Genomic DNA, 57,671 nt, shown 5'->3' on the forward strand with positions numbered 1-57,671 from the left:
TTCAATATTTGCGACAAGACCGAAATAATATTAAAAACCACTAAACTAAAAACTTTGCGACAAGACATCGAAAGTTAAAGTTATAAACGATTTATAAATTATTATAATACTGTTAAACCTCATAAAGGCATTCAAGGAAAAACACCCTATGAGATCTTAGATAATTATTTTAAACAAAATCTGTAAATAACTCGATCAATTCCTACACTTTATCAAACCTTCGCCTCTACATTTTATACACTACATGATAATTTTATCATCTCTTTGAAAATAGCTCTCTTGAAGATTTATTTCTTTAATAAACCCAATAACTCATCAAATTGCTCCAAAGATTTATAATAAATCTGGACCGAGCCACCTTTACCATCAAATTTAATTTGGATGTTCAATCCTAGCTTACTACGCAAATCTTTTTCTAATAATTTAATTTCTGCATCCAAAGGTTCTATTTCTTGATGTGTTTTAGGCTTCTTTTCTTGATCACGTTTTACCAACTCTTCAGTTTGGCGCACGGTTAATCCACGTTGTATGATCTCTTTTGCTGCAACAACTGGATTAGGATGCATTAATAATGCCCTTGCATGCCCCGCAGTCAGCTTTCCTTCTTTTAAATACAAACGCACTTCTTCAGGCAATTGCAACAGACGAATGGTATTGGCAATATGCGGGCGAGATTTTCCTACAGCAGAAGCCAACTCATCTTGTGTCAGCTCAAATTCTTTTAATAGTCGAGAAAAACCTTCAGCTTCCTCAACAATATTCAAATCGGCACGTTGTAGATTTTCAACCAAAGCGGCAGCCATCGCATCACTGTCACTTAACTGGCAAACTCGAACAGGAACCTCATGAATAGTTGCCAATTGTGCCGCACGCCAACGACGTTCCCCAGCGATAATTTGATACTGCCCTTCTGATCCTGGTTTTTCACGTACTAATAATGGCTGTAGAATCCCGTGATGCTTAATTGAATCAGCAAGTTCTTGTAAAGCCTCTGGCATCATTACTTGGCGAGGTTGAAAAGGACCTGGCTCTATAAATTCAATCGGCACATTTAACAATGATATTGGTGAAGTGGACATATCTGCATTATTTTGTCGAGAGTGTTTTACCGTGTCTTCAACCGCCGCATTACCTAATAAAGCCGCCAGACCTCTTCCTAAACGCGCTTTTTCATGCCCTTTTTTACCAGCCATAGCGAATTTTGCCCTTTACCTTATTGAAAACGACGTGTCAGTTCTTTGGCAAGGCTCATATAAGCCACAGCCCCCGCAGATTTACGATCATATAACATAATGGGCTTTCCATAACTTTGAGCTTCTGAAATACGGATATTTCTTGGAATAACCGTTTTACAAACCTTGTCCCCAAAGAATGCTTTGGTATCTTCCGCAACCAGTTCAGAGAGCTTGTTACGTTTATCATACATAGTTAATACAATCGCCCGTATATCCAATTCTGGGTTCAAAGATTTTTGCACGCGTGTGACGGTTTTAACAAGATGACTGATCCCTTCTAATGCCAGAAATTCACACTGTAATGGCACAATCAATCCATTTGCTGCAACCAACGCATTTAATGTTAACATTCCTAAACTTGGTGGGCAGTCGATTAAAATATAATCATATTGTTGAGACAAAGTTGCCAATGCATTTTTAAGCCGCAATTCACGATTTTCAACATCAATCAGCTCTAGTTCTGCACCAGCCAAATTGCCATCAGCCGTAATCAAAGACAGATTAGGAACAATGCCGCTTTTAACCATTCCTGCACTGATGGCACCATCGATTAATAAATTATAAGTACCAACTGCACGATCATTATAATCAACCCCCAACGCTGTTGAACTGTTCCCCTGAGAATCTAAATCAATCAATAAAACTTTTTTCTTTTCTGCCAAAGCAGTGGCCAAATTAATTGCTGTTGTTGTTTTACCAACCCCACCTTTTTGATTAGCAATCGCCAAGATATGTGGTGTTTTTTGTTTTATATTTTTCTCGGTCATACTTCTTACACAATATGTCTAAATTGATTGATTTTTACTATAACCCCATCAGGGCTCGTCTTGCTAGGAATTTTCAAATAGTTAAATTCCCAATTTTGCTGTGCCTCTGCAATTTCGTCATCGACTTTCTGTCCCTTGAGAAACAAACAATATCCATTTTCTTTTAATCTACTTTCAGAAAATGCTAGCAAAGTTTCCAAAGAAGCCAATGCTCTTGCTGTAATTAAATCTACTGGAGGAATATCAACCTGCTCGATCCGTTTACATAAAATATTGACGTTTGATTGCGTTTGTCTGGCTACCTCATGCAAAAAAACTGTTTTACGCATATCTGATTCAACAAGCGTTATGGGTATCCCTGTTACAATTGCCAATACTAGCCCTGGGAACCCCCCTCCTGAACCAAAGTCAGCAATAGACCCAACTGACGCATCAATTAAACTGACCAGCTGTAAACTATCACAAATATGACGTTCCCAAATTTGATCTGTTGTTTGCTTGGAGATCAAATTAATCTTTGTATTCCATTGCTGCAACAGTGAAACATATAACACTAACTTTTCTTTTGTTTCACGTGAAACATTTTCTAACAATTCAGCATTTTCATTCTTTGGCTGCATGTTTTGCTACCCCATCTAAGCTGCGAATATGTGCCAGGATTGCCATCAAAGCCGACGGCGTTACCCCAGGAATACGCTGTGCTGCACTAAAACTGACAGGTCTTACCGCTTCTAAACGCTCCTGCATTTCACGGCTAAGACCACCAATTTGCTTGTAATCTAGATCTGCGGGAAAAGTAATTTTTGCTTCTTGATCCAACTGACGTATTTCACGCGCTTGCCTGACCAAATACCCATCATAACGGGCTTCTGTTCGCACATACTCTTGAATGTTTTTTGGAAGCTCGACAAACCAAGGAGCTAACTGTGAAATAGATTCCTGTGAAGGTATCAAAGAAAGCACCTCAAAGAAAGAGCGCCAACGCCCATCAGATGAAATATTCAATCCTTGAGCTAACAACGATTTTGGTAAAAATTTCTCTTCTCTGGCACGTTCTATCGCTTGTTGTATATATGCTTGATCTTGACGATATAACGCCAAACGTTCAGCACCAACACACCCCAATTTTTCACCTAATGGGGTTAAGCGCACATCCGCATTATCTGCACGCAATGTTAATCGATATTCCGCACGAGAGGTAAACATACGGTAAGGTTCCGTAACCCCTTGCGTAGTCAAATCATCAATCATCACCCCAATATAACCTTGACTACGATCAATGGTGATTTTATCTGATCCACCAACATGTAATGCGGCATTTAATCCAGCCAGCAACCCTTGTGCTGCTGCCTCTTCATATCCTGTCGTGCCGTTAATTTGCCCCGCCAAAAACAATCCTGAATATTGGGGCAATTCCAACGTTGGGTTTAAAGAACGCGGATCAATAAAATCATATTCAACTGCATATCCAGGACGAACAATCACCGCCTTTTCTAACCCAGGAATGGAATGCACCATTCTTTCTTGGATTTCCTCAGCTAAACTGGTTGAAATCCCATTCGGATAAATTAAATCACCCCCCTCGTGATTAGGCAGAGCTTCTGGCTCCAAGAATAATTGGTGGCGATCACGCCCTGCAAAACGAACAATTTTATCCTCAATTGATGGGCAATATCGAGGTCCTTTTCCCGTGATGGAGCCACCATACATTGCTGAACGATGAATATTATCTTGAATAATTTGATGCGTTTCGGGCGTGGTTGCCGTGATACGACAAGAAACCATTGGATTATACGCTTTGGAGGTAAAACGGCTAAAAAATTCTGGCTCTTCATCGCCTTTATCTTCAGCAAGACTTTCCATATCAATACTGGATCTCAACAAGCGTGGTGGTGTTCCTGTTTTTAACCGCCCCATTCTCAGACCAAGAACTTCCAAACGCATTCCAAGCATTGTCGCAGGTTCCTCCCCTACACGACCAGCTGGGCTGCTTTTTTCACCAATATGAATGACACCCCGTAAAAAAGTTCCTGTCGTTAAAACAACCGCACCAGAAGAAAATTCTCTACCATCTTCACAAACAACACCCCCTACACAATTCCCATTCCCTACACGAAGATCGGCAACAGCCCCTTCTATAATCGTTAAGTTAGAGGTTGCAGCCAATAAATCTTGGATTGCTTGACGATATAAAATCCGATCTGCCTGTGCGCGTGGCCCATGAACAGCGGGCCCTTTGGAACGATTCAATAACTTGAAATGAATACCTGCACGATCAGCTGCTTGCGCCATAATACCGTCCATCGCATCAATTTCACGCACCAAATGCCCTTTGCCAATCCCACCAATCGCTGGGTTACAAGACATCGTTCCAACCGTATGTTGATAATGCGTTAATAATAATGTTTTTGCGCCCATCCGTGCAGAAGCTGCCGCGGCCTCACTGCCTGCATGTCCACCACCAACAACGATGACATCATATTTTTCATTAACCATTATCTTTTGCTCATTCTCGTTATTTTATAAGCCAAATTTATTTCCCAATACAAAATTGGCTAAAAATTGTATCCAACAAATCCTCTACACCAATCGTGCCCGTTAATCTACCCAAACTTTGCATCGCAAGACGTAATTCTTCGCCTCTCAGCTCCGGCCAATCCAATCTTTGCGCTTCTTCCAAATGCTGCACACATTCTTCTATTCCCAAACGATGACGCACTCTGGTTAAAGGGGGTGGCCCTTGCCTTGCCGTTAAATATTTCGCTTTTTCTGCCAAAGCCTGCTTTAAGAGATCAATACCCTCACCCGTTTTGACACTGATAAATAATATTTTATTATCATTTCGATCCAATGTTTCACGTGAAACATTTAAATCTTTTTTCGTTCTTATCCAAAAATCACATTCAACTTCTGGTTCAGACACATCAACAGAAGCATCCGTCAAACATAAAACACAATCCGCTTCTCTGCCAATTTTTTGTGCGCGTTTAATACCCTCAGCTTCGATCAAATCTTCTGTTTCACGCAATCCAGCCGTATCCACCAAAGTCACAGGAACATCACCCAATACGACCCTTACCTCAATTGCATCCCGAGTTGTCCCAGCCTGTTCCGTTACAATCGCAGCATCACGATCCGCCAATAAATTTAATAAACTTGATTTCCCAGCATTGGGCGCACCTAATATCGCAAACACCAATCCTCGACGAAGACGTTCACCACGACCCGCATCATTAAGATGTGCTTTCATTTCCTGGTGTAAAATGTGGATTGTATCCTTTAAATTTTCCTCCACCTCTTGGGGCAAATCTTCATCTGGAAAATCAATCAGCGCTTCCTGAAAAGCCAAAACCTCACGCAATTTTTGCGCCCATCCTTGATAAATTACACTTAAACTACCTTCGGTTTGTTCCAACGCTTGTCGTCGTTGAGCTTGTGTTTCAGCTTCTACAAGATCAGATATTCCTTCTGCTTGTAACAAATCTACCTTACCATTCAAGAACGCTCTTTTACTAAACTCACCCGCCTGTGCAGGTCTTGCCCCATAACAAACCAACACATCTGCAATCGCATCTATTACTGCTGGACCTGCGTGCAAATGCAACTCTGCACTATCCTCACCTGTATAGCTATTGGGTCCTTTAAACCAAATCACCAAAGCCTGATCCAATAACTCATCTTGATCGCCTCTTCTCCATAATTGCCGAACAGAAGCTTGCCTTACCTTTGGTACGCTATGACATAGTTTTTCCAAAATAGACAAAGTATGAGAACCGCTGATGCGCATAATCGCAACGGCCCCGCGACCAGAAGCCGTTGCCAAAGCAAAAATTGTAGAGTGCGTAGAAGAAAATATATTCATGGATAATGGCTTAACTTATACAATCATTATAAAAATTGTAATTGTCATATCAGACAATATTGACTCCTTTTATACCAAAAAGAAGATCCTTATCCAGAATATTTATATATTTTTCCCAATTAAACAAGATACAAAGAAATTATTTATTCGAAAACATAGGGTTTGTGAACACAAACCTCTTTAAAAACAAGCCCTCTTGATAATTGATTAAGGGTCATGCCTAGTTAAGCGCGTTTAATCTTAGATATTGTAGCAAGATTTTTACTTTATCGGAATATCTATTATATGTAGGAATTGATCGCGTTGTTTACAGTGATATGGAATATTACTGTAATGAACATACATAGAAAAACGAAGCTTACGTTGTATCATCGAGAGGAGATATGGCGATTATATCATCAAGAGAAAGTCACGATAACGGATCTGGCTAAGCGTTTTATGGTCAGCAGACCTACGATTTATGTTGTATTAAGGCGAGCTCGGTTGCAATTATTTGTGCCGATGTCCAGCACAAATGAACGTTATAAAACAATCAAATATGGCATTAAACGCCTTGCTAAGATTGAAAAAACACTTGAGGACAAGCTCAGACGGCAAGCCAAAAAATATAACAACTCTTATCCTGGGGAGATGGTGCATGTCGAGACTAAACGGCTTCCTTTGTTAAAAAATGAGACTAAACAGCAAACTCGGGAGTATCTTTTTGTAGGTATTGATGATTTTTCTCGAGAACGCTATGCAGGGATTTACAACGATAAATCTCAGTTTAGTGCAGCTCAGTTCCTACAAGACGATGTGCAGGTTCAATGCCCTTATACGATCGAATGTGTTTACTTTGACAATGGCAGAGAATACCAAGGAACGCTTGAACATCTGTTTGTTAAATCTTGTTATACCAATCGGATTAACCAGAAATTTACCAAGCCAGCTTGCCCTCAAACCAATGGCAAAGCAGAGCGCGTCATTCGCACACTCATGGAAATGTGGCATGAGCGTGAATTGTTCGTCAATGCTCAAGATCGAAAGTTAAAGTTGAAACGATTTATAAATTATTATAACATTGTTAAACCCCATAAAGGCATTCAAGGAAAAACACCCTATGAGGTCTTAGATGGTTATTTTAAACAAAATCTGTAAACAACGCGAACAATTCCTACATGCCATCTTTTATCTCGATTAATGAGTCCTGATCTTAGTTTTATGATATAGTATTATTCTAATAGTAGCAGATCGTGAGTAAACATTGGTAAAGGGTATATTCGATGACTGATTTAAAAACACCACAATTATGCGGTAGCTGGATATCGCCCTTTACCCCCCAAATCGTCAATGGGAAAAACACAATTTTTTCTGAATTACAAACAGATCACGACGATATTTATTGGCTAGAACGCCGTCCCGAAGAACAAGGCAGAACCGTTCTCGTCAAATGGAATTCCACAACCAACATAACAGACATAATCCCACAAGCTTTTTCAGTTGGTACGCGTATCCACGAATATGGTGGTGGGGCATATCATGTACATAACCAACAAATTATCTTTAGTGACCAAAAAACAAGCGCTGTTTGGTTTATAAACAAAGCGCAACAAACACTTTTAATCTTTCAAGACGAGAATTATCGTTTCGCTGATTTTCGCATCATGGATCAATATGTTATCTGTGTGGCTGAACATCATACGCAAGATATTGTTGAAAATTATATTGTTGCCTTGTCTTTATCCAAACCACAGCAACTCACTATTTTAGCAAAAGGCGCTGATTTTTATAGTTTCCCACATTTATCCCCAGACCAACATCATCTAGCTTGGATTGAATGGGATCACCCTAACATGCCTTGGGAAGCAACGCGCTTATGTATCGCGGAAATTAATCAAACGCTTTGCCTACACAATATCAAAATCATTACAGGAACAACTATCCAAGAGTCATTCATTCAACCTGAGTGGACATCCAATCATAATTTGATTGTCAGCAATGATCGTAGTGGCTATTGGAATCTTTATCAGGTCAATATCGATGATCCAAACCTATATGCCATAGCCCCAATAGATGCTGAAATTGGCTTACCTACGTGGGTGTTCGGACAACAAAGCTGGTATCCACTTCATCATAACCACTTTATTGCTCAGGCAATCACCAAAGGTAATGCCGAAACAATATTTATTTGCGATGGGCAAATATCAAAAACTAACCTTAATCATTCAGAATCCTGCCCTGTGCCGTTACAAAAAAATAATAGTTTTGCATGGATTAATCATTCCCCCTACAGCCCTGCTCAAATCATGATGCAAGATACTGATGGAAAACACCATATTTTACGCTCCTCTAGTAATATTCAACTCAGTCCAGAGGATATTTCTTATGGACAACCCATCACTTTTCCAACGCAAGATCATCAAAAAGCACACGCATTCTTTTATCCACCCACAAATAAAAACTATTGCCCAATGGCAGAGGAACTGCCTCCCTTATTGGTTTTGGCGCATGGTGGACCAACAGGGCAAACAACCAACGGTTTCACTCCAAAAATTCAATTTTGGACAAGCCGAGGATTTGCCGTTGTTGATGTAAATTATCGCGGCTCTACAGGATTTGGTAAAAATTATCGTGAAGCCTTGCAAAAACAATGGGGTATTCTTGATGTGCAAGATTGTATTGATGCCTGTCAATATCTCATTCATCAAGGCAAAGTTAATCCACAAAAAATCGTCATTAGAGGAAGCAGTGCTGGAGGGTTCACAGTATTAACCGCTTTAATCCAATCTCAATTATTTGCGGCAGGATCTTGTTTATACGGGGTTGGTGATTTAACCGCCTTAGCAAAAGAAACACATAAATTCGAAGCACGTTATTTAGATGGTTTGATTGGAGCATATCCAGAAGAAAAACAGTTATATCAAGAACGTTCCCCTTTAACCCATATTCATAATATCCAATCTCCTTTAATTGTTTTTCAAGGATTAAAAGATCAAGTTGTTCCACCATCTCAAGCCAAAGCTATTGTTAACGCATTGAAAACAAACCATGTGCCTTATGCTTATTATACTTTCCCAGAAGAAGGTCATGGATTTAGGCAAGAAGCAACTTTAACCAAAGTCTTGGAAATGGAGCTTTCCTTTTTTGGTAAAATCCTTGGATTTACTCCAGCCAATTTAAGTGAAGACGTTATTATTCATGTATAAGGAAATATGGTTTTGTCGCAAAGTTTAAATTTTATAAAATATCTATATAATTCAATGAATTCAAAAAATCTATTTTGAAGAAATAATGTTAAAAACCACTAAACTTAAAACTTTGCGACAAGACCTTAATAATTTAGATATTATCTATTTTTGCTTAATTCCAAAGCGCGTTGATAAACGATTTTTTTGGGCAAATGAATAGCAGTGGCAACCAATGAGGCGGCATCTTTGACAGACATGGTTTTTAAAGCAGTTTGTAGTTGTTGATCTAAATCATCTTCGGTAGTTTCGTCTTGTTCAAGAGGTGGTCCTACCAACACTGTAATTTCACCCCGAGGAGGGACATTGGTAAAATGCTCTATTAACCCTTGAAGTGTATTGCGTTGGACTTCTTCAAATTTTTTTGTCAACTCTCTAGCCACTGCAGCAGGGCGATCATTACCGAAAATAAGGGCTAAGTCTGTTAACATATCGATTAAACGGTGGGGGGCTTCGTGCCAGATGAGCGTGGCTTTGAGTCCTGCGCGCTCTGCTGCTTTTAAAGTGGTAAAACCATTTTTTCTGGCTTGAGATTTTGGTGGTGGGAAGCCAACAAACATATAGGGATGTGGCGGAAGACCAGAAAGGGTTAATGCGGTCAATGCTGCGTTGGCACCTGGTATCGCTGTAAGTGGAAAGCCAGCTTCGATAATTGCTTTGGTCAGGCGATATCCAGGATCAGATAATAAAGGTGTTCCGGCATCTGAAACAAGGGCTATTATTTTACCTTGTTGCAATAATGAAATAATTTGTGTAGTGCGTTGTGTCTCATTATGCTCATGAACGCTTTCCATACGAATGGATATCCCATATGCTGAAAGGAGCTTAGTTGTAACGCGTGTATCTTCACATAGTAAAATATCAGCTTCTTGTAACGTTTGTTTCGCTCTGAGGCTGAAATCGCTTAGATTGCCAATAGGTGTAGAAATAAGAATGAATTCGCCAGACTCTTTGACTGATTTACTAGAATTTTGTTGATCTGTTAAAGGTAAGGAAGTATCTGATAGTATAGATTTTTCTTGTTTCATAATAAAAGCAATCTTAAAAAATATAAAAATTTGGTTATATCAAAGGAGCACAAATATTGAGTAAGAACATAAATCCTTTACACAAAGGGATTTCTAGGCAGGCTAGTATAGTGAGTAAATTATTAAAAGCGAGTGTTTGTGTTCCGGTTTTGATAATAGCAGCTTGTTCTACAGATGGGAATGGCAGCCATAATCCTGTAATTTCTGCAAATGATAATCCTAAAAAACAAGTGGGATTATTATTACCCCTCAGCGGTCGTAATGGTGCGTTGGGCAATAATATGATGCAAGCAGCCAAATTAGCACTCAGTGATCCTTCTGCACCTAAACTGGATGTGTTTGATACAGAACAAGCTGGCGGTGCTGCGGAGGCTGCGCGCAAAGCCATTTCTGCGGGTGATGGAATTATCTTGGGTCCATTAACAGCCAAGAATACAACGGACGTTGCCTCTGTTACCACAGCCAGTAATGTGCCAGTAATTGCGTATACCAGTGATGTTTCTGTTGCGGCTTCGAATATTTGGGCTTTTGGCGTAACCCCAGAACAACAAGTATTAACAATGGTTCGTGCGGCAAAAAATGAAGGTAAAACAAAATTTGCAGCTTTATTGCCCGAAAACCCCATGGGTAAAGCAATGGGGAATGCCTTGACCAAAGCCTGTGCTGATTTGGGATTATCACAGCCTGTGATTATCTATCATACTGCGTCTAAAGAGGATATTACTCAGCAATTAAAAACATTATCCAATTTTGATGCGCGTGTTCAAGATGCTAAAACCAATCTAACATCACCAACGACAGCAAAATCATCAACAGGTGACAGTAATGAGGGTAATTTGTTAGATGAGTTGGCACCAACAGAATCAACTTCTGCACCTAAAAATGATACTAAGAATTTAGCTCTTGGAAATCCTCCTTTTGATGCGTTATTGTTAGCGGATACAGGATTACAATTACAATCCGTTATTGATGCTTTGGATGAAACCCAAGTGTCCTCTACCAAAGTCAGAATAATGGGACCTGGGTTGTGGGGGGCTTTTGCTTCTAAATTAGGCAAATTGCAAGGGGCATGGTATGCGTCTCCTGATCCGAAAAAAAGAACAGTATTTGCACAACAATACAGAGCAAAATATGGTGTTGCGCCAAAACCATTGGCTGATTTAACCTATGATACGGCTGCTTTGACAAATTCGCTTAGTAAAATTGGTGGATATACTTCACAAAATTTAATGCGTGCAGATGGGTTTGATGGGGTTGATGGCTTATTTGTTTTACAAGCTGATGGGCATGTTAAACGTGATTTACAAATTTTTCAAATTCAACCTTCTGGCGGTGCTAGGATGATTTCTACACCTTCAGTGGTTAAACCTGATGTTAATTCAACCAATACAACACATAGCTAGTTCTTTTTTAATAGCTTCAAAGGGCATTTATCTTTCTTTATGCTCTTTGAAATACCTATATAACTTATTGTAAAATATACTATTTTTATAATATATTATTTATATGCATAATAGACATGATTAATTTTCATCTCTATAGAGTAAATAATTTGTTATAATGTAGCCTTGCGTATTTATTTTATTGTAAGTGAAGGTATATAATGGCACTTCAAAATTTTGAATTTTGTAATCCTACACGGATTGTTTTTGGTCAAGAAACCATTCAAAAATTAAATGGCTTAATTCCTGAAACTGCCAAAGTATTGATTATTATTGGGGGTGGTAGTGTTCGTAAAAATGGAACATTGTCTGAAGTTGAAACGGCTTTGGGAAGGCGTGAGTTTGCGGTATTTGAAGGAATAGAAGCAAATCCGACCTTTGAAACTTCCATGCAAGCAGTAGAAAAAATTCGTCAAGAGAGTTTTGATTTCCTTCTTGGCGTTGGTGGTGGATCCGTGATGGATGCAACCAAATTTATTACTGGAGCTGTGAATTACAAGGGTGATGCTTGGGAAATTGTGACCAATGGAGGCAGTAATATTACCAGCATAGTGCCTTTTGGATTTGTGCCTACTTTACCCGCAACAGGATCAGAAATGAATTGTGGTGGGGTTATTTCTCGTAAAGCAACAAATGACAAACTGTCTATTCGTAATGATCTTTTATATCCTTTATTTTCAATTTTAGACCCGACTAAAACCTATAGCTTACCTAAAAAGCAAATTGCGAATGGGATTGCTGATGCGTTTGTCCATACGATTGAACAATATTTAACTTATCCTATTCATGCAGCCGTGCCAGATCGTTTTGCCGAGGGGATATTATTAACTTTGATTGAAGAAGGACCAAAAACCCTTAATAATCCAGAAGATTATGAATCGCGTGCCAATTTCATTTGGGCAGCAACGATGGCGTTGAATGGATTGATTGGCGCGGGAGTTCCTCAAGATTGGGCAACCCATATGATTGGTCATGAGTTGACCATTTTATATGGTATCGATCATGGTCGTACCTTGTGTATTTTATTGCCCTCTTTAATGCAAGAAATGCGTAAAGATAAGCATGGTAAGTTGGTGCAATATGGGCGCAGAGTATGGGGTCTACAAGGGAGTGATGAAGAAAAAATCATTGATGAAGCCATTGCTAAAACCCGTGCTTTCTTTGAAAGTCTAGGCATTAAAACCTATTTAAAAGAGTATGATGTTGATAGCAGTGCAGTTGATAAAGTCGTTGAACAATTACGTCGACATCATTTGACCGCTTTAGGAGAAAGAGGAAATGTTACTTTGGAAGTCAGCCGCCGTATTGTAGAGGCTAGCCTTTAGATCAAAAAACCTCTATATAAGAAATTATAATAGAGGAAAAAGGAACCTGTTTATGAAGTCTATCAATCTTATTGCTGGTTGTATTGGGTTATTAGGAATGACTTGCCTTGGAATAACAGGTTCCAGCAATCAAGCTGCTGCGCAAATTACTGTATCAACTGCGTCGAATAATAATGGTGCTGTGCAGCTTTCTGCTCAAGATCAAGCCTTGTCCGACCAAGCGCAAACATGGATTAATAATTTAACCACGCTTGAAGCAAAATTCCAACAAATTGCCCCCGATGGTCAACGCAGCACAGGAACCGTATGGATCAAAAAGCCAGATCGTATTCGATTTGAATATAATAAACCCAGCCAGCTTTTATTGGTTGCGAATGATGGCAAAATGGTTTTTCATGATAGCGAGGTTGGACAAACAACAACAATACCATTAGATCAAAGTCCTTTGGGGTTATTATTAAAACCGCAACTCAGTTTTTCTGGGGACGTAACCATGACGAATTTTACACCTCCAAATAATGGGTTATTTCAAATCACCGTTGTGCGTACCGCATCTCCGTCTGATGGCAGTTTAACATTGATCTTTAATCAAAATCCGATAATGTTAAGAGCATGGCGTGTTTTAGATGCTCAGGGACGTACGACTATGGTTGATTTATATGATTTACAGCCTGGTGTTTCTGTTAAAAATAAATTATTTAAAATAGATTTTGGAGATTAAATTGAGGAGCGTGTTTGCGTTTAGTAAACAAAAGATATCCAAAAATTAATTTTATGATATAGTTTATGTTTATAGTTAACATATAGGTCTATTTTTATGAAAAATACTCAATTTTCTTTACAGGATTTAGACCCATCTATATTACGAGTAGGCGATATTGTTTTTATTCGTATTGATAATTTTATTTTTAATAAAGTAGCAAAAGCCACTTTATTATGGGTGAATCATGTTGGCATTATTGTTGGTTTTAAAAATAATGAATATTGGGTGGCGGAAAGTACAATTCCAGTCTCAAAAATTACTCCTTTATCTAAATTTATAGCTCGATCCAAAGACGGGTCTTTTGCGATTGCACGGTTAAAACAGCCATTGACTATTGCTCAACAAGTTAAAATTGTTCAAGCCTCTAAAAAGAGAATGAGTATTTTATATGATACTGGATTTAACTTACGATCTTCACGTCAATTTTGTTCTCGGTTTGTATATGAAGTGATGAAAGAAGCGATAGGGATTGAAGTCGGTCAAGTTGAAAGTTTTCAGAAACTTCTTCATAAAAATCCTGATTATGGGTTGAAATTTTGGAAAATATGGTTTTTAGGATGTATTCCTTGGCAACGATTAACAGTCACTCCAGCCAGTCAATATAATAGTCCAGAAATTGAATTTATTTATGAAAAACCGTATCAAGAAATAATATAATATCGATTATAAATCAGGAGCATCAAGATCAATTCATCAAAATTTATAAGGAAAATTGGTTAACGATGCTACTTCAAGAAAAAGTCATAGAATATTTGAAAAAACATTCTAAATCCATATAAAAAACGCTATATAATACCTATCTTATGAAAATAAGGCTTGTATTTTTGATTATTTTCTTGGAAACCATATCCCATGAGTTATGCAGTAAAAGAAATTTTTTTAACCCTTCAAGGTGAAGGCGGACAAATTGGACGCACGGCGGTTTTTTGTCGCTTTGCAGGGTGTAATTTGTGGTCAGGACAAGAAGCAGATCGAGCAAGTGCTGTTTGTCAATTTTGTGACACTGATTTTGTTGGAATGGATGGTGTTGGCGGTGGGCGTTTTACTGACGCACAAATGCTTGCTAATGCGATTGAGCAATGTTGGGGACAGCGTGATCCAAAACAGCGTTTTATCGTATTTACAGGCGGAGAGCCTTTGTTGCAGTTGGATGAACATCTTATTCAGGTTTTAAAACAAAAAAGGTTTTATATAGCGGTTGAAACGAATGGCACGTTACCAGTGCCAGAAGGTGTTGATTGGATTTGTGTCAGCCCAAAAGCAGGGGCGGATTTGGTGCAAAAGCATGGGGATGAATTAAAATTAATTTATCCGCAAGAGGGATTAGAGCCTCAAGATTTTATCGAATTCGCATTTACGACTTTTCGTTTACAGCCCAAAGATGACCTGAACAAAAAAGAGCATTTGCAAAAGGCAATTGAATTTTGTCAAAATCATCCTGTATGGCATCTTTCGTTACAGACTCATAAACTCATAGGAATTCCATAATGACTGACAATCAAACCGATTCTTTTTACAACAGTGCTTTGGTTTTATTCTCTGGTGGTCAAGATTCTACAACCTGTTTGGCGTGGGCGTTACAAAGATTTGAAAAGGTCGAAACATTAGGGTTTCATTATGGGCAACGTCATGATGTAGAAATGCAATGCCGTCAAGATATTCGTCATAAAATTCAGGATATCAATCCATTATGGTATGATCGCTTGGGTGAAGATCATGTGATGAATCTGTCTGATTTAGGGGCAATTTCTGAAACGGCATTAACACGAGAAACAGCGATTGAATGGGATAAACAAGGGCTGCCCTCTACTTTTGTGCCAGGTCGTAATTTACTCTTTTTAACCTATGCTGCGATTATTGCTGATCGCCGTCGTTTACGTCATATTATTGGAGGTATGTGTGAAACGGATTATTCTGGTTACCCAGATTGCCGAGATGATACCATTAAAGCCTTGCAAGTTACGATTAACCTTGGAATGAGTAATCGTTTTGTTTTACACACCCCCCTTATGTGGGTTGATAAAGCCGAAGAATGGCGAATGGCTGAGCAATTAGGGGGGCATGCATTAATTGAGTTAATTAATAAAGATACCCATAGTTGTTATGTAGGGGATCGCTCTCATGCTCATGAATGGGGCTATGGATGTGGGGAGTGTCCAGCGTGCGAACTGCGTCGCTCTGGTTGGGAAAACTATGTAAAGTCAAAGGATAAATAAGTGCTAGAGCTTGTTTTTACACGCCGTTTTGCCATGGCACATCGACTCATTCATGGATCAAGTGAGGTTTGTGCAACGCCCCATGGGCATAATGAAGAGGTAAAGATCTATCTTAAGCCCATGCATCCGCAATCATTAGATGGGAAAATGAACGTTGTTGCTCCCTTTCACAAAGCTAAAGGAACATGGCATCGCTTTATTGACAACTCTGTAGATCATGCGTTTCAATTAGCAGAAAATGATCCATTAGTAGATTGGTTTGTGCAAAATGAACCTCGACGTCTTTCTAAATTACTTATTACGCCTGGTGATCCGACGACCGAATTACTGGCATGTTTATTTATGAGTAAACTCAATAATTTTTTATCGGCTGAACAGTCTGGATTATATTGTGAACAAATAGAAATATTGGAAACACCAACGAATACTGTGCGTTTTACAGGAAATCCATTGGAATTTATCCCAAATATCCGTCCACCAGAACAATGCTGGTGGCAGCGTGCAGATATGAGTATTTCAGATTTAAAAAGTTAATATTTAATTTTGAGCAAGTGTAAAGTTTTTCTAATTAATTCTTTGTTCATATTAATTTGAAGTTTGCCCAATTTGAAGGAAACATGGTTTTGAGAGACTTTAATAGAAGCTTTTGATACACCCCATACAAGTAATTCATGAAGAGAGAATTGCTTATAGTGTCCTTTGAGTCTGTATTTCCAATATAAAGATCTGAATGGGTGATTGCAACTATATCTCCAAGGCTTCTTTTGATCTGTGTAATGAATGATTCCTATATTTCGTAAGGCATCTTCAGCATCTTTGATGGAGTATTTATATTCAAGGTCATTATATTCTAACATTCTGCTATTGATATTCCAGCGCAAGGGAATAATTTTTGTTTTTTTTGAGAACGTTATGTTTAGTATATCTTGATCTTGTAATGTAATAATTTCTTTATATTTATAATAATTTTCAAAATAATTTACAAAGACATTTTTAAATTCTTTTCTAATTTGTGCTAGATTAAAAATCATCACGCCTGCATTAAAATAATTCGTGTCTGGTAAAGAAAGTCGTCTTGCTTGAAGAATTCCTCCTTCGTCTAAAACGGCACCAACGCACATATTTCCTAACGATTCTTGCCATAATTCTGCAATATTGCCATAAACAATGATATCTGAATCAAGATAAATGATCTTTTCGATATTATCGGGTAGTAAATTTTGAATGGTTAGTCGATAATAAGTATTTAAAGAAATATATTCTCTGTTTAATGGAAGCGAATTAAATAGTTTCTTGTTAATCTTAATATAATGAATACGAATATTTTTATTTTCGGCTTGTTGGATTATCTTTTTATTTTTGTTAGATAGCTTTTCATCATGCAAAATATAAATATGGATAGGTTGTTGAGGATGTGCGTTTTGTATCATTGATGTGATAACAGCATCTCCGTGAGCTGCATAATTATCATCGAATGACATGCAAATATTAATAGGTTCATTCACCTGTGTCTTTGTTGTTGGTGATTTGTGAGCTAATATTGCTTTTGTATTATATGTAGGCTTATCAAAAACACCAAAAGTAATTCCCAAGGTAGTTGATTTTAATGTTGGATATTGATTTTTTGCATAAATTACATAACAATTTGTTAATCTTTCAGCAATAAATCCCCAGATTCTATATTGATATGAATCATAAGAGGAAATATCGATTTTCTTTTCTGCCTCTGATAATACCCCAAAAATGAAATCACAATATTCATGAAAATATTTTTTTTTCATGATGGCAATATTGCCAAAGAAACAATGTTTATTGGCGAGAGTATCTAATAAGGAAAAGTAAAATTGTGGGTATTTTTCTTTAATGATTTCAATAACAATATCTAAATCTTTGCTATAATGCTCTTTGGCATAAAAATCATAACCAGTCATTAAATGATGATTCGCTCCGACCGGATGAATGCCCCATATAGGTGCCGTGATAATGTCATATTGAGAGCAAAAGCGTGTTATATTTTCTGCATCCCATCCACCATTTTCTATTTCAGTTTCTGAGATTTGGTTGATAATATAAAAATTATTATCATCTTGCTTAAAGTGTAGATATCGACGATAATGCATTAGACCATAATAATCCGCGTCTAAATTTTTCCACGCCCAGTATAGAGCCGTCAATTCACACCAAGATTTATTTTTAGCAGAGATATTATCTCCCGTATTATCCCCGATGCAATAATCTAAGCTTACTTTACTAATTTCTTTACCAACGTGAATGGGAACAAAACACTCATTTTTTACATAGGGTGCTTGTTTATGATGGCAAAGTAGAATTTTAACAGTTGACTGTTCTTGAGGTAAAATAGAGACTTCATTATGCATAAGAGTTAATACCTTGGGTTAATTTATAAATAAATGTCACTTGTATAAAATAGATTGATAAAGACAGCAATCCTTTGCTCTATTGCTATTTTAAAATAAAAGAGTGTGATAAATTAATAGCGGAAAGCCCGCTTCGATAAATGAATAATAATCGTTCATTTGTTATATTGTGGCTCGCAAACCTCTGACCATTTCAGATATTGTTTGTAAATGGCTTCATATTCTTGGGCGCGTTTTGGATCAGGTGTCATTGTTTGCGCAACAGGGCTGGCCATATGTTGTTGTGCTTCTGTGACATTTTTATAAAGACCCGCGGCAACAGCACCAAAAATAGCCCCTCCTAGTGCGCAACATTGATCGGATTTAGATATTTCAATAGGGCGGTTCATCACATCGGCACAGGCTTGCATAATGACGGGTGATTTTTTAGCAATTCCACCAATCGCCATAACGGTATGGATGGGAATGTCTTGCTCAATGAAACATTCCATAATCGCACGCGCTCCACAAGCTGTTGCGACAACTAGGCTACCAAATAGGGTAGGGGCATCACTCGCCAAAGTCATCCCTGTGATCGTCCCCTTCATGCGCTGATTAGCATAAGGGGTTCTGCGTCCATTAAACCAATCCAAAGCAATAGGCAAATGATTTAAATCAATATGTGCAAACCACTTTTGAGCCAAATCATTTAATAGGTTTTTTTCTGCTTGCTCTAACTCTTGAGGATCAGAAATATGTTTTTTTAATTGTTGTAATGGCCAAGAAAGCAACCGTTGATACCATGCAAAAATATCTCCGAAGGCAGATTGACCCGCTTCAAAACCGATATATCCAGGAACAACACTACCATTGACCTGACCGCAAATTCCTTTAATAAAGCGATCATCAACCAGCTCTTTTTCTGCAGTTAACATGTCACAAGTGGATGTGCCAATAACCTTGACCAAAGAATACGGTTTGGCACCTGCACCCACTGCGCCAATATGGGAATCAATACCACCACCAGCGATAACCACTTTTTCAGATAGACCCAACTTTTTAGCCCATTCAGGGGTAAGAGTGCCAACAGGCACTTCGGCAGTATATGTGTCTGTAAATAAAGGATAGGGCAACTCTTCAACCAATGAGGAATCTAGGTCTTTAAAAAACTCATATGAAGGTAAGCCATTCCAATGTTCATTCCACAAACATTTATGCCCCGCAGCACAGCGACTCCGTTTAATGTCTTGAGGTGCAGTCGTGCCAGAAAGCAAAGCAGGCACCCAATCAGAGCATTCAATCCAAGAGGCGGCAGCTTTTTTTATCGCTTCATCTTGTCTAAAAATATGTAAAATTTTTGACCAGAACCATTCGGAAGAATAAACACCACCGCATCCTTTTAAAAATTCCGAATGTTGAGGTTGTTCGCATAGCTTATTAATAGCTTCTGCCTCTTCAATCGCCGTATGATCTTTCCATAAAATAAACATTGCATTGGGATTGTCTGCAAATTCTGGTAATAGTGCCAAGATTTGCCCTTTATCATCAATCGGTGCTGGAGATGAACCTGTCGCATCGACACCGATTGAAATTACCTGATCGGCAACAGAACCGAGTTGTCGAACCACAGATTGGATTGCTTTGGTAAATGATTCTATAAAATCCAAAGGATGTTGTCGAAATTGATTTTTTAATGGAATACAATATAATCCTTGCTTCCACCTAGGATAATAAATGACTTCTGTGGCAAGTTCTGTTCCTGATGAACAATCAACAGCCAGCGCACGAACAGAGTCACTGCCAAAATCTAGACCAATTGAAATTGCATTTGTCATTTTTATAGGTTCCAACTCATAATATTTTAAGGTCTTGTCGTAAATTTGAAATGAAGTTGTATTTTGGTATAAAATGAGTGAGCTAGCAAGGAAGTGTGTTATTTAATCCGAAGTTATTTGGTCTTGTTGCAAATTTAATTACAATCCCTATTGTATCGGGGCGTGATGTTGCTTAATATTGAAAAATTATTAGGCATATTACAAAGATTGATCTTTCTGCGATGCAAGATGATTTTTTAAACAAAAATATTATTAAACAACCTGTGATTTTTGTAACAGGGCTGTCTGGTGCAGGCAAATCGACTATTCTTCGCACACTGGAAGATTTGGGATATGAGTTGGTCGATAACCCCCCTTTGCAAGTCATCAGCGATATTGTGGGTAAAGTGGAGGGACCTATTGTTTTGGGACTTGATTCCAGAACCAATGGTTTTGAAACATCTGCAGTGATGGAATTGCTGTCTAGGTTAAAATTAAATCCAGCATTACAAGTGCAGTTAATTTATGCGACTTCTGAAACAGATGTTTTGTTGCGTCGATATACGGCCACGCGCAGACGACATCCAATGGCAGCAGGCGGAACCGTTAAAGAAGGAATTGAGGCAGAAATCGCATTGATGGAACCGTTGCGGCAAGTTGCGGATATGGTCATTGATACGTCTGATCTGCCCCCAGTGGAATTAAGATTATTGGTAGAAACACGTTATAATTTGGGCCATGATAAAAATAATGGGCTTTTAACTGTAACTCTGATGTCTTTTGCCTTTCCTAGTGGTGTTCCTCGTGAAGCGGATATGGTTTTTGATGCTCGCTTTCTGCATAATCCTTATTACATTCCAGAATTGTCAAAAAAGACAGGTTTGGATAAAGATGTTCAAGAATATGTAGAAAAAGACCCTGATTATCAAAAATATGTGCATCAGATTGATGAAATGTTAAGTTTAATTCTGCCTCGTTTTGTTTTAGAGGGCAAGAAATATGCGACTATTGCAGTGGGTTGTTCAGGTGGGCAACATCGTTCTGTAACGATTATTGAGGATTTGGCACAACGCCTTGCACATCCTCGTAATAATCAAGAAGGGTCATCTGTTTTAATTATGCATCGTGAATTAGAACGCCAAGGTGTATATACTTGGCGATGGGTTGCTCGTCCATAAGAGCAAAATTAAGTTATCGTAAAGAAAATATTTTAGGAATTGAGTAATGAATCAAAAAGTTATTCCTGTTCGTCGTGCGTTAATTTCTGTTTCTGACAAAACAGGTTTACTTGAGTTGGCCAAAGCATTGGCTGAGCAAAATGTAGAAATTCTATCTACGGGTGGCACGGCTAAGGCCATTCGTGATTCGGGAATCAGAGTGATAGAAGTTTCTGACTTTACAGGTTTTCCTGAGATTTTGGACGGGCGTGTTAAAACATTGGTGCCTCAAATTCATGGTGGTTTATTGGGTCGCAGAGATTTACAAGATCATCAAGATCAAATGAAAGCACATGGAATTCTTCCGATTGATCTGTTATGTGTGAATTTATATCCATTTGAAGCAACCGTTGCTTCTGGTGCGGGTGAAGAAGATGTCATTGAAAACATCGATATTGGTGGTCCAGCACTTATTCGTGCAGCCTCTAAAAATCACAGCCATGTTGCCGTTCTAACCGATGCTGCTCAATATGGGTCTTTTATCGAAACTTTGCGTCAAACGGGTGGATCATCATTTGCACAACGTAGAGCTTGGGCGCAAGCGGCTTATGCCAGAACAGGGGCTTATGATGCGGCAATTTCTGCGTGGTTTGCCAAAAAAGCCAAAGAGCAATTCCCAGAACGCGTTGTTTTCAGTGGTCAACGTAAAGAAGTTTTACGTTATGGTGAAAATCCTCATCAACAAGCCGCGTTTTATACGAATGATGAAAATCGTCCAGGCGTTGCTACGGCTAAGCAATTACAAGGAAAAGACCTTTCTTATAACAATTTGAATGATACAGATGCTGCTTTTGAAGCGGTAGCAGAGTTTGATGAACCCTCGATTGTTATTGTAAAACACGCAAATCCTTGTGGGGTGGCGAGTGCTAAAACACTTTCTGAGGCATGGGATCTAGCTTTACGTTGTGATCCAGTTTCTGCTTTTGGTGGGATCATTGCGATGAACCGTCCTTTGGATGCAGAGCTGGCAGCGAAGATCGTTACTATTTTCAGTGAAGTTGTGATTGCACCTAAGGTGAATGTAGATGCTTTAGAAATTTTGTCTAAAAAGAAAAATGTACGTGTATTGGAAACCGGTTCTATGCCTGATCCAATGGCACAAGGGGTAATGGTGAAAACATTAGCTGGTGGATTTTTATTGCAAAATCGTGATAATGGTCGTCCTGCTGATTTTAAAGTGGTCACCAAGAGACAACCGACGGCTCAAGAAATGGAAGATATGATTTTTGCTTTCCGTGTGGGTAAACATGTTAAATCCAATGCGATTGTTTATGTGAAAAATAAAGCAACGGTTGGGGTTGGTGCTGGTCAAATGAGCCGCGTTGATTCTGCGCGCATTGCTGCTCATAAAAGTTCTGAAGCAGCCGAGGCAGCAGGGGTGTCTGAACCATTAAGCAAAGGTAGCGTGGTTGCTTCTGATGCATTTTTCCCCTTTGCAGATGGGCTACAAGCTGCGATTGCTGCTGGGGCTACGGCGGTTATACAACCAGGAGGATCTATGCGTGATGATGAAGTCATTGCAGCAGCAGATGAGGCTGGAATTGCGATGGTCTTTACCTCTATGCGCCATTTCCGTCATTAAAATTTGGATTAACCTATTATGAAACGCACTTTTTTCATTGCTTTGTTAGTTTCTGTATGTGTTGGACATGCTGCTTTTGCCAAAGAATATCAATTTAAAAGTCAATTTGATCCATTAACTGTTCAATGGTCTAAGAATGTTGGTACTGCCAAGGTCGCAGGCATGGGCATTTATCGTGAAGCTGATGGAACAATGAAGACTTGTGCGGGTCAACAGATCACGTATTATCCTTATGATCCCTATATTGTTGAAGAGTTGCAAGTTAAAATGCGAGACATCAAAAAGGTCAAAAATTTTGATTCTCGTATGAATGACTATGCGTTTACTGTTCCGTGTGATGCAAGTGGGGATTTTAAATTAACCAATTTACCAGAGGGAAAATGGATTTTTGTGATGAATATCCCCGTGGTTAAAAATAAAGAAGATTATTCTTCATATGACCAGTCTTCTAACCTGACGAACGTTGCAGGTCAAGGAAATGGTATTTTGTATCGTATTGTCAGTATAACTGCTGGAAAAGTAAATTCTATTCAGTTGGTTCAAGGGGATGTGGAGGAACATTAATTTTATGATATTGAAATTATCCTTCATCAAATTGTTTTAGACAAGTTTTTTTAAAGTGATATAATCAGGGTTCACACGCGTATTATCCCATTTTTGTTTAAAAATACGTGCAGCAGCCGCTTTGACCTCATCTTCTGAAGTTCTGGGAAGCTCTTGACGACCATAAGAGCCACTTGACCTTTTTTTATCTGTTGGTACTAGACCATCATATTTTTGGTCTTGTTGCAAATTTAATTATGTATTTTAGTATGATATAGAAATGGATTGATGATTTTAAAGGTCGCCACTTTAGTGGATTGATGATTATCCAAGCGGTAAACTAATATTTACGCTATTGTCTTAGCTATCGAGATATTGAGGAATTGTTTTTAGAGCGTGGAGTAAGCGTTGATCATAGCACGTTAAACCGTTGGGTATTACGCTATGCACCACTATTAGAAAAACGTTTGAGAAGCTATAGAAAGCCCCATTGTGGTGAGGTGAGGATTGATGAAACCTATATCAAGGTAAAAGGTCAGTGGAAGTATCTATATAGAGCCATTGATAAAGAAGGCACAGCGATTGATTTCTTGTTAACAGCTAAAAGAAATATAAAAGCAGCACAACGCTTTTTTAGAAAAGCATTTAAAGAAGATGGTCTGTTCGCTCCAACCCATATTGGAACAGATAAAGCATTACCGTTTCCAAAGACCATACAGACCATGAAGAATGAGCATATCCTTGCCAATCACTGCGTTCATGAAACAAAGAAATCTTTACAACAGGGAATAGAAAATGATCACTTCAGGTTAAAGAGGGGTATACCAAGAAATGGCTGTTTTCAATCTTTTGATACAGCAAGAAAAACACTCAAAGGATATGAGGCCATTCTCTGGATTAAAAAAGGACTGGGCTTTAAAGGAAAATAGACAATCAACGAACAAATAAAACTCATTCAAAGCATATTCGGTTTAAATAATAATATAACCGTCTAAATTAGCTCGCTTTATGGCTAATCACAGCACCATTCAATATTTGCAACAAGACCCTTTAAATTAAATAACCCTCTTGATTACTAAATAATCCAATTTTTATAGCTCTTTACAAATCAAAACATTATTTGCGACAAGACCGACTAAACACGGCAGGAATCCCCTCACTTTAGGGAGGGGAGAATGTCAATGTTTTCTTGTAACTATTTGCGATAAGATTTTTATTACTCTGAGGTTATCAACCTACAAGATAATTTTCATTTTTACTTTCTATATTTATTACAATAATAGAATTGTCGTTTACCTCATCAATTTTAATTGATGATTTCCCATTTGTCCATTTTAGGTTACTATTTGATGTATGCCAATCAGAACAATTCTGATTAATTTCAATTTTTTTAGAACCTTGTTTAGTGATATGTAATATATTACCTACTAAAACACCTAATTTTCTCCTATCATCAACAAAAGGACCAACAATTTCTGATGGTCTAAACGATTTAGATTTTATAGTAATATTTTGTGTATTAGGTGGAATATATAAAATCATTTTATGATCATGTTTAATAAATGGTATTTTTTGATCTTGTTCATTTATAAAATGAATATTTGCATCTGTTGTAGTATGATGTGGTTGTTTTTCTGCTTTAATGTCTAATTTAACAGCTCTATCTTCAATTTTTTTATAAATATTTTCTACAAAACTACGTTTAGTGTTCAATGGGAATGCAGCATCTGTTGCCCACTGTTCAATTTTAATTGGTTGATTATTTTCTTTAGTAAAATCACTATGACCTGTATTTAGAAAACTTTCTGTCTGTATACCGTTTGAATTAATAACAGAATGATTTTCCAATTGAATATGATATATAAATTTATTGTTAATAACCCTATTACAAATAGTCCTATTATTTACTAACATACGAGCTGGAATAAAGTAATTATCAAAAAACAAACAATGTTCAGGTGTAATATATAAATCTTTATAAGGTAAATTATCTCCTAATGAATTTTTTTTAATACAAACGATTGTATTGTTTATAGGTGTTAACAAAGTTTTTCCAACCCATATAACTGATTTAATTACCTCTTTTCCATTAAAATAAGTAATTATTTTATCATATATACAAATTTCTTCTACTTTTTTCCAGCCATTTACTGTTTGAATCTCAGATCCCTCAAGAAAACAAGGTATCACTAGCTCTTGATTATAATTAAAGAAGAGATTGCTTTTATCTTTATCGGACATACTATTCATAGCAAATGAATCTGCTATACTTTCATCAAAAGAAAATATCGGTAAATTATTTCTACCCGATCCCATTATTGTATTAACACCATTGGGAATAGTTGACGGAACACCACCCACATTAGAAGGTTTTAAAGTTATTGTGTCTAATGTATTACTAGAAACAAATTCTCCATCTTCATCTGTCAATCTGAACTGTACAGCGCTTTTGTTTGGATCATAATAAGTCTTATTTTTATTATAGCCAATTAAACCTTGTTCGTGCGTATATATATGTAAATTTTTAGGTCCTGAAGAGCCGTATGCATCAGAATAATATACACCCTCTATGTAGGCAGGGTTTTGTACATTGACGTCTGATGTAAAGCGAATAGCTGTTTTTTCTAAGACACCATCTGCAGGCCAAGCTGATTTATAACCAGCTCTCAATACAGAAGATGGCTCAAGAGTAATATTAGCTATATTTGGAAATTCAGCTGCAGAAGTGTCTCCAATACCAGGACTTCTTTCATCAGTAAACGTAACCCCAGTTCCAACAACAATGTTAACAGGTGAAGAAAAAGCTTTACCAGTAGGCATTAAATCAGCCAAAGAGTAAGTGTTATCCGCAGTTGTACTTGCGTTAGGATCAGTGTTTAAAATAACAGTCTTTCCAGAAAGAGAATCACTACCTTTTTGATCTATATAATCATTAAGATCTTTTACACCTTCAAATGTTATTTGATTATTTTCTATTTTCGCCATAATTATTAATTTCCTTACAAACTATTTTTAGTAAAACATTATACTTAAATATAGTATTTATTATGTTATGACAATAATATATAGAAAAAAATAGGTTTGACATCAAACTTATTTTTATTTTAAAAAAAATACTGAAGTCATAATAAAAAAAATTGCTTTTTTATTATTTATATAATATAGGATTTCTTGATACTGTTATTATTTCAATTTTTTAAGGAAAAAGAATGAAAGAGTTAGATATTTTTGAAATTACGGAAGTTGCTGGTGGTCGCGCTTCAGGAGTTTTAGATGCTTTATCTGGTGGTGTAACTAGTACTTTAGTTGGTGCTGCTGTTGGTATTTTTGCTGGAGCAAAAAGAGGATCAGAATACGCTGGGCGCGTTCAAAACAAAGACCCTTTAACAGGAGCTTTAGGTATTGTAGGTAACGTATTGGGCGTTGCTGCTGGTGGTATTGCTGGTGCGGTAGCTGGAGCTGTAGGTGGTCTAGGTATGGGACTATCTGACGGTATGGCAGAAACTGACAAGTTAACCAATAGTTTAAATAATTATTTAAATCAGTCTCTTGCTGGTTAATTAATTCATTAATTCATGAATTACTAAATGTAATATAATACATTAATAATTCATGAATTAAAATTATAGTGAATGATTCATTCTTCCCTAAAAAATCACTTTATATTATGCTTTCTTTGTTCAAGTATGAACCAAATGATTTATTGTTTTGGTAGTCAATAATAAATTTGCAGCATGTCTTAATGATTTAATCATTTACTTAAAAATTAATTTTTAATATTGAAAATGCTGAAGTAACATTTACCGCCTTTTATAAAGTAAAAAATGAGTAGTTTATTTAGATCTCAAGCGTTATCAGCAAAAAAAGATGCATGGCTTGGTAATGTACAAGATATTCAACCTATATCTGTCCGTATAATTTGTATTGCATCTTTTCTCTTAACTATCCTTTTTGTGCTTTATTTTTATTATGGTAGTTATACACGTCGTGTTCATGCCGTAGGTAATGTAATGCCATCTTCTGGGCTTGTAACTATTGGTTCACGAGTAAATGGTATTATTACTAAAAAAAATATAGTAGAAGGACAATTTGTAAAAAAAAATGATGTTCTTTTTGTAATTAGTGTAGATAGTAACTCTATTTCTGGTCCAACGCAAGAACATATTAATAATCTTTTAAAACAACAAGAAAAAATATTAAATAAACAAATAGAAATAAAAGAACAAGATGCCCCTATAGAAAAGAATAATATTTTTAACAGTTTAAGTAATTTACAAAAACAACATAATAAAGTGACAGAACAAATTAATAAGGATAATGAGATTATTCCTCTTATTCAAAGTTCATTAGTTTTGATTCAAAAAGCCAAAAAACTATCTTTAGCAACAAATCAAGAATATCAAAGTCAATTGTTTACTTATGCCCAAATTTTAAGTACACATGCTCAATTTTTGCAAAATCAAACAACTATTGAAGGACAAATTTTGGATAATGTGTCAAAAATCAAATTGTTTGATAATAAAAGAACAAGTGAAGTAAATGAATTAAAAAAACAACTTCTTCAAACAAAACAGCAAATTATAGAATCGGAAAAACAACAAAATATTTATATTACCGCACCAATTGATGGGAAAATAACCGCTGTACGTGGATATATTGGGCAACAAATAGAAGCCAATATGTCGTTAGCCAGTATTATTCCTAAGGATGATCCCCTAGATGCAGAACTATATGTTTCAAGTTCGTCTATTGGTTTTTTAAAAAAACAACAAGTAGTTATTTTACGTTACGATGCTTTTCCATATCAAAAATTTGGTTTTGCAAAAGGTATTATTACCGAAATAACATATTCTCCAATCACATCAAAAGTTATGGGAAAAGAAGCAGTAAGCGAACAATTGGTAACTGAGTTTACACAAAATAATAGTGTTAATACAGATCATACACTTTATCGTATTCGCGTTCGTCCTACGAAGGAATATATTTTAGCAGATGGTAAAATATATTATTTACATCCTGGTATGCGTGTACAAGCAGATATAGCCGTTGATAATCGTAAATTATATCAATGGATGTTTAAACCAGTTATTCAAATTAATGATACTATACAAACAATATTAATGAAATAAATACTATGATTGCAGTATTAGAAAAATTAAAATTTAATTTTGGTCATAAAGTTCCAATAATTTTACAGGTTGAAGCTTCAGAGTGTGGATTAGCTTGTCTTGCTATGATTTTGGGTTATCATAAAAATTTTATTGATTTGGCAACATTTAGACGAAAAGAATCTATTTCCATTAAAGGCATAAATCTTAAAAATATTATTGATATTGCTCATCGTAATAATTTATCAACACGTCCTTTAAGACTAGAATTAGAGGAACTTGATAAACTAAAACTTCCTTGTATTTTACATTGGGGTTTTAATCATTTTGTTGTCTTAGTTAGTGTAAAATCTAATTATATTATTATAAATGATCCTTCACATGGGCAAAGAAAAGTATCTTTGGAGGATGTTAATAAAGAATTTACTGGCATTGCGCTTGAAGTTACTCCAAATGAACATTTTGAACGTAAAGATGAACGTAATAATTTAAAATTAAGAGATCTTTTTCGTAAAACAAAAGGTTTAAAGAAAACTTTATTATATTTATTTTTTGCTTCATTAGGCTTAGAGGCAATTGCTATTATAATGCCAATGGCATCACAAGTTGTTATTGATGAAGTTATTGTTACAATGGATAAAGGACTATTAACAACTATTGCTATTGGTGTTGCTCTTTTAATTTTATTACAAATGGTCATTGCAACAGCAAGAACGTGGATGGTTATGTTATTTAGTACTCGTCTTAGTGTTCAATGGAATTTGGGATTGTTTGAGCATTTATCTTCTTTACCAATGGATTATTTTATTAAAAGACATGTTGGTGACGTTTTATCTAGATTTGCCTCATTGGGTATTATTCAAAAAACAATAACAACAGATATGGTTCAAGTTGTTATGGACGGAATTATGGCTGTTGGTATGCTTATAATGCTAATCATTTACGGTAAGTGGTTAGCTGCTGTAACATTAATAGCTGTAACTTTAGATATTTTATTACGTATTATTGCTTATGGTCCATATAAACAAGCATCTGAAGAAGGGATAGTATATTCAGCAAAAAAAGATTCACATTTTATTGAAACTTTACGTGGAATGGCAAGCGTTAAATTACTTGGTTTACAAGAAAGTCGTCAGGTTGGATGGATCAATTTATTAGTTGATACCATTAATGTTGGGTTAAAAACCCAACGATATGATTTAATTTTTGGCCGTATTAATGATTTTGTTTTTTCCGCAGATCGTTTGATTATGATGGTATTAGGGGCTTATTATGTTATGGATAATGTAATGAGTGTTGGTATGTTAGTAGCTTTTCTATCGTATAAAGATCAGTTCACTGGACGCATTAGTAACCTTGTGAGTGCAGTTTTTAATTTAAAAATGTTATCTATTCAAAGTGATCGAATTTCTGATATTGTTCTTAACCCAACAGAAAAAGAATTAATTGTTTCGTATAATAACGCACCTACACAACAAGCCATTAGCTCTGCAATCATTTCAAATGAAACAAGAGAGTTTTCTCATTTATCTTGTTATAATCTTGGTTTTCGATATTCACCTAATGAAGATTGGATTTTTCGTCATATAAATATTCTTATACCTAAAGGTAGTAGCGTTGCTATTGTAGGACCTTCTGGATGTGGTAAATCGACTCTATTAAAAGCAATGATGGGATTAACATTTCCTGAAGAAGGAGAAATTCTATTTAACGGAGAAAATATTTTAAAAAATCCATTAAACGACTATCGTAATAAAATTGCTGGAGTTTTACAGGATGATGGTTTGTTTTCTGGTTCTATCGCTGAGAATATTTGTGGATTTAATAATCAACCAAATTTTGATCTTATTAAAAAATGCGCAGAAGAATCTTCAATTCTAGAAGATATTGAAAATATGCCAATGAAATTTGAAACTTTTGTTGGAGATATGGGAAGTTCTTTGTCAGGAGGACAAAAGCAACGTGTAATTTTAGCTCGTGCTTTATATAGTCAACCTGATATTTTATTTTTAGACGAAGCAACTAGTCATTTAGATGAAGCAACAGAATCTTTTATCGCTCATGTGTTAACTAATTTAAAAATTACAAGAGTTATTATCGCTCATCGTCCTGCTACAGTTGCTCATTGTGATTATATTATTGTAATGGATAAAAATTTAAATAAAGAAGGAAAGATTAGTATAATTAAAAGAGAGGATTTGGTTTGACATCCTATATTCGGTCTTGTTGCAAATATTGAATGGTGCTGTGATTAGCCATAAAGCTAGCTAATTTAGACGGGTATATTATTATTTAGACCGAATATGCTTTGAATGAGTTTTATTTGTTCGTTGATTGTCCATTTTCCTTTAAAACCCAGTCCTTTTTTAATCCAGAGAATGGCCTCATATCCTTTGAGTGTTTTTCTTGCTGTATGAAAAGATTGAAAACAGCCATTTCTTGGTATACCCCTCTTTAACCTGAAATGATCATTTTCTATTCCCTGTTGTAAGGATTTTTTTGTTTCATGAACGCAGTGATTGGGAAGGATATACTCATTCTTCATGGTCTGTATGGTCTTTGGAAACGGTAATGCTTTATCTGTTCCAATATAGGTTGGAGCGAATAGACCATCTTTTTTAAACGCCTTTCTAAAGAAACGTTGTGCTGCTTTGATATTTCTTTTAGCTGTTAATAAGAAATCAATAGCAGTTCCATTCTTATCAATGGCTCTATATAGATACTTCCACTGACCTTTTACCTTGATATAGGTTTCATCAATCCTCACCTCACCACAATGGGGTTTTCTATAGCTTCTCAAACGTTTTTCTAATAGAGGAGCATAGCGTAATACCCAACGGTTTAACGTGCTATGATCAACGCTTACTCCACGCTCTAAAAACAATTCCTCAATGTCTCGATAGCTAAGACAATAGCGTAAATACCAGTTTACCGCTTGGATAATCATCAACCCACTAAAGTGGCGACCTTTAAAATCATCCTTAGACCTTAATATAAGCTTGCTATAGATACCAATAGACATAAATCAATCCTAAAAAAATAATCAATCCATTGCTATATCATACTAAAATACATAATTAAATTTGCAACAAGACCGAAGATGGTCTATTCGCACCCACTCATATTGGAACAGATAAAGCATCTCCTTTTCCAAAAACCATACAGACCATGAAGAATGAGCATATCCTTGCCAATCACTGCGTTCATGAAACAAAGAAATCTTTACAACAGGGAATAGAAAATGATCATTTTAGAGTAAAGAGAATTATCCCAAAGAATGGTTGCTTTCAGTCTTTTCATACCGCAAGAAAAACACTCAAAGGATATGAGGCCATTCTCTGGATAAAAAAAGGACTGGGTTTTAAAGGAAAATGGACAATCAACGAACAAATAAAACTCATTCAAAATCTATTCGGTTTAAACAATCCTCTTGCTTACTAAATGATTCAATCTTTATGGCTCTTTACAACTTAAAATATTATTTGCGACAAGACCTAAATTATTATAACACTGTTAAACCCCATAAAGGCATTCAAGGAAAAACACCCTATGAGGTCTTAGATAATTATTTTAAACAAAATCTGTAAATAACTCGACCAATTCCTACAAATAAACAAAGTAAAAAAAATTTCAGATTTTTTTCGAGCTATAAAATTTCTATAAATATATATTTTCAATATAATAATAAAAATTAAGCGCTCAATATTTTTCCTTGCTATCTCAACGAAAATCAATCAAAACAAATATATCTCTATTAAAAAAGATCTTTTATCTTTATTACATTTTCCTCTATTTTATACAAGATTTATAAGGGATAATTTTATGAAGCGTGCTAAAAACTATCGTCCTGCCACAAAACTGATTCACGGAGGGGTGAACAGAACTTCTTTTGACGAAACCAGCGATGCTGTGTTCTTGACCTCTGGTTTTATTTATGACAGCGCGGAACAAGCAGAGCTCACTTTCAAAGGTGAGGCTGATCATTATCAATATAGTCGCTTTAACAACCCTAATTTAACCTCTTTAGAAAATCGCCTTTCTGAACTAGAGGGAGCAGAAGCATGCGCTTTAACTGCTATGGGTATGAGTGCAATTTACGCTAGTTTGATCCCTTTAGTTAAAACTGGCGATGTTGTAGTTGCTTCTCGTGCTTTATTTGGTTCCAGCTATTGGATTATCGAAAATCTTTTACCTCAAATGGGTGTGGAAACCATTTTCGTTGATGGCACAGACCTACAACAATGGGAGCAAGCCCTTAGCAAACCAACGGCTGCCGTCTTAATTGAAACGCCTTCCAATCCTATGCTGGATATCTTAGACATCAAAGCCATTGCTGAATTGACGCATAAAGCTGGCGGTAAACTCATCGTGGACAATGTCTTTGCAACCCCTTTATATCAACATCCTTTACAATGGGGTGCTGACATTGTGGTGTATTCTTGTACAAAACATATTGATGGGCAAGGACGTGTTCTGGGTGGGGCTGTATTAGCAAATAAAAGCATTATTCAAGATCATATTACCCCATTTATCAGAAATACAGGCATTGGTTTATCCCCATTTAACGCTTGGGTCTTATTTAAAGGATTAGAAACACTGCCTTTACGTGTCGAAAAAATGACACAAAATGCCTTGGCTTGTGCTGAGTTTTTGGAAAAATCAGAGCATGTTTTGCGTGTTTTATATCCTGGTCTAACATCACATCCGCACTATGAACTTGGACAAAAACAAATGTCCGCTGCCAGCACCATGATTGGGTTTGAGATCAAAGGGGGCAAAAAAGCTGCATTTGCTTTTATGAATGCTTTGGAACTTATTTTAATTTCTAATAATCTTGGAGATAGTCGTTGTATTATGACGCATCCTGCCACAACAACCCATATGAAAATCGGTGAAGCGGAACGCTTGCATTTAGGGATTACAAATGGCTGTATTCGATTTTCAGTCGGTGTAGAAGATGTTCAAGATATTATCGAAGATTTGCAACAAGGTTTGGATGCCGTTGTTGCTTTATCAAATGCAGAAAAATAAAGTTTCATTTCATGCACTATAATATCCCTCCGTTACTATTCTCGCCCATTGCCAGAACTGATAAAAAGCAATATCAAGACCTGATTCAGAACCCTTATGTATTTAAAGCAAAGTTACATCAAATTCATATCGCAATTTATCCTTTTTGGTTAGAAGAATATTCTTTTCCACGAAAAAATATCTATAGTTGGGGGTATCATGTTCGTATTGAGAACCATTGCCTGAACCCTATCCATATTTTAAGAAAAAACTGGAATATTATTCAAAGCAACAACCACGTTAAAACAATTAACACCCCCATTATTGCCGATAATAATGCGCTATTAAATGTCGGAGAGGCATGTGATTATACCGCCTGCATAACTTTGGATACTCCGTCCAATATCATCAAAGGATATTCACTATTTCCAAAGAGACAGAGCCAACAGTCAATATCGATATTCCTTCTTTTACGCTCGATAATCCACATGAATTATTTTCCATTAACTAAAGATGAAATACTATGAATAACAAAGACAATCCCACTCCAACCCGTAAAGATGCAGAAGAAGCCATCCGCACGTTAATTCGCTGGACTGGGGATAATCCAGAACGCGAAGGACTGCTCGACACCCCTAAACGTGTTATAGATTCTTACTCCGAATTTTTTGCTGGCTACAAAGAAGACCCCAGAGAGATATTATCTCGTACTTTTGACGAAGTGGGTGGATATAAAGAAATTGTTTTACTAAAAGACATTCGCTTTGAAAGCCATTGTGAGCATCATATGGTTCCTATTATTGGTAATGCTCATGTCGCTTATTTTCCCAACTCACGTGTTGTTGGGATATCTAAACTGGCACGGATTGTCGAAATTTTTGCGAAACGCTTACAAATCCAAGAACGGATGACCTCTGAAATCGCCAATATTATCCAAGAAGTTTTAGAACCCAAAGGCGTCGCCGTTATTATCGAGGGCAGCCACCAATGTATGACAACACGTGGTGTTCATAATACAGGCGTTTCTATGATTACCTCTAAAATGTTAGGGGTGTTCAGAGACGATCCGATTGCCAGAAGTGAACTCTTAATGACGTTAAATCGCCCCTCAACATTAGGGTTATAAATCCACGATCACTTCGTCTTTCATCATAAGGCGAAGTTTTTGGCGAGGTTCTGGATAATGATCCGTAGAAATCACTTCACATAAATATTTCATTTGTCGACGGGTTGTATACAGTTGATCGGTCTTGTCGTAAATTTGAAATTGGGTTATATTTCGCTATAAAATAAGTGAGTTAGCAAGGAAGTGTGTTATTTAATCCGAAGATATTTTGGATAAGCTTTATTTGTTCGTTGATTGTCCATTTTCCTTTAAAACCCAGTCCTTTTTTAATCCAGAGAATGGCCTCATATCCTTTGAGTGTTTTTCTTGCGGTATGAAAAGATTGAAAGCAACCATTCTTTGGGATCATTCTCTTTACTCTAAAATGATCATTTTCTATTCCCTGTTGTAAAGATTTCTTGGTTTCATGAACGCAGTGATTGGGAAGGATATGCTCATTCTTCATGGTTTGTATGGTCTTTGGAAAAGTTGCGGCTTGATCTGTTCCAATATGGGTTGGAGCGAACAGACCATCTTCTTTAAACGCCTTTCTAAAGAAACGTTGTGCTGCTTTGATATTTCTTTTAGCTGTTAATAAGAAATCAATAGCAGTTCCATTCTTATCAATGGCTCTATATAGATACTTCCACTGACCTTTTACCTTGATATAGGTTTCATCAATCCTCACCTCACCACAATGGGGCTTTCTATAGCTTCTCAAACGTTTTTCTAATAGTGGTGCATAGCGTAATACCCAACGATTTAACGTGCTATGATCTGTATTTATCCCACGTTCTAAAAACAATTCCTCAATGTCTCGATAGCTAAGACAATAGCGTAAATACCAGTTTACCGCTTGGATAATCATCAATCCATTAAAATGACGACCTTTAAAATCATTCCTAGGTCTTAATATAAGCTTGCTATAGATACCAATAGACATAAATCGTTCCTAAAATATAAATACTCACTCCATTTCTACATCATACTAAAATACATAATTAAATTTGCGACAAGACCGACCAGAAATACTAATGATGGTTAGTAAAGTGAATTTTTTTAATATATTCATTTTTAATTATTTTCCCAACTATTTATATTTTGGCTTCGTCTAGAATATGTTTGACATCGCCTTGCCACACAGTTGCATAACGTTGCAACCAATATTCTGCTTGTGTGGGACCACCATTAACAATTTCATGTAAAGGATCAAGGTAGATCTGTTCATCTTGCCCAGAGCTATTTTGAAGGTTACGTTTTTTTAAACCTTCCATCGACAAAGCAAGCACGCGTTTTGCAAAATGGCGGAGGTTTTCTTTGCCCAATAAAATAGATAAGCCACTTTTAATCACTTGAGAACGTAGTTCAATATAATCTTGCCACGTATATTCTTGAATCAGTTTTTCTGCGGCAACCAAAGTTGCTGAATCATAAAGTAACCCTGTCCAAAAGGCAGACATTGCCAACATCATTTCTGGTGACCCGGCATCAGCACCACGCATTTCAATATATTGTTTCAACCGAACATCAGGGAAGGCGGTGGTGATATGATTTTTAAAGTCGCCCATTGTGACGGGTTCATTTTCAAATCCCTTGGGGGCTTTACCGTTTAACCAAGAACGGAAAGATTCCCCTGCAACATCAATCATCTTGCCGTCACGAATGACAAAATACATTGGAACATCCAGCAGCCACTCTATATATTGTTCAAAACCAAAATTTTGGTCAAAGAAAGATAATGGCATACCCGCACGATGATTATCTGTATCTGTCCAAATATGTGCACGAGTTGATTGGTATCCGCTAGGTTTTCCCTCATAAAAAGGAGAGTTGGCAAAAAGTGCCGTTGCTAATGGTTGCAAAGCTAAAGAGACACGCATTTTACGTGCCATATCTTCTTCAGAAGAGAAATCAAGATTCACTTGAACCGTACAGGTTCTGGTCATCATATCTAACCCTAAAGTGCCAACTTTAGGCATATAGGCTTTCATGATTTTATAGCGCTCTTTGGGCATCCAAGGCATTTGATCGCGTGTTGCAAATGGATGAAAACCAAGAGGCGCAAAACCAATATTTAATGGATCAGCAGCTTGGTGCACGTCCTGAAAATGGGCTTCCATTTCTTGTTTTGTTGCATGCAAGTTACTAACAGGCGCGCCCGATAATTCAAACTGTCCAGCAGGCTCTAAAGAAACCGCACCACGATCTGTGTCAAATCCAATGATATTTTTATTATCATAAACACCTTTCCATTCAGGATGGCGTTCGTGCATAGAGGTCAGAATGGCTTGGATTCCATCGGGTTCATAGGCTGGGGGTAATAAATAGCGATGATCTTCTTTGTTAAGAATAAAACCGAATTTTTCATGTTCAGTGCCAATCCGCCATTTATCAGCGGGTTTACAGCCTTCAGCTAAATGTTCGGCTAACTGAGTGGTTGAGGTAATTGGTGTTTGATCTTGATCTAAAATACTGGACATTCACAACTATCTATTCTGGTCAAAGGTCTAAGGACAAGAAACGTTGATTTGCTAAGCATGAACATGTTGTGCAAACAGGCTGAGCCCTGCCACAATAGCGGTTTCTGCTTTTAAAATTAAGTTTCCAAGGGACAAAGGTTGCACAAAATCATAAAGAAGTAAATTTTTTATTTCATTTGGATCAAACCCTCCTTCGGGACCGATTAAAATACCATCATTTCCACGGCATTTCTCAGTGTTTTTGGGCATAATTTGATATTCGGCGCAACGCTCAACCGCAATCCACAAAGTTCTATCTTTTGACCAGGTTGAGCAAAAATCAAACAAAGATAAAATGGGTTTAATTTCAGGGATCGTTAATCGATTGCTTTGTTCAGCAGCTTCGATGGTAATGCTATGCCATCGATCCTCTTTAATTTTAGTTATATTAGTACGTAATGTTTTTACTGGCTGAATGGTTTGCACACCAAGTTCGGTTGCCATACGAATAGCCAGATCAGTGGCATCCCGTTTCAAAGGCGCAAAGACCAATGTTGGACCAAAAGAGGGAATGGGTAAGCGTAATTGTTTAATAGGTTCGATCGTGCCTTTATTTTTGGTAATATGATGAATTTGACATTCCCATTCGCCATCCCGTTCGTTAAAGAAAACAACTTGCTCTGAGGCTTTTAAGCGCAAAACCGTTCCCAAATAATGTGCGGTTGAGACAGAGATCGCAAAAAATTTGTTGGCTTCTAATGTTTTAAACTCTTGGGGGGCAAGATATATACGAGGGATAAAGGACATACGAACTCTGTTAAATGATAAATTATAAAAAAGAATGAAAACGATTGTATATTACTATAAGAACATAAACTTGTATTCTTGTTTATCTTATTTATTTTTGTTTTATCAGGATATGTTGTGAATCAATTTTCTTCACGTTCAGATATAAATTTATCTTGGGTTCGTTTTCTTCCTCAGTCTTGGCAACCTTATGCGTTACTATCGCGCATTGATCGCCCGATCGGTAGTTGGTTGTTGTTTTTGCCTGGAATATGGGGGATATTATTGCCTCATCATATTTCAGCAATGATGCGAATTAAATTAATTATTTTATTTGCCATTGGTAGTGTTGTGATGCGCAGTGCAGGTTGTGTGGTAAACGATATTTGGGATCGCGATTTTGATCGACAAGTCGCACGTACTCAACAACGACCGATTGCCAATGGAACGATTTCTGTTAAACAAGCGCTATTATTCCTGTTTGTTCTTTTGATGATTGGGTTGGTTATTTTATTACAACTCAATCCTTTATCTTGGATATTGGGGGCGTCCTCTTTAATTTTGGTGGCTTTATATCCTGGGGCAAAAAGAGTGACGTGGTGGCCTCAATTGGTTTTGGGATTTACATTTGGTTTTGGAGCACCCTTGGGGTATGCCGCGGCAACGGGGTATCTTTCTTGGACACAAGCCGCTTTATACACAGCAACGATTTTTTGGCAAATTGGATTTGATACCATTTATGGGTATCAAGATATAGAAGACGATCAACGTGTCGGGGTAAAATCAACAGCCAGATGGGCTGGTGAAGCTGGTAAGCAATTTGTTGCCATTAATTATGCACTATGCGTTTTCTTTTTAATTGTTACGAGTATTTTAAATCAGAATTCATGGCTTGCAATGTTGGCTTTATTGTTACCCATTGCGCATTTTGCATGGCAGATTCAACGATTTGACTTACATAACCCCAAAGTTTGTTTAACGCTCTTTAAATCTAACAGAGATGTAGGGCTACTTATCGCCTTAGCTCTTTTTATAGGTAACCTCATTTGATGACGAATTTTTCTCAATTTGAAAATTTAATTACACAACATACAGCACTAGAGAAAACAGATTTTGTGCCAGAAATTATGCTGTATCAAGCCAGTGAGATTACGCCGATTTGGCAAGTAACCGAGGCTTGGTTGAACCATCAGAATATAGAACCACCTTTTTGGGCTTTTGCTTGGCCTGGTGGAAAAGCATTGGCACGATATATTCTGGATAATCCAAAGCTGGTCAAAGAGAAGAAAGTGCTTGATTTTGCAGCAGGGTGTGGAATTGCTGCGATTGCTGCGGCAAAGAGTGGGGCGGCTTATATTGAGGTTGCAGATATTGATCCTTTGGCACAGAAATCTTGTGCATTAAATGCCAAAGTTAATCATGTGTTGTTAGATAAAAATTCGAATGATGTGGTTGGACAGCCCTGTACATGGGATATTATTTTTTGTGGGGATGTTTGTTATGAAGCTCCGATGACTCAACATATCTGGCCATGGTTAAAACAATGTGCAGAACAAGGAGCAACGGTGTTTATTGCTGACCCAGAACGCAGTTATTTGCCAAAAAAAGAACTCACCCCAGTTTGTACATATGACATTCCCACGACATTAGAATTGGAAGATTGCCAGTTACGCAAAACGGTTTTGTATCAGTTGGTTTTAGAGTAAAACATACTTGTTATCTGTAGGAATTGATCGCGTTATTTACAGATTTTGTTTAAAATAACCATCTAAGACCTCGTAGGGTGTTTTTCCTTGAATGCCTTTATGGGGTTTAACAGTGTTATAATAATTTATAAATCGTTTCAACTTTAACTTTCGATCTTGAGCATTGACGAACAATTCACGCTCATGCCACATTTCCATGAGTGTGCGAATGACGCGCTCTGCTTTGCCATTGGTTTGAGGGCAAGCTGGCTTGGTAAATTTCTGGTTAATCCGATTGGTATAACAAGATTTAACAAACAGATGTTCAAGCGTTCCTTGGTATTCTCTGCCATTGTCAAAGTAAACACATTCGATCGTATAAGGGCATTGAACCAGCACATCGTCTTGTAGGAACTGAGCTGCACTAAACTGGTCTTGTCGCAAATTTAATTATGTATTTTAGTATGATGTAGAAATGGAGTGAGTATTTATATTTTAGGAACGATTTATGTCTATTGGTATCTATAGCAAGCTTATATTAAGATCTAAGGATGATTTTAAAGGTCGCCACTTTAGTGGGTTGATGATTATCCAAGCGGTAAACTGGTATTTACGCTATTGTCTTAGCTATCGAGACATTGAGGAATTGTTTTTAGAGCGTGGAGTAAGCGTTGATCATAGCACGTTAAACCGTTGGGTATTACGCTATGCTCCTCTATTAGAAAAACGTTTGAGAAGCTATAGAAAACCCCATTGTGGTGAGGTGAGGATTGATGAAACCTATATCAAAGTAAAAGGTCAGTGGAAGTATCTATATAGAGCCATTGATAAGAATGGAACTGCTATTGATTTCTTATTAACAGCTAAAAGAAATATCAAAGCAGCACAACGTTTCTTTAGAAAGGCGTTTAAAGAAGAGGGTCTATTCGCTCCAACCCATATTGGAACAGATAAAGCATTACCGTTTCCAAAAACCATACAAACCATGAAGAATGAGTATATCCTTCCCAATCACTGCGTTCATGAAACCAAGAAATCTTTACAACAGGGAATAGAAAATGATCATTTTAGATTAAAGAGAATGATCCCAAAGAATGGCTGTTTTCAGTCTTTTCATACCGCAAGGAAAACACTCAACGGATATGAGGCCATTCTCTGGATTAAAAAAGAACTGGGTTTTAAAGGAAAATGGACAATCAACGAACAAGTAAAGCTCATTAAAAATTTATTCGGTTTAAATAATAATATATTCGTCTAAATTAGCTAGCTTTATGGCTAATCACAGCACCATTCAATATTTGCGACAAGACCTTTTTTTGTATGTAATGTTTAATCTAAAATACTAGATCGAAACTGACCAATTTGCCCGCGATGTCTTAACCAATGATCGGCTAAAATACAAGCCATCATGGCTTCACCCACAGGCACTGCGCGAATACCAACGCAAGGATCATGTCTTCCTTTGGTAATTACGTCTGTGGCGTTGCCTTCGGAATCAATCGAAGGTTGAGGAATTAAGATAGAGCTGGTTGGTTTCACGGCAAAGCTTACGTTAATTGGCTGTCCTGTTGAAATACCACCTAAAATCCCGCCTGCATGGTTGGAGGAAAAAGATAACTTGCCATCATTGAGATAAATAGGATCGGCATTTTCTTCACCACGTAAAATGGCGGCATCAAGGCCCTCACCAATTTCAACGGCTTTTACAGCATTAATGCTCATCATTGCTTGGGCAATATCGGAATCTAATTTTCCATAAATAGGCGCTCCCAATCCCGCAGGAACCCCCTCAGCAACAATTTCAATCACAGCACCAATGGAAGAGCCATCTTTGCGAATAGAGGTTAAATAGTCTTGCCATTGAGGCACCATCTCGGCATCAGGGCAAAAGAACTCATTTTTCTTGACCTCATCCCAAGACCAACGATCACGATTCACTTTCAAATCACCAATTTGAACCAAAGCTCCACGGATTTTTATTTGATCCCCAAGAATTAATCGAGCAATTGCCCCAGCAGCAACCCGCATTGCCGTTTCACGTGCAGAGGAACGCCCACCGCCACGATAATCACGAATACCATATTTCAAATCGTAGGCAATATCGGCATGTCCAGGACGATAAGATTGGGCAATATTAGAGTAATCTTTGGAACGTTGATTAGTATTTTCAATTAATAAAGAGATTGGGGTTCCTGTTGTTTTGCCTTCAAAAACCCCAGATAATATTTTAACCTGATCAGGTTCATTTCGAGTAGTTGTGAATTTAGATCGCCCAGGTCTGCGTAAATCCAACCAAGGTTGAATCATTGCTTCGGTCAAAGGGATTTGCGGGGGGCATCCATCCACAACACACCCAATAGCAGGTCCGTGGCTTTCACCCCATGTCATTACACGAAATAATGTTCCAAAACTATTGCACGACATGGTTTTATGCTCGTCTTACTCTTGTAATACTCAATTAAAATTAATCTTCTGATGCTAATGCAATATCAGGAGCTGTTGGGTTTTTCATACCGACCATATGATAGCCACAATCGACATGATGAATTTCCCCTGTAACACCACGAGAAAGGTCAGAAAGGAAGTAAACGCCTGCGCCTCCAACTTCATCAATTGTTACATTGCGTTGTAAGGGAGAATTAAGCTGATTCCATTTTAAAATATAACGGAAATCCCCAATACCACTGGCAGCAAGTGTTTTAATCGGTCCTGCAGAGATTGCATTAACACGGATATTATCAACCCCTAAATCGGCAGCCATATATTGTACAGAGCTTTCCAAAGCAGCTTTGGCAATACCCATAACATTATAATGTGGCATCACACGCTCTGCACCAAGATAGGTCAAAGTCAATAATGAACCACCATCTTTCATTAATTTAGAGGCTTCTTTGGCAACAGCGGTAAAAGAAAAACAAGAGATATCCAAAGCTGTTAAAAAGGCTTCTCTGGGGGTATCAATATAACGCCCACGCAAATATTGTTTGTCTGCCCAACCAATCGCATGTACAACAAAATCTAATTTGCCCCATTTTTCTTCTATATCTTTAAAAGTTTTTTCAATATCTTTGTCTTCACTTACATCACATTGGATTAAATAATCTGAACCCAAGCTGGCAGCCAAAGGTCGGACTCTTTTTTCTAGGGCTTCACCTTGATAAGCAAAAGCGAGCTCTGCACCTTGTAAAGCACAAGCCTGTGCAATCCCCCAAGCAATAGAGTGATTATTAGCCATTCCCATAATCAATCCACGTTTACCCTGCATCAACTTCCCTTCTGTTGGAAGGACAGTGTTTTCATTTGACATGACAATTCCCTAGCTTTTCGCTAACTTGATAAAATTATAAATCCGCAGTCATTATATTAAAAAAAGAGAAAAAACCGCAATTATTTTTTAATACCTGATTTATAATAGAAAGAAAAGAGGGCTATTTTCTGGTCTTGTTGCAAATTTAAAACTAGGTTGTTTTTTAGTATGGAATTGGTTAATTTAGCAAGCGAGAGGTTTATTTAAACCGAAGATATTTTGGATAAGCTTTATTTGTTCGTTGATTGTCCATTTTCCTTTAAAACCCAGTCCTTTTTTTATCCAGAGAATGGCCTCATATCCGTTGAGTGTTTTTCTTGCTGTATGAAAAGACTGAAAGCAACCATTCTTTGGATTAAAAAAGAACTGGGTTTTAAAGGAAAATGGACAATCAACGAACAGATAAAGCTCATTCAAAGCATATTCGGTTTAAATAATAATATACCCGTCTAAATTAGCTAGCTTTATGGCTAATCACAGCACCATTCAATATTTGCAACAAGACCTATAATCGCCATATCTCCTCTCGATGATACAGCGTAAGCTTCGTTTTTCTATGCATGGTCATTACAGTAATATTTCATATCACTGTAAACAACGCGACAAATTCCTACAATTTGCGACAAGACCGGAAAAACACTCTATGAGGTCTTAGATGGTTATTTTAAACAAAATCTGTAAACAACACGATCAATTCCTACAAATAACATTATATAATTAATAAAGTATTTTCAATACTTAATAAATAGATATTTTTTACCCAGCAATAATGACAATAAATATATTAAAAAACTTAATAAACTAATACAAAAAGAAGCAGGATAATCCGTAACCCACGCTATAATAACCCCTCCCCAAGATTCTACCACTGCTAAAAATATGGATAAAAATAGACCTCGCCAAACCGTTTTGCTTAACTGACGCGCAACCGCAGCAGGTCCTACCATCAGGGAAAAAGTCAATAAAATCCCAGTAACTTGCACACACGCAGCCGTCACACATGCAACCACTCCCAAAAATAGGATAGAAACACGTCGTAATGACACCCCTTTTGCCTCTGCCAGATCAGGTTGCATAGAAGCAAATAACAAAGGACGCATAAAAAATAGCATCACCATACAGCAAACAATGCTGAGAATAATCAACCCATATAAAGTTTGTGTATCAACCGCAAAGATATTCCCAAAAAGCAATCCCGTAACTTGAGAGGCATAACGCGTATAAAAATGCAAAAACAGCAATCCAAAGCCCATTGATGTCGATAATACCAATCCAATGGCAATATCTCTATCTTTTAACTTGGGTCCTATTACGCCGATCAACCCACCTGCACATAAACTGAATACTAACAATCCAAGAAATGGCGAAACCCCAACCAAGCTTGCCCCTGTTGCTCCTGCAAAACCAACATGAGACAAAGCATGTCCTGCAAAAGTTTCTCTGCGGATCAACAAAAAATATCCGATTAATCCACAAATAATTGCGACAATAACTGATGCAATAAATGCAGTTTGCATAAATTCAAGGGAAAACATCCTCGAATCAACTTTCAAATTAATAAATTAACAAGCCGTTGTTACAAAAAGATGCTGGTTTGTTTTAACCACGTCAATAGGAAACCCATATAACTGAGTTAACACATCAGAGGTCATCACTTGACTAACATCACCTAAAATTGCTTTTTGATTTCCAATACAAATAACCTGATCCATCACTTTCATCAAAGGATTTAAATCATGCGTTGAAAGTAAAATTGTCAATCCTCTTTGCTCTTGCAATTCTTTGAGCAATGACAAAATAATTTTTACCCATTTGGGATCGAGATTACTAAACGGTTCATCCATAATAATTAACTTAGGATCCCCTAGTAATGCTTGAGCAAGTAACAAACGTTGTCTTTGTCCACCAGACATTTCAGACAAGGAAACACCAGCTAACTCTTTAGCATGTACATGATCCAAAACAGCGTCAATATGATATAAATCTTGCTTTGTTAAAAAGGGTAGCCCCCATTTATGACCACGAATACTGGTGGCTATAAACTCTTTTCCTGTGAGCTGAAAAGATTCCATCTCTCTATATTGGGGAATATAACCTATTTGTTTTCGAGCTTTATTAGGAGACCGTCCCAAAATCTTTATTTTATTTTCAGCACAAGGAATTATCCCCAAGAGTGCCTTCATAAAGGTCGTTTTACCAGAACCATTCGGACCAAAGATACCAATAAACTGATTGTCTTTGATCTGTAGATTAAGTTGAGATAAAATGACACATGAGCCCAATCGAACATCAAGGTTTTGACATTCAATCACATTCATTGATGCTGACTTTTTAAAGTTGTCTCGACTTTATCTAACACCTGATTCATCCATTGTTGATAGGTCAAATGAGCTGGCATGGTCTCGGACACCCCAACCACTGCCACCCCTGATTCTATAGCAATTTTCTTTAATTGTTCCGTGGCAGGCGTAGAGACTTGTTCGTTATAAAATAAAATTCTAATTTGATGAGTTTTTAAATCTTGAATAAATTGTACAATTTGTTTGGGTGTAGGCTCACCCCCATTCATTACAACCCATTGATAAGGTTCTTCTAACATTTCAAACCCAAGTTTTTGAGCCATCAATCCAAATACAGGTTCTGTTGCAGCCACTTTAATATGTGAATATTGTTGATGAATAGTTTGAATACGTTGTTGAATTTGTTTTAAATCAACATCGAATGAAGCAAATTGTTTCTGAAAAAAAACTTTTTCTTGTGGGTTTAAGCGGCTATAAACTTGCCGTAATTGTTGTGATAATTTTTCGATTGCCTCTATATTATACCATAAATGTGGGTTTTCCCCTTCTTTACGCCCCAATAAAGACTGTATTGATACGATATCTTGACGATTAAAATGATATAGTGTTAATAAACGATCCATCCAAGCATCATATCCCAGCCCATTGACAATAATCACATCTGCATCTGCAATCTTTTTACCAATACTCGGTGTAAGCTCAAATAAATGTGGGTCTTGGTCTGGATTATTTAAAATAGAGTCAACGTGTACATATTGCCCACCCAGTTGTTGAGCAATATCACCATACATATTCTCTGCTGCAATAACATGAATGATTTTTGTATCATCAGCCGCATAAGCAACCTTTTGATAACTATAGAATGCCAATAGTGCTACAAAACAGGCAAAAAGATTTTTTCTAACAAACAAGAAATATAACTTTCTTTTTAATTATAAATACCAAGCACCATACGTCATTAAAGCAAGCACAGAGATTAATATTCCATGTAAAATTAATAACCACTTAATCGTAATCACAGGGACATAATATTTGTCTTTTGGTTGTTCAAGTTCCCATTTCATAATGCATATCCTTCACGAACCTATAATTATTTAAATCATAAAAAATTTTAATTTTACATGCTGTTTAAATATATAAACAGCATGTAATATTGCTTATCTTGCTTTTAAAGCAGCTTCTAATTGTGGCAGAATTTCAAACAAATCCCCGACAATCCCATAATCTGACACTTTGAAAATAGGAGCTTCTGGGTCTTTGTTAATCGCAACAACAAATTTACTGTCTTTCATCCCAGCCAAATGTTGAATAGCCCCTGAAAGAGCCACAGCAATATAAAGCTCTGGAGCTACTATTTTACCTGTTTGTCCAACCTGATAATCATTGGGAACAAACCCAGCATCAACAGCAGCTCTGGAAGCCCCTATTGCAGCATCTAATTGATCTGCAACTTTTTCAAGCAATACAAAATTATCACCGCTTTGCATACCACGCCCACCAGAGATAACAACACGCGCAGATTCAAGCTCTGGTCTATCAGATTGTGATAATTTTAGCTCTTTAAATACAGAAAGCTGCTTATCAGAAATTGGAAGGTTCTCCACTTTCTCAATTACTGCATTACCGCCTGTTTCCGCTGCTGCTTCAAAAGTAGTTCCACGAACAGATAAAAGCTTCTTGGAGTCTTTAGAAGTCACTGTTGCAAGAATACTACCTGCATAAATAGGACGAACAAATGTTGATGCATCGATAATTTCAACCACATCAGAAATCGGTTGAACATCTAATAATCCAGCCAAACGAGGCAAAATATCTTTACCTTCTGCGTTCGCTGGAGCAACGATATATTCATAAGCTCCTGCTAATGACGCAATTAAATCTGCTACTGGCTCAGCTTGCATATGTGCATAAGCAGCATGTTCTGCAACAAGTAATTTTTGCACACCGTGCAACTGAGATGCTTTTTGAGATAAAACCTCTAAATGATCACCAACCAACAGCGCATGAATCTCTGTGCCTAATTTCCCTGCTGCAGTAATCGCTGAACGGCTGATCTTGCGAATTTGATCGCCTTTTTCATAACTTAATAAAACTAAAACAGCCATTCTTAAATTACCTTTGCTTCATTTTGAAGTTTATCCATAAGCTCTTCAACAGAACCAACAATAACACCTTCACGAACAGAAGAAGATTCTGCCACAGATTTTACTTCTAAACGAATGGCTGTATCAACACCAAGATCAGCAAGAGCAACCGTTTCAATCGGTTTCTTTTTCGCCTTCATAATATTTGGCAAAGATGCAAAACGAGGCTCATTTAAACGCAAATCTGTTGTAATCACAGCAGGTAAAGTAAGCTCTAGGATTTCTTGCCCGTCGTCAATTTCACGCGTGATTTGCGCTTTGCCATCAGAAAGCTCTAGTCTACTGACAAATGTTCCTTGAGCCCAGCCTAATTTTGCTGCCAAAATTTGACCCGTTGCATTCATATCATCATCAGATGCTTGCTTACCCATTAAAACAACATCTGGTTGTTCTTTGGCAACAAAATGTTGTAAAATCTTAGCAACACTTAGAGATTCCAATGCATCTTCTGACGTAACTAAAATCCCTCTATCTGCACCCATTGCCATTGCAGTACGTAACGTATCTTGACATTTGACCTCCCCAATAGAAATCACCACCACTTCAGAAGCAATCTTTTGTTCTTTAAGACGAACAGCTTCTTCGACTGCAGTTTCATCAAAAGGGTTCATGGACATTTTTACGCCACCAACCTCTACACCAGAATTATCGGACTTTACCAACGGTTTAATATTAGAATCAACAACCCGTTTCACCGGAACTAATATTTTCATAACACCCTTTCGTTACGATATTATTAACTAAATTAAAATCTTACATTCCACCTGGATAATTCGGACCACTGCCACCTTCTGGCGTTTCCCAATCTATATTTTGTGTAGGGTCTTTAATATCACAAGTTTTACAATGAATACAATTCTGAGAATTAATTTGTAGCTTGGGTTCTTTATCAATATCCACTGCTTCATAAACGCCTGCTGGACAGTATCTTGATTCAGGAGATTTAAAAATATTCCAATTCACCGTTTTCCAAATAGACGTATTTTTCAATTTCAAATGCACTGGTTGATCGTCTCTATGATCGATATTCGACAAGAACACAGAGGATTCGCGACTAAAAGTTAATTCATTATCTGGTTTTGCATATTCAATTTTTTCAAATGAGGATGCTGCTTCTAGTTGTTCATTATCTGCCAAACGATGATGAAATGTCCAAGGCACCTTTCCCCGTAACATTGAATCGAACCCTGCATATAATGTTGCAACTTTTGCGCCGAATTTTGCAAAAGCAGGACGGATATTACGTGCTTGATGAAGCTCTTTCCAAACCCAAGATTGACGCATACGGAATTGATAGGAAATCGGTTCTATTTCTTGCGTTGCCAATGCTTCAACAATAGCTTCTGCTGCAACCATTCCTGACTTCATTGCTGTATGCGTGCCTTTAATTTTGGGCACATTTAAAAAACCCGCAGCATCACCAATTAATAACCCACCAGGAAAAGATAATTTAGGGATAGATTGTACCCCCCCCTCTGATAACGCACGCGCAGAATAGCTGATACGTCTGCCTCCTTCCAGATGATATTTCATCACGGGATGCATTTTAGACCGTTGCATTTCTTCAAATGGCGATAACCAAGGATTTCGATAATCAAGCCCAACCACAAATCCAAAGGAGACTAAATTATCGCCAAAATGATATAACCAAGAACCACCATATGTATGATCGTCCAGTGGCCATCCAAAACTATGTTGGATATATCCTGGCTTATGTTTATGCGCAGGAATTTCCCATAATTCCTTGATCCCAAGACCATAAGTCTGAGGGTCAACGCCTTGTCTTAATTTAAATTGATCCATTAATTTTTTAGATAAAGATCCGCGACATCCTTCGGCGAATAATGTATATTTCGCTCTTAATTCCATACCAGGTTCATGGTTTGACCCTTGGGTTCCATCTTTCTCAAGTCCCATATCACCGGTAACAACACCCACAACCTGACCATCTTCAATAATCAATTCACTGCCGGAAAAGCCAGGAAAAACCTCAACGCCTAATTCTTCTGCTTGAGTGGCTAGCCAACGGCAAAAATTACCCAAACTGATGATAAAATTCCCATCATTATTCATTTGAGGCATAAATGATTTAATCATTGGAATTGCGGTATATTTTTGCTCATCAGGCAAATAAAACATACGTTCATGATTCACAGGCGTATCTAGTGGTGCGCCCCTTTGTTTCCAATCGGGAAATAATTCATTTAATGCTGTTGGTTCTAATACTGCGCCAGAAACAATATGAGCCCCAATTTCAGAGGCTTTTTCAATTAAGCAAATTTCAACTGAAGGAGCCAATTGTTTTAATCGAATAGCAGCAGATAATCCAGCAGGACCACCCCCTATAATTAAAACGTCAAACTCCATTTGCTCACGTGCATCGTTACTCATATTATTTATCCTATTTCCCACTATGCAGTAAATTAACTCAATTCAACTATAGCTCTTAATACAAACAACATTGATAAAAATACAGTTTAATTTTTAATCATACGCAAAAGCAAGCTCATGCTTGGCTCGCCAGTTTTGATTAACATAGTTCATAATCAACGTGCGACGGATGCCTTTCATCGGACGTTTTTTATATCCATGCCACGTATCTTTACTAGGAATGAACATAAATGCGGAATTAAATTTCCCAGAACTTCTTGCCAAAGAATCCCCTTGGGCATTCATAATATCAGTTCCCCAATTCTCGGCATCGTCTCCCAAAGATAATGAAATCAGAAATGTGAGTTTCTTTGCACCAATATCGGTATGATGTTCAAGCCAAAACCCTTCTTTATCCAAACATAGCTCTAATCTTAACCATGTATTAGAAAGATCCGCACCAGTTACTTTGGAGAAAAGATCTCTTGTTTCTTGGCTCTCAAAAGCCTGGGCCAACGCCGCACATCGGCGATCTTGCTGTTGTTTTTCAGGATTAACAAAAACGCGATTTTGATTGTTATTTTCACGCCGCCCTTGGATATCTCCAGAAATTGCTTTTTCATCTGGCATCCATTCTAATAACGAATCACAAACAAAATCAGGCAAAATATTCTCTAGCAACCAATGTTGATAAGGATAAGTATACCCTGATGCTTGGTGAATAGAACGATGCAAATTCTGAACAGTATCTTTGAATTGAACACTCATATATAATATCCTGTATTATATTGCTTGAGCATGACGTTGCGGCGCAACACGATAATATGTATCAAATACAACCACTATGTTTCTCAAAAAACAACGCCCTTCTTCTGTAACTGTTATTTTATAACTCTCAATCTTAACCAAGCCATCTTCTTCAAATGACTTTAATTTTAATAAAGCATCATCAAAAAAATTATCTGGTTTATTATACTGACGTGTTATTTGGTTTAAATCAATATACAAGTCACACATTAATCGTTCAATCACCGTCCAACGCAATAAATCCTCTTCATCCCGTCCAACGCCACGCGCAATAGGCAGCCCCTCTTGAGACATAGCTTTTTGATATGCTGCCACCGAAGGATGATTTTGCACAATTCCCTGTGGAACAATGGAAACAGATGATGCACCAACGCCCAATAAAGCGGGGGCATCATCAACGGTATATCCTTGAAAGTTACGGTGTAATGTTCCTTGTTGAGCAGATTTGCTCATTGAATCATGAGGCAAAGCATAATGGTCTAGACCAATCACTTGGTATCCAGCCTCTTGCAAAATTTCATCAATAACTTGGCGTTGTTGAAAACGTTCAATACTATCTGGCAGCACATCACCTTCTAATAAGGTCTGTCGCTTAAATTTCCATGGCACATGTGCATATCCAAACACAGCCAACCGATCTGGTTTCAACTCTACAACAGATCGAATCGTTGCACTTAAACTTTCAACAGTTTGATTAGGCAGTCCATAAATCAGATCCATATTAACAGACTGAATATAATTCTGACGCACAACATTAATACAATGAGCCGTTAACTCTTTACTTTGGATCCGTCCACAAGCTTTTTGAACTTTAGGATCTAAATCCTGTACACCAAAACTTACTCTGGTAAATCCCAAAGGGTGCAGCATAGAGAAATACTCAACGGAAACATGCCTTGGATCAAGCTCTATTGAAATATCAGCGTTTTGTTGAATATCGAATAGATTGTAAATCGTTTGCATTACCTTTTTCATTGCATTCATCGGTAATGTCGTTGGAGTTCCACCACCAAAATGAATAAAACTGACTGAGCGACGTGCTTGAAGAAACCCAGCCAATCGTTTCAACTCTTCACACAACAAATCCCCGTAAGCACTGCGTATCGATTCTTGATGAACAACTTGTGTATTACAAGCACAAAATTTACATAATTCATCACAGAAAGGTACATGCAAATACAACGAAACAGGCTCCCCCTCTGGAAGAGCCTGTAACCATTGTTGATATTCGTTAAATCCAACAGCTTCTGTAAACTGAACAGCTGTTGGATAACTTGTGTATCGCGGTAGATTTCCTTCGTACCGCGCAAGACGGTCAAAGGAAATACCCTTTTTCATTCCGAACTCCGCTAAGAATTAGAAACGATATCCGATACCCCCACTAACCACTGTAGGATTCAAAGAGGTACGAGCATCAATTCTGTTTGGACTATCATTAAGATGTGCACGTTGATTTAACAACATTTGTTTTGCATCAATGTTAAAGAACCAATTTCCAACAACTTGGTAATCAAACCCAACATTGAAAGCTGGACCCACTGTCGTTTCCATGCCCAATTTTTGAACAATTCCACCACCTGGTTTAATATTATGCCAGAAAGCAACCGTTAAGCCAACACCAACATATGGATTAAATGCTTTATGTGGACGAAAATGCCATTGAGCTGTAACTGTAGGAGGAATAACCCATGCTTTACCAACATGAACATTACCAGCTGCGGTATCTTTTGCCCAAATACTGTGACGAGTACTAGAAGCAATCAATTCAAAAGCAATGTTATCAGTAACAAAGTAATTTGCACTTAATTCAGCCATCACACCGTTTGATGCTGTAACACGACCACCGACTGAGGTACGACTGCTGGTATTATTTGCAATAGTCGCTAATGCACCAAGACGAACAATAAAATCACCTTTACCAAGACCAATTTTCGTTACACCAGGACATGTTTGAAAAACACCACAATGTGGTTTTGGTGCTTTTGGCGTTTTATACATAGGAACGTCACGATATTGGACTTTTCCACTCCAACCAGATGCCCAGATTTCTTCTCTGACCATTGGAACAGAAGCTGTATTTTGCGCTTGGTTAACCGCTGGACCTAAATTGGTAGTTGAATAATTTTGTGCATAACCTGCAGCAGGAGCAAGCACAGCGGCAATAATAGCAAGACGACTTAATGACTTTTTCATAATGTGAAAAACCTTACTGACTTAGCAAAAAGGACTATATACATTAGGTAATAAAATCTACTGGCACGGTAATCAATCAAAAAATCTCTCTTAGGACATCAACAAAAAAATGTGTTACCTAAAAACAACTACTTTTTCTCTCCATAACCAAAAGACTGGTTAACAAACCCATGAAACATCTTAAGAAAACCCTGAATTATCATTTTTTTAAAGTATTCTTCGTGCATGTATATCGTCCTGCATAAATTCATAACGAATCGTAAAATATGTATCTTTTATGCATCATTTCAGTTTTTATTAATAGTGTATATTTATCACACCACCCTAGGTAACGATATTATAAAACAGGCACCACTTATCCTGCCTTCAGCGTCATGTATATTTTGTGCTTGTATCGTTCCCTTTAACGCCACAACAATTTGTCGGCAAATAGATAATCCCAACCCTGAATGTTGTCCAAAATTTTCCCCTTCAGGACGCTCAGTATAAAAGCGCTCAAAAATACTGTTGAGTTTATTTTCAGGGACTCCTGGACCTTGGTCACTTACACTCAACTCAACCCTATCTTTCAATGCGTTAACCGATAACGTAATTTGACCATTAGGAGGGGAAAACGATACCGCATTCCCAATTAAATTACGTAATACTTGCACCAAACGATCCTCTACGGCCAATACTTTTAAGTTTTGCTGCTGACTATCTTCATTTTCCTTAACAACAATATGAGGATCATTCAGTTTATAAGTCGCCTCATATATCTCAGACAACAGTTTAAAAATTGGCATGACTTCTACGGGTTCAGGAGTCACTCGCGACATTTCTGTTTCAATACGGCTAGAACTTGCAATATCGGTAATTAAACGATCCAGACGATTAACATCATCTCGAACAACAGCAAATAAACGCTTTCTATGTTCCATATCTGGAATTCTCGGCAATAATTCTATCGCCGATCGAATCGACGATAATGGATTTTTTAACTCATGACTAACGTCGGCAGCAAAACGCTCAATTGCGCCCATTCTTGTCCATAACGCTTTGGCACTATCTTGCAATGCTCTGGCAAGGTCTCCAATCTCATCTTTTCGGCTTAACAACCTTTCGGGAACCATGCCGGTTTGCCCTACAGAATCACGCATTTTATGCGTTGCAATCGCCAATGCTAACAAAGGTCTGGCAATAGTCAAAGACAAATACCAAGACAATAAAACCGTAATTACCAAAGCAAGTAAAAACAAAATTAAAATTGAAGATCGAACAGCAAATAAAGCCTTGTCAACATTCGTTGCTTCTCTGGTTAATTGAATAATCCCGACCGTTTTCCCTTGATGAACAATTGGCTCGGAGATTGTAATCAACAAACGATGATCGGCTGTTCGACGGATATAAGGAGGCATCTCTTGACTATTTGGATCATTCGTAAATTGTAAATATTTTTTTACAGCATTCGGAATTGCCTCAGGATCCGCATTAACAGATAGGTTTTTAATTTTACGCTCGCCTGAATAGGGCATCCAATTTAAAAGATGCGTATAGACTTTCTCTAAGACCGTATCATAACGTGTATTAATAACCCTTTCATTTTCTGTATTGATCTTAGAAAAATTACTTTTTGCTTTGGATGGATGTATTAAAACAGAGGATAGGTTCTCTTTTGAACTTTTCACTTGCTTGTCTTTGTTCAACACATCACGGCTATCGACTACCAATTGACCGTCTGGCCCATACACGCGAGCCCGCACGTTTGGACTAGGCTCAGTCAAACTCAATAATAACGGACGAGCCAACTCAACAGATAAAAAATGAATGTCCATTGGTTTTTTGGCAAACATCACACCAAAAGCATCCTCTGAAACAATTTGATCTTTTATTTTACGCGTGGCACTTTGCCCCAATGCACCAGCATAAATTTTCGCTTGTTCTCGTAAAGCGGTGACTTCTGTTTCCAATAAGCTATTTTGAAACTGGTTGAGATATAGCAACGTTGCGACCAAAACAACCAACGGCAACGCATTGACAAGCAAAATACGCCTCATCAAAGGGGATGAAAATCTTGCTTTGTAATTTATTTTGCCTGTTGATACAGTTTTGTCACCTTGAAAATAGGAAAACAGGTTCATCAATCTTCCTTATACCGATATCCAATACCGTATAATGTTTCAATTTTATTGAATTCAGAATCAACTTGACGAAATTTCTTACGAATACGTTTGATATGACTATCAATCGTGCGATCATCAACATAGATATTTTCACCATAAGCCGCATCAATCAATTGATCTCTGGATTTTACCAACCCTGGACGCATTGCCAGTGCCTTGGCTAACAAAAACTCGGTTACTGTTAATTGAATATCTTCATTATTCCAACGACACTGATGACGCAAATCATCCAAAGTTAACGACCCACGCACAACCATCCCACTGGCAACAGCGCCGCCTTCGACCTCTGCTTTATTCACATCGTTACGCCTTAATAAAGCTCTGATACGTTCAAGCAGTAAACGCTGCGAAAAAGGTTTGGTAATATAATCATCAGCCCCCAAACGCAGTCCCATTAATTGGTCGATTTCTTCATCTTTGGAAGAAAGCATAATCACTGGCATTTGCGAACGACTACGAAGTCTTTGTAAAAGCTCAATTCCATCCATGCGAGGCATTTTAATATCTAAAACAGCCAAATCTACTGGGCGCGACAATAATCCTTGCAGGGCACTTTCACCATCCGTATATGTTTGCACAGAAAAACCATCTGCCTCTAACATCATGAAAACAGAGGTTAAAATATTGCGATCATCATCAACCAATGCGATCACATATTTTCCAGCTTCCATATCGATTACTCCATTTACGAAAAATCAAAATTATATATAAAAACCAAATAATGGCAAAAAACCGTGCGTTTTGCCCTAATTATCATATTCACACAAAATAAAAACCATTTAACTTGCCTGAACTTGATTGAAATCTTACTTGAATTCCTTGTTATCTTTTACAAATTTTATTAAAATAATGACAGGATAGTTTTAGTTGATAAATTATCTTCAAGCTTGTTCTGAAAAATAAGAGCTTGTTCTGATTATCAATATTAACAATAAAAGTACATGAAATATTATGACACAACAAGACCATAAAAAAAATGACACAGAGGTCAATATCGGCTCTGAACAAGAAGATGTGCCTTCTGGACATGAAACCATTTTCAATCAAACGCAAGATGCTACAGAAGAGACTGCCACTGAAACAGACTCTGTAGAGCAGCTAAAGGCCGAACTGCAAGATGCCAAAGACAATTGGTTGCGTTCAGAAGCGGAAAATCAAAATTTACGCAATCGCCACAAAAAAGAACTTGATGATACTCGTTTATATACAGTGCAAAAATTTGCACGTGATGTGGTCGAAGCAGCTGAAAATTTACGCCGTGGTATCGATAGCCTACCTGCGAAAACAGAAGGAGAAGATCCGATCCTGACTAAAATGCGTGAAGGCTTTGAAAGTACAGAACGTTCTTTCTTACAAATCTTGGAAAAAAATGGCATTAAATATGAAGATCCGACTGGGGCTCCATTCGATGCAAATAAACATCAAGCAATGGCTGAACAACCCTCTGATGAACATCCTTCTGGGACTGTAATTCAAAGCTGGACACCTACATGGACATTAAATAATCGTCTATTAAAACCAGCAATGGTCATTGTTGCCAAGGCTAGCGAGAAAAAAGAATAAAAACTACGATAAATTTATATTAAGTTGCTGACTTAATGAAATTTTTGTGTATAATATAGAGTTAGATAAAATTCCTTGAAACATACCTCGAGGATACATATTTATATCTTATATCACTCCTATGGCTTAGCCAAGATTGGGAGATCATTAGGGTGATAACCATTTTAAAATAAAGGACTTTTACAAGACGCTTCGGGTCTTATTGAAAGTTGCTAAAAGGAGCTTATTTATGAGTAAAGTGATCGGTATCGATTTAGGTACAACAAACTCTTGTATTTCCATCCGTGAAGGAAGCGAAACAAAAGTTATCGAAAACAGCGAAGGTGCACGCACGACCCCATCTATGGTTGCGTTTACCGAAAGTGATGAAATGTTGGTCGGCCAAGCTGCTAAAAGACAAGCAGTAACCAACCCTAGCAACACTTTATACGCTGTAAAAAGATTAATTGGTCGTCGTTTTGATGATAAAATGGTTGCACGTGATAAAGGCTTGGTTCCCTACGAAATCGTTAAAGGTGACAATGGTGATGCATGGGTTGAAGCACGTGGCAAAAAATACGCACCTTCTCAAGTTTCTGCATTTATCCTTGGAAAAATGAAAGAGACAGCAGAATCTTATCTTGGTGAAAAAGTAACACAAGCTGTTATTACTGTTCCTGCTTACTTTAACGATGCACAACGTCAAGCAACCAAGGATGCAGGTAAAATCGCAGGACTTGAAGTCCTTCGTATTATTAACGAACCTACAGCTGCTGCTTTGGCTTATGGTTTAGAAAAGAAAAACAGTGGCACCATTGCTGTATATGACTTGGGTGGTGGTACTTTTGATATTTCAGTTCTTGAGATTTCTGACGGTGTGATCGAAGTTAAATCAACCAATGGGGATACATTCCTTGGTGGTGAAGATTTTGACTCTCGTATCATCGAATTCCTTGCTGATGAATTTAAAAAAGAACAAGGTATTGATCTTCGTGGTGATAAACTTGCTTTACAACGCTTGAAAGAAGCTGCTGAAAAAGCAAAAATTGAACTTTCTTCTTCTAAAGAAACTGAAATCAACCTACCTTTCATCACCGCTGATGCTTCTGGACCAAAACATTTGGTTCTTAAACTAAGCCGTGCAAAATTAGAAAGCCTTGTTGAAGATCTTATCAAAAGAACTCTTGAACCCTGTAAATCTGCATTAAAAGATGCTGCGTTGTCTGCTGGTGGTATTGATGAAGTAATCTTAGTGGGTGGTATGACCCGTATGCCTAAGGTCATTGAAACTGTTAAAGAATTCTTTGGTAAAGAGCCT

General features: G+C 37.2%; 54 protein-coding genes and 1 pseudogene (1 of these 55 only partly in view). 25 read left to right on the top strand and 30 right to left on the bottom strand.

Features of this window, described 5'->3' with window-relative positions; genetic code table 11:
- Window positions 1-287: 287 nt before the first annotated feature.
- The 5 genes from QJV33_RS04970 to mnmE are packed head-to-tail and all read right to left on the bottom strand — an operon-like array spanning window position 288 to window position 5,864.
- Window positions 288-1,193 (bottom strand): ParB/RepB/Spo0J family partition protein, encoded by a 906-nt coding sequence (locus tag QJV33_RS04970; protein ID WP_281462274.1) that lies wholly within the window; start codon window positions 1,191-1,193, stop codon window positions 288-290.
- A 20-nt stretch (window positions 1,194-1,213) separates the two neighbouring features.
- A complete protein-coding gene (locus QJV33_RS04975) occupies window positions 1,214-2,002 on the bottom strand; it encodes a ParA family protein (protein ID WP_281462275.1) in 789 nt (262 codons plus the stop codon).
- A gap of 5 nt (window positions 2,003-2,007) precedes the next feature.
- Window positions 2,008-2,622 (bottom strand): 16S rRNA (guanine(527)-N(7))-methyltransferase RsmG, encoded by a 615-nt coding sequence (gene rsmG, locus QJV33_RS04980; protein WP_281462276.1) that lies wholly within the window; start codon window positions 2,620-2,622, stop codon window positions 2,008-2,010.
- Window positions 2,606-4,498: a tRNA uridine-5-carboxymethylaminomethyl(34) synthesis enzyme MnmG gene (gene mnmG / locus QJV33_RS04985; RefSeq protein WP_281462277.1), complete on the bottom strand. Its 1,893-nt coding sequence runs from the start codon at window positions 4,496-4,498 to the stop codon at window positions 2,606-2,608. The genes rsmG and mnmG overlap by 17 nt, the downstream gene beginning before the upstream one ends.
- A 37-nt stretch (window positions 4,499-4,535) precedes the next feature.
- Window positions 4,536-5,864: a tRNA uridine-5-carboxymethylaminomethyl(34) synthesis GTPase MnmE gene (gene mnmE / locus QJV33_RS04990; RefSeq protein WP_281462278.1), complete on the bottom strand. Its 1,329-nt coding sequence runs from the start codon at window positions 5,862-5,864 to the stop codon at window positions 4,536-4,538.
- A 333-nt stretch (window positions 5,865-6,197) separates the two neighbouring features.
- Between mnmE and QJV33_RS04995 the strand changes: the two genes are divergently transcribed.
- Window positions 6,198-7,001: an integrase core domain-containing protein gene (locus tag QJV33_RS04995; RefSeq protein WP_281462279.1), complete on the top strand. Its 804-nt coding sequence runs from the start codon at window positions 6,198-6,200 to the stop codon at window positions 6,999-7,001.
- Between the two features lie 125 nt (window positions 7,002-7,126).
- Window positions 7,127-9,049, top strand: a complete 1,923-nt coding sequence (locus tag QJV33_RS05000; protein ID WP_281462280.1) for a S9 family peptidase — start codon at window positions 7,127-7,129, stop codon at window positions 9,047-9,049.
- A 140-nt stretch (window positions 9,050-9,189) separates the two neighbouring features.
- Here QJV33_RS05000 and rsmI read toward each other — a convergent pair whose 3' ends face one another.
- Window positions 9,190-10,116 (bottom strand): 16S rRNA (cytidine(1402)-2'-O)-methyltransferase, encoded by a 927-nt coding sequence (gene rsmI / locus QJV33_RS05005; RefSeq protein WP_281462281.1) that lies wholly within the window; start codon window positions 10,114-10,116, stop codon window positions 9,190-9,192.
- A 110-nt stretch (window positions 10,117-10,226) separates the two neighbouring features.
- Between rsmI and QJV33_RS05010 the strand changes: the two genes are divergently transcribed.
- The 7 genes from QJV33_RS05010 (at window position 10,227) to QJV33_RS05040 (ending at window position 16,396) form a co-directional block, all read left to right on the top strand.
- Window positions 10,227-11,519, top strand: a complete 1,293-nt coding sequence (locus QJV33_RS05010) for a penicillin-binding protein activator (RefSeq protein ID WP_281462282.1) — start codon at window positions 10,227-10,229, stop codon at window positions 11,517-11,519.
- Between the two features lie 200 nt (window positions 11,520-11,719).
- Complete coding sequence (locus QJV33_RS05015) at window positions 11,720-12,883, top strand: iron-containing alcohol dehydrogenase (RefSeq protein ID WP_281462283.1); 1,164 nt, start codon at window positions 11,720-11,722, stop codon at window positions 12,881-12,883.
- A gap of 52 nt (window positions 12,884-12,935) precedes the next feature.
- Window positions 12,936-13,604, top strand: coding sequence for a LolA family protein (locus QJV33_RS05020; RefSeq protein ID WP_281462284.1), 669 nt, complete (start codon window positions 12,936-12,938; stop codon window positions 13,602-13,604).
- 96 nt (window positions 13,605-13,700) lie between these two features.
- Complete coding sequence (locus QJV33_RS05025; protein WP_281462285.1) at window positions 13,701-14,303, top strand: YebB family permuted papain-like enzyme; 603 nt, start codon at window positions 13,701-13,703, stop codon at window positions 14,301-14,303.
- Window positions 14,304-14,498: 195 nt separating this feature from the next.
- Window positions 14,499-15,134, top strand: a complete 636-nt coding sequence (gene queE / locus QJV33_RS05030) for a 7-carboxy-7-deazaguanine synthase (protein WP_281462286.1) — start codon at window positions 14,499-14,501, stop codon at window positions 15,132-15,134.
- Window positions 15,134-15,862 (top strand): 7-cyano-7-deazaguanine synthase QueC, encoded by a 729-nt coding sequence (gene queC, locus QJV33_RS05035; RefSeq protein WP_281462287.1) that lies wholly within the window; start codon window positions 15,134-15,136, stop codon window positions 15,860-15,862. Before queE ends, queC begins: the two co-directional genes overlap by 1 nt.
- Complete coding sequence (locus tag QJV33_RS05040) at window positions 15,863-16,396, top strand: 6-pyruvoyl trahydropterin synthase family protein (RefSeq protein WP_281462288.1); 534 nt, start codon at window positions 15,863-15,865, stop codon at window positions 16,394-16,396.
- On the opposite strand, the gene QJV33_RS05045 is transcribed toward QJV33_RS05040, so the two are convergent.
- Both QJV33_RS05045 and QJV33_RS05050 read right to left on the bottom strand, forming a co-directional pair.
- Window positions 16,393-18,240 carry a DUF4422 domain-containing protein gene (locus tag QJV33_RS05045; protein WP_281462289.1) on the bottom strand — a complete coding sequence of 616 codons (1,848 nt, stop codon included), beginning with the start codon at window positions 18,238-18,240 and terminating at the stop codon, window positions 16,393-16,395. The genes QJV33_RS05040 and QJV33_RS05045 overlap by 4 nt on opposite strands.
- Before the next feature lie 155 nt (window positions 18,241-18,395).
- Entirely contained in the window at window positions 18,396-20,054 is a 1,659-nt protein-coding gene (locus QJV33_RS05050) for a ribulokinase (RefSeq protein WP_281462290.1), read from the bottom strand.
- 221 nt (window positions 20,055-20,275) lie between these two features.
- Between QJV33_RS05050 and rapZ the strand changes: the two genes are divergently transcribed.
- From rapZ to QJV33_RS05065, 3 genes are read left to right on the top strand one after another with little or no spacing between them, the layout of a single operon-like run.
- Window positions 20,276-21,211, top strand: coding sequence for an RNase adapter RapZ (rapZ, locus tag QJV33_RS05055; RefSeq protein ID WP_281462291.1), 936 nt, complete (start codon window positions 20,276-20,278; stop codon window positions 21,209-21,211).
- 46 nt (window positions 21,212-21,257) lie between these two features.
- The gene (purH, locus tag QJV33_RS05060; protein WP_281462292.1) at window positions 21,258-22,832 is read left to right on the top strand and encodes a bifunctional phosphoribosylaminoimidazolecarboxamide formyltransferase/IMP cyclohydrolase; all 1,575 of its coding nucleotides are present in this window, start codon (window positions 21,258-21,260) and stop codon (window positions 22,830-22,832) included.
- 18 nt (window positions 22,833-22,850) lie between these two features.
- Complete coding sequence (locus QJV33_RS05065) at window positions 22,851-23,396, top strand: hypothetical protein (protein ID WP_281462293.1); 546 nt, start codon at window positions 22,851-22,853, stop codon at window positions 23,394-23,396.
- Between the two features lie 36 nt (window positions 23,397-23,432).
- Here the strand turns inward: QJV33_RS05065 and QJV33_RS05070 are convergent, their stop codons facing one another.
- A complete protein-coding gene (locus tag QJV33_RS05070) occupies window positions 23,433-23,624 on the bottom strand; it encodes a DUF4385 family protein (protein WP_281462294.1) in 192 nt (63 codons plus the stop codon).
- A gap of 35 nt (window positions 23,625-23,659) precedes the next feature.
- Here QJV33_RS05070 and QJV33_RS05075 point away from each other — a divergent pair.
- A pseudogene (locus tag QJV33_RS05075) lies at window positions 23,660-24,301 on the top strand (IS6 family transposase); the annotation flags it as partial.
- A gap of 304 nt (window positions 24,302-24,605) precedes the next feature.
- On the opposite strand, the gene QJV33_RS05080 reads toward QJV33_RS05075, so the two are convergent.
- Complete coding sequence (locus tag QJV33_RS05080) at window positions 24,606-26,360, bottom strand: Hint domain-containing protein (RefSeq protein WP_281462295.1); 1,755 nt, start codon at window positions 26,358-26,360, stop codon at window positions 24,606-24,608.
- A 224-nt stretch (window positions 26,361-26,584) separates the two neighbouring features.
- Between QJV33_RS05080 and QJV33_RS05085 the strand changes: the two genes are divergently transcribed.
- The 3 genes from QJV33_RS05085 (at window position 26,585) to QJV33_RS05095 (ending at window position 30,690) form a co-directional block, all read left to right on the top strand.
- Window positions 26,585-26,935 carry a hypothetical protein gene (locus QJV33_RS05085; protein ID WP_281462296.1) on the top strand — a complete coding sequence of 117 codons (351 nt, stop codon included), beginning with the start codon at window positions 26,585-26,587 and terminating at the stop codon, window positions 26,933-26,935.
- 264 nt (window positions 26,936-27,199) lie between these two features.
- The gene (locus QJV33_RS05090) at window positions 27,200-28,504 is read left to right on the top strand and encodes an HlyD family efflux transporter periplasmic adaptor subunit (RefSeq protein WP_281462297.1); all 1,305 of its coding nucleotides are present in this window, start codon (window positions 27,200-27,202) and stop codon (window positions 28,502-28,504) included.
- A gap of 5 nt (window positions 28,505-28,509) precedes the next feature.
- Complete coding sequence (locus QJV33_RS05095; protein WP_281462298.1) at window positions 28,510-30,690, top strand: peptidase domain-containing ABC transporter; 2,181 nt, start codon at window positions 28,510-28,512, stop codon at window positions 30,688-30,690.
- A gap of 65 nt (window positions 30,691-30,755) precedes the next feature.
- Here the strand turns inward: QJV33_RS05095 and QJV33_RS05100 are convergent, their stop codons facing one another.
- Complete coding sequence (locus QJV33_RS05100) at window positions 30,756-31,505, bottom strand: IS6 family transposase (protein ID WP_281462299.1); 750 nt, start codon at window positions 31,503-31,505, stop codon at window positions 30,756-30,758.
- A 101-nt stretch (window positions 31,506-31,606) separates the two neighbouring features.
- On the opposite strand from QJV33_RS05100, the gene QJV33_RS05105 reads away from it, so the two are divergent.
- The 4 genes from QJV33_RS05105 (at window position 31,607) to folE (ending at window position 34,619) form a co-directional block, all read left to right on the top strand.
- Window positions 31,607-31,924, top strand: coding sequence for a DDE-type integrase/transposase/recombinase (locus QJV33_RS05105; RefSeq protein WP_281463389.1), 318 nt, complete (start codon window positions 31,607-31,609; stop codon window positions 31,922-31,924).
- 381 nt (window positions 31,925-32,305) lie between these two features.
- Window positions 32,306-33,514 (top strand): O-succinylhomoserine sulfhydrylase, encoded by a 1,209-nt coding sequence (gene metZ / locus QJV33_RS05110; RefSeq protein ID WP_281462300.1) that lies wholly within the window; start codon window positions 32,306-32,308, stop codon window positions 33,512-33,514.
- Between the two features lie 11 nt (window positions 33,515-33,525).
- The gene (locus QJV33_RS05115; protein WP_281462301.1) at window positions 33,526-34,020 is read left to right on the top strand and encodes an ApaG domain-containing protein; all 495 of its coding nucleotides are present in this window, start codon (window positions 33,526-33,528) and stop codon (window positions 34,018-34,020) included.
- The gene (gene folE / locus QJV33_RS05120; protein WP_281462302.1) at window positions 34,017-34,619 is read left to right on the top strand and encodes a GTP cyclohydrolase I FolE; all 603 of its coding nucleotides are present in this window, start codon (window positions 34,017-34,019) and stop codon (window positions 34,617-34,619) included. The genes QJV33_RS05115 and folE overlap by 4 nt, the downstream gene beginning before the upstream one ends.
- A gap of 172 nt (window positions 34,620-34,791) precedes the next feature.
- Here folE and QJV33_RS05125 read toward each other — a convergent pair whose 3' ends face one another.
- The 3 genes from QJV33_RS05125 to QJV33_RS05135 form a co-directional block, all read right to left on the bottom strand.
- Window positions 34,792-35,541 carry an IS6 family transposase gene (locus QJV33_RS05125; RefSeq protein ID WP_281462303.1) on the bottom strand — a complete coding sequence of 250 codons (750 nt, stop codon included), beginning with the start codon at window positions 35,539-35,541 and terminating at the stop codon, window positions 34,792-34,794.
- A gap of 151 nt (window positions 35,542-35,692) precedes the next feature.
- A complete protein-coding gene (locus QJV33_RS05130) occupies window positions 35,693-37,078 on the bottom strand; it encodes a glutamate--cysteine ligase (RefSeq protein WP_281462304.1) in 1,386 nt (461 codons plus the stop codon).
- Window positions 37,079-37,129: 51 nt separating this feature from the next.
- Complete coding sequence (locus QJV33_RS05135) at window positions 37,130-37,864, bottom strand: RsmE family RNA methyltransferase (RefSeq protein ID WP_281462305.1); 735 nt, start codon at window positions 37,862-37,864, stop codon at window positions 37,130-37,132.
- A gap of 117 nt (window positions 37,865-37,981) precedes the next feature.
- On the opposite strand from QJV33_RS05135, the gene ubiA reads away from it, so the two are divergent.
- The gene (gene ubiA, locus QJV33_RS05140) at window positions 37,982-38,893 is read left to right on the top strand and encodes a 4-hydroxybenzoate octaprenyltransferase (RefSeq protein ID WP_281462306.1); all 912 of its coding nucleotides are present in this window, start codon (window positions 37,982-37,984) and stop codon (window positions 38,891-38,893) included.
- The gene (locus tag QJV33_RS05145) at window positions 38,893-39,549 is read left to right on the top strand and encodes a class I SAM-dependent methyltransferase (RefSeq protein WP_281462307.1); all 657 of its coding nucleotides are present in this window, start codon (window positions 38,893-38,895) and stop codon (window positions 39,547-39,549) included. The genes ubiA and QJV33_RS05145 overlap by 1 nt, the downstream gene beginning before the upstream one ends.
- Window positions 39,550-39,585: 36 nt before the next feature.
- Here QJV33_RS05145 and QJV33_RS05150 read toward each other — a convergent pair whose 3' ends face one another.
- Window positions 39,586-39,972, bottom strand: coding sequence for an integrase core domain-containing protein (locus tag QJV33_RS05150; protein WP_281462308.1), 387 nt, complete (start codon window positions 39,970-39,972; stop codon window positions 39,586-39,588).
- A gap of 64 nt (window positions 39,973-40,036) precedes the next feature.
- On the opposite strand from QJV33_RS05150, the gene QJV33_RS05155 reads away from it, so the two are divergent.
- Window positions 40,037-40,786 (top strand): IS6 family transposase, encoded by a 750-nt coding sequence (locus tag QJV33_RS05155; RefSeq protein WP_281462309.1) that lies wholly within the window; start codon window positions 40,037-40,039, stop codon window positions 40,784-40,786.
- A gap of 71 nt (window positions 40,787-40,857) precedes the next feature.
- On the opposite strand, the gene aroC is transcribed toward QJV33_RS05155, so the two are convergent.
- From aroC to QJV33_RS05230, 15 genes are all read right to left on the bottom strand, one after another.
- Complete coding sequence (gene aroC, locus QJV33_RS05160) at window positions 40,858-41,952, bottom strand: chorismate synthase (protein ID WP_281462310.1); 1,095 nt, start codon at window positions 41,950-41,952, stop codon at window positions 40,858-40,860.
- Between the two features lie 40 nt (window positions 41,953-41,992).
- Window positions 41,993-42,835 carry an enoyl-ACP reductase FabI gene (gene fabI / locus QJV33_RS05165; RefSeq protein ID WP_281462311.1) on the bottom strand — a complete coding sequence of 281 codons (843 nt, stop codon included), beginning with the start codon at window positions 42,833-42,835 and terminating at the stop codon, window positions 41,993-41,995.
- A gap of 183 nt (window positions 42,836-43,018) precedes the next feature.
- The gene (locus QJV33_RS05170; RefSeq protein ID WP_281462312.1) at window positions 43,019-43,252 is read right to left on the bottom strand and encodes a hypothetical protein; all 234 of its coding nucleotides are present in this window, start codon (window positions 43,250-43,252) and stop codon (window positions 43,019-43,021) included.
- 314 nt (window positions 43,253-43,566) lie between these two features.
- The gene (locus QJV33_RS05175; RefSeq protein ID WP_281462313.1) at window positions 43,567-44,370 is read right to left on the bottom strand and encodes a metal ABC transporter permease; all 804 of its coding nucleotides are present in this window, start codon (window positions 44,368-44,370) and stop codon (window positions 43,567-43,569) included.
- Window positions 44,371-44,397: 27 nt separating this feature from the next.
- On the bottom strand, window positions 44,398-45,153 hold the full coding sequence (locus QJV33_RS05180; protein WP_281462314.1) for a metal ABC transporter ATP-binding protein: 756 nt from the start codon (window positions 45,151-45,153) through the stop codon (window positions 44,398-44,400).
- Entirely contained in the window at window positions 45,150-46,046 is an 897-nt protein-coding gene (locus QJV33_RS05185; RefSeq protein WP_281462315.1) for a metal ABC transporter solute-binding protein, Zn/Mn family, read from the bottom strand. The genes QJV33_RS05180 and QJV33_RS05185 overlap by 4 nt, the downstream gene beginning before the upstream one ends.
- 21 nt (window positions 46,047-46,067) lie before the next feature.
- The gene (locus QJV33_RS05190) at window positions 46,068-46,199 is read right to left on the bottom strand and encodes a hypothetical protein (RefSeq protein ID WP_281462316.1); all 132 of its coding nucleotides are present in this window, start codon (window positions 46,197-46,199) and stop codon (window positions 46,068-46,070) included.
- 93 nt (window positions 46,200-46,292) lie between these two features.
- Window positions 46,293-47,240 carry an electron transfer flavoprotein subunit alpha/FixB family protein gene (locus QJV33_RS05195; RefSeq protein WP_281462317.1) on the bottom strand — a complete coding sequence of 316 codons (948 nt, stop codon included), beginning with the start codon at window positions 47,238-47,240 and terminating at the stop codon, window positions 46,293-46,295.
- A 2-nt stretch (window positions 47,241-47,242) separates the two neighbouring features.
- Window positions 47,243-47,992 (bottom strand): electron transfer flavoprotein subunit beta/FixA family protein, encoded by a 750-nt coding sequence (locus QJV33_RS05200; protein WP_281462318.1) that lies wholly within the window; start codon window positions 47,990-47,992, stop codon window positions 47,243-47,245.
- 40 nt (window positions 47,993-48,032) lie between these two features.
- On the bottom strand, window positions 48,033-49,670 hold the full coding sequence (locus QJV33_RS05205; RefSeq protein ID WP_281462319.1) for an electron transfer flavoprotein-ubiquinone oxidoreductase: 1,638 nt from the start codon (window positions 49,668-49,670) through the stop codon (window positions 48,033-48,035).
- Window positions 49,671-49,763: 93 nt separating this feature from the next.
- Window positions 49,764-50,417 carry a 2OG-Fe(II) oxygenase gene (locus QJV33_RS05210; protein WP_281462320.1) on the bottom strand — a complete coding sequence of 218 codons (654 nt, stop codon included), beginning with the start codon at window positions 50,415-50,417 and terminating at the stop codon, window positions 49,764-49,766.
- 15 nt (window positions 50,418-50,432) lie between these two features.
- Window positions 50,433-51,794, bottom strand: coding sequence for an oxygen-independent coproporphyrinogen III oxidase (gene hemN, locus QJV33_RS05215; RefSeq protein ID WP_281462321.1), 1,362 nt, complete (start codon window positions 51,792-51,794; stop codon window positions 50,433-50,435).
- Between the two features lie 18 nt (window positions 51,795-51,812).
- The gene (locus QJV33_RS05220; RefSeq protein WP_281462322.1) at window positions 51,813-52,649 is read right to left on the bottom strand and encodes an OmpW/AlkL family protein; all 837 of its coding nucleotides are present in this window, start codon (window positions 52,647-52,649) and stop codon (window positions 51,813-51,815) included.
- Window positions 52,650-52,963: 314 nt separating this feature from the next.
- Window positions 52,964-54,769 carry a stimulus-sensing domain-containing protein gene (locus QJV33_RS05225; protein ID WP_281462323.1) on the bottom strand — a complete coding sequence of 602 codons (1,806 nt, stop codon included), beginning with the start codon at window positions 54,767-54,769 and terminating at the stop codon, window positions 52,964-52,966.
- Window positions 54,769-55,482, bottom strand: a complete 714-nt coding sequence (locus QJV33_RS05230) for a response regulator transcription factor (protein ID WP_281462324.1) — start codon at window positions 55,480-55,482, stop codon at window positions 54,769-54,771. Before QJV33_RS05230 ends, QJV33_RS05225 begins: the two co-directional genes overlap by 1 nt.
- Before the next feature lie 280 nt (window positions 55,483-55,762).
- Between QJV33_RS05230 and QJV33_RS05235 the strand changes: the two genes are divergently transcribed.
- Window positions 55,763-56,374 carry a nucleotide exchange factor GrpE gene (locus tag QJV33_RS05235; RefSeq protein WP_281462325.1) on the top strand — a complete coding sequence of 204 codons (612 nt, stop codon included), beginning with the start codon at window positions 55,763-55,765 and terminating at the stop codon, window positions 56,372-56,374.
- A 229-nt stretch (window positions 56,375-56,603) separates the two neighbouring features.
- Window positions 56,604-57,671, top strand: the 5' portion of a protein-coding gene (gene dnaK, locus QJV33_RS05240; RefSeq protein ID WP_281462326.1) for a molecular chaperone DnaK. Its footprint extends 846 nt past the window's final position; 1,068 of the gene's 1,914 nt are visible here — the first part of the coding sequence; it begins with the start codon at window positions 56,604-56,606; its stop codon lies beyond the right edge, outside the window.

The sequence above is a fragment of the Commensalibacter nepenthis genome (genome assembly GCF_029953305.1).
GTDB classification, from domain to species: domain Bacteria; phylum Pseudomonadota; class Alphaproteobacteria; order Acetobacterales; family Acetobacteraceae; genus Commensalibacter; species Commensalibacter nepenthis.

Excerpts from the sequence above, each read along its gene's own strand:
- QJV33_RS04970 (WP_281462274.1), bottom strand. The coding sequence starts at position 1,193 with ATGGCTGGTAAAAAAGGGCATGAAAAAGCGCGTTTAGGAAGAGGTCTG.
- QJV33_RS04975 (WP_281462275.1), bottom strand. The coding sequence starts at position 2,002 with ATGACCGAGAAAAATATAAAACAAAAAACACCACATATCTTGGCGATT.
- rsmG (WP_281462276.1), bottom strand. The coding sequence starts at position 2,622 with ATGCAGCCAAAGAATGAAAATGCTGAATTGTTAGAAAATGTTTCACGT.
- mnmG (WP_281462277.1), bottom strand. The coding sequence starts at position 4,498 with ATGGTTAATGAAAAATATGATGTCATCGTTGTTGGTGGTGGACATGCA.
- mnmE (WP_281462278.1), bottom strand. The coding sequence starts at position 5,864 with ATGAATATATTTTCTTCTACGCACTCTACAATTTTTGCTTTGGCAACG.
- QJV33_RS04995 (WP_281462279.1), top strand. The coding sequence starts at position 6,198 with ATGAACATACATAGAAAAACGAAGCTTACGTTGTATCATCGAGAGGAG.
- QJV33_RS05000 (WP_281462280.1), top strand. The coding sequence starts at position 7,127 with ATGACTGATTTAAAAACACCACAATTATGCGGTAGCTGGATATCGCCC.
- rsmI (WP_281462281.1), bottom strand. The coding sequence starts at position 10,116 with ATGAAACAAGAAAAATCTATACTATCAGATACTTCCTTACCTTTAACA.
- QJV33_RS05015 (WP_281462283.1), top strand. The coding sequence starts at position 11,720 with ATGGCACTTCAAAATTTTGAATTTTGTAATCCTACACGGATTGTTTTT.
- QJV33_RS05020 (WP_281462284.1), top strand. The coding sequence starts at position 12,936 with ATGAAGTCTATCAATCTTATTGCTGGTTGTATTGGGTTATTAGGAATG.
- QJV33_RS05025 (WP_281462285.1), top strand. The coding sequence starts at position 13,701 with ATGAAAAATACTCAATTTTCTTTACAGGATTTAGACCCATCTATATTA.
- queE (WP_281462286.1), top strand. The coding sequence starts at position 14,499 with ATGAGTTATGCAGTAAAAGAAATTTTTTTAACCCTTCAAGGTGAAGGC.
- queC (WP_281462287.1), top strand. The coding sequence starts at position 15,134 with ATGACTGACAATCAAACCGATTCTTTTTACAACAGTGCTTTGGTTTTA.
- QJV33_RS05045 (WP_281462289.1), bottom strand. The coding sequence starts at position 18,240 with ATGCATAATGAAGTCTCTATTTTACCTCAAGAACAGTCAACTGTTAAA.
- QJV33_RS05050 (WP_281462290.1), bottom strand. The coding sequence starts at position 20,054 with ATGACAAATGCAATTTCAATTGGTCTAGATTTTGGCAGTGACTCTGTT.
- rapZ (WP_281462291.1), top strand. The coding sequence starts at position 20,276 with ATGCAAGATGATTTTTTAAACAAAAATATTATTAAACAACCTGTGATT.
- purH (WP_281462292.1), top strand. The coding sequence starts at position 21,258 with ATGAATCAAAAAGTTATTCCTGTTCGTCGTGCGTTAATTTCTGTTTCT.
- QJV33_RS05065 (WP_281462293.1), top strand. The coding sequence starts at position 22,851 with ATGAAACGCACTTTTTTCATTGCTTTGTTAGTTTCTGTATGTGTTGGA.
- QJV33_RS05080 (WP_281462295.1), bottom strand. The coding sequence starts at position 26,360 with ATGGCGAAAATAGAAAATAATCAAATAACATTTGAAGGTGTAAAAGAT.
- QJV33_RS05085 (WP_281462296.1), top strand. The coding sequence starts at position 26,585 with ATGAAAGAGTTAGATATTTTTGAAATTACGGAAGTTGCTGGTGGTCGC.
- QJV33_RS05090 (WP_281462297.1), top strand. The coding sequence starts at position 27,200 with ATGAGTAGTTTATTTAGATCTCAAGCGTTATCAGCAAAAAAAGATGCA.
- QJV33_RS05095 (WP_281462298.1), top strand. The coding sequence starts at position 28,510 with ATGATTGCAGTATTAGAAAAATTAAAATTTAATTTTGGTCATAAAGTT.
- QJV33_RS05100 (WP_281462299.1), bottom strand. The coding sequence starts at position 31,505 with ATGTCTATTGGTATCTATAGCAAGCTTATATTAAGGTCTAAGGATGAT.
- metZ (WP_281462300.1), top strand. The coding sequence starts at position 32,306 with ATGAAGCGTGCTAAAAACTATCGTCCTGCCACAAAACTGATTCACGGA.
- QJV33_RS05115 (WP_281462301.1), top strand. The coding sequence starts at position 33,526 with ATGCACTATAATATCCCTCCGTTACTATTCTCGCCCATTGCCAGAACT.
- folE (WP_281462302.1), top strand. The coding sequence starts at position 34,017 with ATGAATAACAAAGACAATCCCACTCCAACCCGTAAAGATGCAGAAGAA.
- QJV33_RS05125 (WP_281462303.1), bottom strand. The coding sequence starts at position 35,541 with ATGTCTATTGGTATCTATAGCAAGCTTATATTAAGACCTAGGAATGAT.
- QJV33_RS05130 (WP_281462304.1), bottom strand. The coding sequence starts at position 37,078 with ATGTCCAGTATTTTAGATCAAGATCAAACACCAATTACCTCAACCACT.
- QJV33_RS05135 (WP_281462305.1), bottom strand. The coding sequence starts at position 37,864 with ATGTCCTTTATCCCTCGTATATATCTTGCCCCCCAAGAGTTTAAAACA.
- QJV33_RS05145 (WP_281462307.1), top strand. The coding sequence starts at position 38,893 with ATGACGAATTTTTCTCAATTTGAAAATTTAATTACACAACATACAGCA.
- QJV33_RS05155 (WP_281462309.1), top strand. The coding sequence starts at position 40,037 with ATGTCTATTGGTATCTATAGCAAGCTTATATTAAGATCTAAGGATGAT.
- aroC (WP_281462310.1), bottom strand. The coding sequence starts at position 41,952 with ATGTCGTGCAATAGTTTTGGAACATTATTTCGTGTAATGACATGGGGT.
- fabI (WP_281462311.1), bottom strand. The coding sequence starts at position 42,835 with ATGTCAAATGAAAACACTGTCCTTCCAACAGAAGGGAAGTTGATGCAG.
- QJV33_RS05175 (WP_281462313.1), bottom strand. The coding sequence starts at position 44,370 with ATGTTTTCCCTTGAATTTATGCAAACTGCATTTATTGCATCAGTTATT.
- QJV33_RS05180 (WP_281462314.1), bottom strand. The coding sequence starts at position 45,153 with ATGAATGTGATTGAATGTCAAAACCTTGATGTTCGATTGGGCTCATGT.
- QJV33_RS05190 (WP_281462316.1), bottom strand. The coding sequence starts at position 46,199 with ATGAAATGGGAACTTGAACAACCAAAAGACAAATATTATGTCCCTGTG.
- QJV33_RS05195 (WP_281462317.1), bottom strand. The coding sequence starts at position 47,240 with ATGGCTGTTTTAGTTTTATTAAGTTATGAAAAAGGCGATCAAATTCGC.
- QJV33_RS05200 (WP_281462318.1), bottom strand. The coding sequence starts at position 47,992 with ATGAAAATATTAGTTCCGGTGAAACGGGTTGTTGATTCTAATATTAAA.
- QJV33_RS05205 (WP_281462319.1), bottom strand. The coding sequence starts at position 49,670 with ATGAGTAACGATGCACGTGAGCAAATGGAGTTTGACGTTTTAATTATA.
- QJV33_RS05210 (WP_281462320.1), bottom strand. The coding sequence starts at position 50,417 with ATGAGTGTTCAATTCAAAGATACTGTTCAGAATTTGCATCGTTCTATT.
- hemN (WP_281462321.1), bottom strand. The coding sequence starts at position 51,794 with ATGAAAAAGGGTATTTCCTTTGACCGTCTTGCGCGGTACGAAGGAAAT.
- QJV33_RS05220 (WP_281462322.1), bottom strand. The coding sequence starts at position 52,649 with ATGAAAAAGTCATTAAGTCGTCTTGCTATTATTGCCGCTGTGCTTGCT.
- QJV33_RS05225 (WP_281462323.1), bottom strand. The coding sequence starts at position 54,769 with ATGAACCTGTTTTCCTATTTTCAAGGTGACAAAACTGTATCAACAGGC.
- QJV33_RS05230 (WP_281462324.1), bottom strand. The coding sequence starts at position 55,482 with ATGGAAGCTGGAAAATATGTGATCGCATTGGTTGATGATGATCGCAAT.
- QJV33_RS05235 (WP_281462325.1), top strand. The coding sequence starts at position 55,763 with ATGACACAACAAGACCATAAAAAAAATGACACAGAGGTCAATATCGGC.